The organism is Streptomyces sp. SAS_270, from assembly GCF_052543295.1.
The window spans coordinates 14946-62190 of sequence record NZ_JBMNDS010000044.1 but is presented as its reverse complement, the minus strand read 5'-3'; the positions used below and the strand labels follow the sequence as shown (position 1 = coordinate 62190).

Genomic DNA, 47245 nt, shown 5'->3' with positions numbered 1-47245 from the left:
CGATCTCTCTTCGTGATCATGGATCCCCCCGGGATCACGCCGATCTTCCTCGCGCTCACGGCGGGCCGCCCGGCCAAGGTGCAGAAGCGGCATGCCCAGCGGTACGAGGGCGACGTTGACGTCCTTGGTCTGCTTGGGCTCGTCCGTCTTGCCGGTGAGCAGGTCGAGGGCGATCAGCAGAAGCAGCAGCCCGCCGGCGATCATCAGCGCGGGTACGGAGACGTGCAGGTAGTCGAGGATCTGGTGCCCGAGCAGGCCGAACACCGCAATGACGCCGCCGGCCACGCAGACGGCCTGGAACGCCATCCGCTTCTGCACCTTGGCCGGGCGGCCCGCCGTGAGCGCGAGGAAGATCGGCGTGATCCCGGGGGGATCCATGATCACGAAGAGGGTGAGGAAGAGGGAACCGAAGACGGCGACGTCGAACATGGGGAGGCCTTGCGAGGGGTTTCGAGCACGGAACGGCACAGAGGGCCGTCACCGCGTGGACAGGCGTTCCGCGGCAGGCACGGAACGAGCGCGCACGGCGGCGGGCGCCGGGCGTCATGGACGCGAACGTCGAAGCAGGAGGGTGCCGGGGGGACGAATGGCGCCCACCCGGAAGTTACTCGGCGGAGCGGTTTCCGCCCGTGCCCGGCACGGGGAACGCGCCGGTGGCCCGTCGGGTGATCTCGCCGTAGACCTCGGGGTCGGTGGTGAACTCGCCGAGCACGCAGGTCTTGCGGCTGCCGTGGTAGTCGCTGGAGCCCGTGGCGAGCAGCCCGAGGTCGCCCGCGAGGCCGCGCAGCCGCGCCCGGGTGGCCGGCTCGTGGTCCATGTGGTCGACCTCGATGCCGTCGAGTCCGGCGGCGGCGAGTTCCGCCACGGCGGACTCGGGCACGGTCAGACCCCGCTTGGAGGCGGCGGGGTGGGCGAAGACGGTGACGCCGCCCGCGCCCTTGACCAGCCGGATCGCCTCGAAGGGGTCGGTCTCGTGCTTCGGCATGTAGGCGCGGCCGCCGTCGGCGAGCCAGTCCTCGGTGAACGCGTCGTTCACGGTCGCCACGACGCCGAGCTCGACGAGGGCGGTCGCGACGTGCGGCCGGCCGACCGAGCCGTCGCCCGCGATCCGCGCCACCTGCTCCCAGGTGACAGGCACGCCCAGTTCCTGGAGTTTCGCGACCATGCCCTTCGCGCGCGGGACCCGGTCGTCCCGGACCAGCTCGCGCTCGGCGAGCAGGGCGGGCTCCTCGGGGTCGAAGAGGTAGGCCAGCATGTGCATGCTGATGCCGTCGAGGCGGCAGGAGAGTTCGGCGCCGGTCACGAGGGTCAGCCCCTCGGGCAGCGCGGCGATCGCCTCCGCGTATCCGCGGCTCGTGTCGTGGTCGGTCAGCGCGACGACGTCGAGACCGGCCGCGCCCGCGTTGCGGACCAGTTCGGCCGGGGTGTCCGTGCCGTCGGACGCCGTGGAGTGGGTGTGCAGATCGATGCGCACGACGCGGGCTCCAGGCGGTGACGGGGCGGAGGGGACGCTCAAGGATAACGGGAAATCCGAGGCCCTCGTGTCACACCCGCAGCGCGGGTACGCCCCCTACAACACGGGTGCGCGCCTACGCCCTCCGTCACGCACGCCGCCGCACGCTGCACCGGGTGCTCCACCCCGCACCCCACCACGTGCTCCGTCAGGGCTCCAGGATGCGCGGCGACAGCGCCCCGCACGGCAGGAGGTCCACCTCGGCGCCCGCGTCCCGCAGGTCGGTCAGCACCAGTTCGTCGTACATCAGCAGTCCCGACTGCTCCGGCCACACGACCGCCCACAGCCACAGCCCGAGCGCCTCGCCCGCGAAGACCGCGCGGTCGTCGGGGGTGCCGGAGACATGCCACATCGGGGTCGGGCGTCCGGCGGCGAGGACCTTGGCCTGGGGCGGTTTCTCGACGCTCATGTACGGGCCGGGGTCGGGTCCGTCGATGCCTGCGTACCGGGCGCCGAGGCCGACGCCGAGCTCCTCGGCGATCAGGAGCAGTTCCCCTATGCCGCCGAGCGGTCCGGGCCCCGAGCAGGCCACGGCCGTGGCGCGTCCGCCGCTGCGGTCGTCACCGGCGAAGCCCGCGCCGGTGAACAGCCAGCCGACCGGCAGCGGCCACGGCATCCACACCGGTACGCGGGCACGATGGACCACCACACCGAGGGCCTCGACGCTGGGCGGGATCACGGGCTGCAGCGGATGCACCGCCCCGTGCACATCGCACTGCCAGGAGTCGGCAAAGAGTCCGGGAGCCCTGACCCGGCCACCACACTTCGGGCAACTGGGTTCGCCCCTCATAGGGCTCCACGGTCCTCCCCGTCCTTCGCCGCGTCAAGGACGATCACCCGTCCGGCGTGTGCCTGTCACCCGAGGTCACCCCACAGAACTAGATGCATCTTGCATTAATTAGTCGACCTAACTTATTATGTGCATACGGCAACGATCAGCTTCCGGCAACGCAAGGAGCGGCCATGCACACCAGCACAGGAGGTCCCGCCGACGGGGACCCGTTCGAAGCGGCCACGGGAAGCCTCCTGCGGCAGCCGAAGGCCGTCTGGGCGACCGCCGGCGCGTCCGTCGTCGCCTTCATGGGCATCGGCCTCGTCGATCCGATCCTGCCGTCCATCGCCAAGGGCCTGGACGCCACCCCCAGCCAGGTCTCGCTGCTCTTCACGTCGTACTTCCTGATCACCGCCGTCGCGATGCTGGTGACCGGCTTCGTCTCCAGCCGTATCGGCGGCAAGAAGACCCTGCTGCTCGGGCTAGCGCTCGTCGTGGTCTTCGCCGCTCTCGCGGGCACGTCCGGGTCGGTCGGCGAACTCGTCGGCTTCCGGGCCGGCTGGGGCCTCGGCAACGCGCTGTTCGTGTCCACGGCCCTCGCCGTCATCGTCGGCGCGGCGGCGGGCGGCAGCTCGGCGGCGATCCTGCTGTACGAGTCCGCCCTCGGGCTCGGCATGGCGTGCGGGCCGCTGCTGGGCGCGCTGCTCGGGGACGCCAGCTGGCGCTACCCGTTCTTCGGCACCGCGTTCCTGATGGCGGTCGGCTTCCTGTGCATCACGGTGTTCCTGAAGGAGCAGCCGAAGCCCGCGCGCAAGACCTCGCTGCTGGACCCGATCAAGGCGCTGGGCCACGGCGGACTCGCCTCGGCGGCCGTCTCGGCGTTCTTCTACAACTACACGTTCTTCACCGTGCTGGCCTTCACGCCGTTCGTGCTGAACATGAGCCCGTACAAGTCGGGCGCCGTCTTCTTCTGCTGGGGTGTGCTGCTCGCCGTCTTCTCGGTGATCGTGGCCCCGCGTCTGCAGGCACGGTTCGGCTCGCTGAAGGTGCTCGGCGGCTCCCTGGTGCTGCTCGCCGCCGACGTCCTCGTCCTCGGCTACGGCAGCCACACCACCGCCGTCGTCTGCACGATCCTGTCGGGTGCCTTCATCGGCGTGAACAACACCGTCTACACGGAACTCGCCCTCGGCGTCTCGGACGCGCCGCGGCCGGTGGCGAGCGCCGGCTACAACTTCGTGCGCTGGTTCGCCGCCGCGGCCGCGCCGTACTTCGCGCCGAAGATCGAGGAGTGGAGCGACATCCACATGCCGTTCGTCGTCGCCGCGGTCACGGCCGTGACCGGCGCGGCGGTCGTCCTCGTACGGCGGAGGGCACTGACCGACGACGCCGAGGAGCTGCGACCGCAGCACGCCACGGAGGACGGTGTCGCGGTCTTCGCCGGCTGACCCGGGATCAGAGTCAGTCCAGCGGAACGGACTTGCGCAGCGGATCGCGCAGGTCCGTGCCGTGGCTCAGCCAGCGCTCCTGGAGTGCGGCCGCGCCGTGCACCCGCTTCCAGGCGGCCTCGTTCGGCGTCATCGGGAGCAGCGGCAGGAACCGTACGGCTTCGGCGGGCTCGTCCAGCTCCAGGTCCTCCACCAGGCCACCCGACTCGGCGACGAGGACGGAGCTGAAGGGCGCGCCCGGCCACAGCGGTTCGCCGACGTCGAGCGAGGCGCCGGGGTTCACGATCAGCCCCTCGACCTGCGGGGACGCGGCGAGCACGGCGAGCGGGCGCAGGACCTTGTCGGTGTCGGCCGCGCCGGCGCGTACGGACAGGACCAGCTCGGCGCGCGGGCCCTTCACAGGGTCGGCGACGACCACCGTGGGGTCCGCCATCGGCCGGGCGGACATGCCGAGCGTGGCGTACCGGACGACGTCCCCGTCTGTGAAGCGCAGCACTTCGATGCGGTCGGTGCCGAGGAAGGTGACCGCGGCCCGCGCGTCGGGTTCGCCCAGCGCAGAGTGCAACCGGGCCTCGACCAGAGGAAGAACATCAACCATGCGGTGAGCATAGAACTCGTCAGCAACGGGCAAAGCGGCGACTTGACGCTTCGGCGCGCTGATAGTCTTGGCCGCTGGTCGGGGCAGCACGCTGAAGCGTCGCTTTCAAGCTCCGACGCCTGATACTTCCCCTCAGGGGGCTCCCCGTCGCGGGAGATTGGATCGTCCCTCACGGGGGACCGACCGGAGGAGGTGGGGCTGCAATGGACCGAAGTCGACCGTGCAGTACCACCCGCTCTTCCGGCCGCTGAGTTCCGTAGCTCTGCCAGCTGCTTCCTCTCACCATCGCGTGCATACGTGTCAGCGTTGTCCCGATGCACCCACGGAAGAGCGCTTCGTTTCCGCCTGATGTGTCTGATCTGTCTGATCTGAATCAGTAGCGAACTGATCCGAATCAGTAGCGAAGCTGCCACCGCGACGGTGCGGTGCTCCCCGCTTTGTGGACGTGCCGAACATCCGTAGTCAGGACGTCCCCATTCCGGGCAGTTCCAACCGTCGCAGGCGGCCTTCCATTGCGAAGGAGCCTGCCATGTCGATGATCCGTGACCTGCGCGCCGCGGTCCGGCCCTCCCGTCCCACGCTGCGCAAGGAGAGCGGCACCTACGACTCCACCCGTGACCCCGCGACGCCCTCCGCCGTCGTCGACTGCGCCGTCTACCGCGACGGCGCCCGTGTGGCGAGCCCCCAGCCGCTGACGCCGCAGGAGGCGATGCGTCAGGTGCGCCGCGACGGCGGCTTCGTCTGGATGGGCCTGCACGAGCCCACCGAGGCCGAATTCGCCGGTATCGCGGGCGAGTTCGGACTGCACCCGCTGGCCGTCGAGGACGCCGTCCAGGCCCATCAGCGGCCCAAGCTGGAGCGGTACGACGACTCGCTGTTCACCGTGTTCAAGACCATCCACTACGTCGAGCACGACGAGCTCACCGCCACCAGCGAGGTCGTGGAGACCGGCGAGGTCATGTGCTTCACCGGCCGGGACTTCTTCATCACCGTCCGGCACGGCGGCCAGGGCTCGCTGCGGGCGCTGCGCCACCGGCTGCAGGACGACCCCGAGCTGCTCGCCAAGGGCCCCTCGGCCGTGCTGCACGCCATCGCCGACCACGTCGTCGACGGGTACCTCGCGGTCGCGGACGCCGTGCAGGACGACATCGACGAGGTGGAGACGGAGGTGTTCTCGCCCGGGCGCAAGGGCACGCCGCGCGGCACGGACGCCGGCCGGATCTACCAACTCAAGCGCGAGGTACTGGAGTTCAAGCGCGCCGTCGCACCGCTGCTGCGCCCCATGCTGCTGCTGAGCGAGCGGCCGATGCGGCTGATCGACCCCGACATCCAGAAGTACTTCCGCGATGTCGCCGACCACGTCGCCCGCGTCCAGGAGCAGGTCCTCGGCTTCGACGAGCTGCTCAACTCGATTCTCCAGGCCAACCTCGCGCAGGCGTCCGTCACGCAGAACGAGGACATGCGCAAGATCACGTCGTGGGCGGCGATCGTCGCCGTACCGACCATGGTCTGCGGCGTCTACGGCATGAACTTCCAGTACATGCCGGAGCTGCACTGGAAGTTCGGTTACCCGCTGGTGCTCGGCTTCACCGTCGGCGTCTGTCTCACGATCCACCGCACGCTGAAGCGCAACGGCTGGCTGTGACGGGGCTGGTTAGTCTTGCCCCATGACTAGCGAGCTGCTCGACCAGGCCCTCGTCGAGGAGGCCACGAAGAAGTCCGGGCTGATCTGGGTGGCGGGCAGCGGCGCGCCCGCCCCCTCGGCCGAGGGCGTCGACCGCCCGCTGTGGCACGTGTGGCACGAGGGCGCGGTGTGCGTGGTCGGCGACGGGCCGGGCGAGCAGCCGCTGCCGGGGCTCACCGACGGCGGCAGCGCGGTCGTCACCGTACGCAGCAAGGACAAGGGCGGCCGGCTGGTCGCCTGGCCCGCGAAGGTCGTGGAGCTCGCACCGCGGTCCGCTCAGTGGGAGGCGGCGGTCGCCGAACTGAAGGGCAAGCGGCTGAACGCGCCGGACGGCGAGGCGATGCCCGAGCGCTGGGCGAGCGAGTGCCGGGTGCTGCGCCTGGAGCCGTCGGGCAACCCGGCCGAACTGCCGGACGGCTCGCTCGCCGCACCCCCGCTGCCGACCCCGGCGACGACCCGGCAGCCGATCCCGGCGGCCCTGCCCCGCCTGCTCTTCAGGAAGAAGCACAAGAAGTAGCCAGGGGCGGGCGGTCCTGAAGCCTTGGAGCACTACGACGACGGCAGCTGCTGCCCGTAGTCCACGACCTGCTGCTTCTTCGGCTCCTCCAGGGAGAAGCCCTTGCCCCAGTCGGTGAGGCTGAGCGTGCCGGCGCCGCCCGCGCGGACGAGCCGGAGCGGGTAGGGCGTGCCCTTCAGGGAGACGTCCAGGGTGCCGCCGGAGCCCTTGTCGCCGGTGATGCGGATCGTGCGGACGCCGCTCTGCTCGTGATGGCCGTCGGTGGCGAGCTTGCCGTGCAGGGTGAGCAGGCCGTCGAGGAGGACGTTCTTGTCGGTGAAGCCGCTGAAGCGCTTGTAGGCGGGGTCGTCCTGCGGGACCTTCACGTACATGCCGTCGAGCTTGTCGGCGGCCGCCGTGTCCGAGCCGCCGTCGTCGCCTTTGCCGTCCTCGTGGTTCCAGAACACGGCGTCGGCCTTCAGGAAGAGGTGCTCGCCCACGCGCAGCAGCCGGAAGGTGCCGCTCTTGGAGGTGACGGAGCCGGTGCCGCCGTCCGATTTCAGGCGCATGTCGAGTTTGTACGTGACGCCATTGGTTACCACGTTCCCCGAGAGCCGTACGGCGTCGGCGGACTGAGCGGCCTTTCGCGACTTCGCCTCGATCTGCGCCGCGGAAAGCTTGCCCACTCCGTTGGTGCCCGCGTCCGGGTCCTCACCGCTGCACCCCGTCAGCCCGGTCCCCGTCACCGCCAGTACGCCCACCGCGCTCACCAGTGCGACCCTGCGAGTACGGCGGCCAGTGGGAAGTACAGTCACGGGTGGGGCGCCTCTCGTGCGGGGGTCCTCAGCGGCGTACGGCAGCGTACCCGGGTCGCACACGGCCGACGGAGGCAGTCCGTCCGCACCGCCCACCAGGGCGTATCCGACCGGGACGGGCTAGCCTGAAGCCCACTTCAGCGGACATTGGCGTACGAAATGGAGGCGCGGCGCATGGCAGCAGGCGCCCCCCGGATCTTCGTCTCGCACCTCGCCGGTGTCCCCGTCTTCGATCCGAACGGCGACCAGGTGGGGCGCGTCCGCGACCTCGTCGCCATGCTGCGGGTCGGCCGCCGGCCGCCGCGACTGCTCGGGGTCGTCGTCGAACTCTCCACCCGGCGCCGCATCTTCCTGCCCATGACCCGGGTGACCGCCATCCAGTCCGGCCAGGTCATCACCACCGGTGTGCTCAACGTCCGGCGCTTCGAGCAGCGGCCCACCGAGCGTCTGGTCTTCGGCGAGCTCCTCGACCGGCGCGTCACGCTCGTGGAGACCGGCGAGGAGGTCACCGTCCTCGACGTGGCGATGCAGCAGCTGCCCGCCCGCCGGGACTGGGAGATCGACCGGGTGTTCGTACGGAAGGGGAAGGCCGGCGGGGCGTTCCGGCGTGCGAAGGGCGAGACGCTGACCGTCGAGTGGTCCGCCGTGACCGGGTTCTCGCTGGAGGAGCACGGGCAGGGCGCCGAGAGCCTCCTCGCCACCTTCGAGCAGCTGCGCCCGGCCGACCTCGCCAACGTCCTGCACCACCTCTCCCCCAAACGGCGCGCCGAGGTGGCCGCCGCCCTCGACGACGACCGTCTCGCGGACGTCCTGGAGGAGCTGCCCGAGGACGACCAGATCGAGATCCTCGGCAAGCTGAAGGAGGAGCGGGCCGCCGACGTCCTGGAGGCGATGGACCCGGACGACGCGGCCGACCTGCTCGCCGAGCTCCCCGAGGAGGACAAGGAGCGGCTGCTGACGCTGATGCAGCCGGACGACGCGGCCGACGTACGGCGGCTGATGGCGTACGAGGAGAAGACGGCCGGCGGTCTGATGACGACCGAGCCGATCGTGCTGCGGCCGGACGCCACCGTCGCCGACGCGCTGGCCTCCATCCGCAACCAGGACCTGTCCCCCGCGCTCGCCGCCCAGGTGTACGTGTGCCGTCCGCCGGACGAGACGCCGACCGGCAAGTACCTGGGCACGGTGCACTTCCAGCGGCTCCTTCGCGACCCGCCGTACACGCTGGTCAGCGCGCTCCTCGACGACGATCTGATGCCGCTGGCGCCGGATGCCGCGCTGCCGGTGGTGGCGGGCTTCTTCGCGACGTACGACATGGTCGCGGCGCCGGTGGTCGACGAGAGCGGCTCACTGCTCGGCGCGGTGACCGTGGACGACGTACTGGACCACATGCTGCCGGAGGACTGGCGCGAGACCGAGTTCCATCTGGACGAGGGGGCTCCCCATGGCGCCTGAGCAGGGCGGACGCGAGCCGCGCGTCGAGACCCGCGAGCGCACCGCCTCCGGGGCGACGGCGGCCACCCGGCCGCGCATCCGGCTGGACCAGCCGCTGCCGCCGCGCCGACGGCTGGTGCCCGAATGGGACCCCGAGGCCTTCGGGCGGCTGTCGGAGCGGATCGCGCGGTTCCTGGGCACCGGGCGGTTCATCGTCTGGATGACGTTCGTGATCATCCTGTGGGTGGTGTGGAACATCTTCGCGCCCCGCGACCTGCGCTTCGACAACTACCCGTTCATCTTCCTGACCCTGATGCTGTCCCTCCAGGCCTCCTACGCCGCTCCGCTGATCCTGCTCGCGCAGAACCGGCAGGACGACCGCGACCGGGTCAATCTCGAACAGGACCGCAAGCAGAACGAGCGGTCGATCGCCGACACCGAATACCTCACCCGCGAGATCGCCGCCCTGCGCATCGGCCTCGGCGAGGTCGCCACCCGTGACTGGATCCGCTCCGAACTCCAGGACCTGGTCAAGGAGCTGGACGGGCATCACCAGGACGGCCACGTCGTATTCCCGGCGGAACCACCGCGCGGACGTGACGTAGACGACCGCTGATTGGGCTTTCCGAGGCACCTGGGGGGCGCCGTACCATCGTCACTATGGCTACGGAAGACGCGGTGCGTGAAGCACTGGCGACGGTGAACGACCCCGAGATCCAGCGACCTATCACCGAGCTGGGGATGGTCAAATCGGTGGAGATCGGTGCGGACGGAGCGGTCGCGGTCACCGTCTACCTCACCGTCTCCGGCTGCCCGATGCGCGAGACCATCACGAAGAACGTGACGGAGGCGGTCTCGGCGGTGGACGGCGTCACGCGCGTCGACGTCACGCTGGACGTGATGAGCGACGAGCAGCGCCGCGAGCTGGCGTCCGCGCTGCGCGGCGGCCAGGCCGAGCGCGAGGTCCCCTTCGCCAAGCCGGGCTCGCTGACCCGCGTGTACGCGGTGGCGTCCGGCAAGGGCGGCGTGGGCAAGTCCTCGGTGACGGTGAACCTGGCGGCGGCGATGGCCGCGGACGGCCTCAAGGTGGGCGTCGTCGACGCCGACATCTACGGCCACTCCGTGCCCCGCATGCTGGGCGCCGACGGCAAGCCCACCCAGGTCGAGAACATGATCATGCCGCCGTCCGCGAACGGCGTGAAGGTCATCTCCATCGGTATGTTCACCCCGGGCAACGCCCCGGTCGTGTGGCGCGGCCCGATGCTGCACCGCGCCCTCCAGCAGTTCCTGGCGGACGTGTACTGGGGCGACCTGGACGTGTTGCTGCTGGACCTGCCGCCGGGCACCGGCGACATCGCGATCTCAGTCGCGCAGCTCGTCCCGAACGCGGAGATCCTCGTCGTCACGACGCCTCAGCAGGCGGCGGCCGAGGTCGCCGAGCGGGCCGGCTCCATCGCGGTGCAGACCCACCAGAAGATCGTCGGCGTCGTCGAGAACATGGCGGGCCTCCCGTGCCCGCACTGCGGCGAGATGGTCGACGTCTTCGGCACGGGCGGCGGCCAGTCGGTCGCCGACGGCCTCACCCGGACGACGGGCGCGAACGTCCCCGTCCTCGGCTCCATCCCGATCGACGTCCGCCTGCGCGAGGGCGGCGACGAGGGCAAGCCGGTCGTCCTGAGCGACCCCGACTCCCCCGCGGGCTCCGCACTGCGCGCCATCGCGGGCAAGCTGGGAGGGCGCCAGCGCGGCCTGTCGGGCATGTCGCTGGGCATCACGCCGCGGAACAAGTTCTAGGGCTCTCGCGGCAGGTTCCAGCGCTTCCTGTACGACGATGGGGGGCGCCGTCCGGTCCGGACGGCGCCCCCCATCGTCGTACCGCTACCGCTCGCCTACGCGTACGACCCGATGTCCTTGACCATCGCGAAGGCCAGCCCGTATGCGCTCATGCCCCGCCCGTACGCGCCCACGTGGACGCCTTCCTGGGTGGAGCCCGCGAGGACCCAGCCGAACTCGGACTCGCGGTAGTGGAAGGGGGTCGGCACTCCGTCCACGGGGAGCGACAGCGTGGACCAGTCGGAACCGGTCAGGTCGTCCGCCAGGACCCATGCCGTCTCCGTCTGCTGGTCGAGCCAGTCGTCGCGCAGGGTGTGGTCCATCTGGCCGGGCCAGGTGAAGGACAGCAGCCCCACGCCCGCCAGCCAGGCCGCGGAGGACACCGAGGTGGCCTCCAGGAGACCGGTGCCGTCCGCGCTGCGCCGCACGGGGTTGGCCGCGACGGTGACGACGACCGCGAAGCGCTCCTTGTCCTCCGCCGTCGACTCGCTGCGGACGGAGGGCTCGTCGCCGTGCCCGATCGAACCGTGCTCGACGGCGCCGTCCGCCGAGGTACCCACCTGCATCAGCCAGCGCGGTCCCGTGAAGGCCTCGTCGAGGCCGTACCACGGGAAGGGCGCCAGCAGGTAGCCGTCGACCGTGCGCCGGGCGGAGGGGACCTGTTGTCCGCCCTCCGCGGCCGGCGCCTGTGCGCCTACCCGACTTGTCGTCTCCATCTGCCGGACGCCTCCTCGTTCTCGTCGGACCGGAGCGGCCCGCCCCCCTCGGGCGTCCTGTCGGTCCGCACAACAACTGGGCAGCATAGCCACACCGCTGCGAGCAGCAGGGAAACCGGTGTGCGGGTGGGTCGCGTACACGTCGGGTTCCGGCCGCGTCCGGCCCTTGTCGCAACCCTTCTGAGGTGCGCGTACGGCGATGGCGCCGACGGCTCAGACGGCGTGGCTCATGTCACGTCGCGTCCGCGTCGAAGGGCGGGCGGTCGTCCGGCTCGGGCTTCTCGGGCTTCTTCGTCATGTCGACGGCGCCGCCGGAGGAGGACGAGGGCGAAGAGGAGGACGGCAGCGACGGCGTGGAGGACTCCGACTCGCGGCCGTGGACCGCGTCCGCGACCTCGGCCATCTCCTTCTTCAGGTCGAAGCCGTTGCGGATCTCCTTGAGACCCAGGTCGTCGTTGTCCAGCTGCTTGCGCAGGAACGTCTTGGGGTTCAGGTCCTCGAAGTCGAAGTCCTTGAACTCGGGGCCCAGCTCATCGCGGATGTCGGCCTTCGCGCTCTCCGAGAACTCGCGGATCTTGCGGATGGTGCGCGTGACGTCCTGGATCATCTTCGGAAGCTTGTCGGGACCGAAGACGAGCACAGCGAGGACGACGAGCGTCACCAGCTCGAGCGGTCCTATGTCATTGAACACCTGAAGCTCCTTGCGATGTCCTCGGTCCTCGGCCCTCGGGTGGTCCTGGTCTTCCGTGGTCCGGGCCGGGTCCACGGTACCCGGCCATCCCGTCCGTCCGGAACTGTCCAGAGGCTTCCGGGTGCGTGTACACGGCCGGTTTTCCGCGATGTTTGCCGTTCAGGGCCGGATTCGGGCGTCCGGCTGTGAAGTTCATGTCAGTCGCTGCGGGTCAGCTGCCGCCGGCGGAACCGAGGACGAGGGTGACCTTCTTCTCCGCGCCGTCCCTCTTGAGGGTCAGTTCCAGGTGGTCGCCGGGGCGGTGGGCGCGGGTCTTGACGATGAGTTCCTCGCCGGAGTGGACACGCTGGCCGTCGACCTCGGTGATGACGTCGCCCGACTGGATGCCCGCCTTGTCGCCGGGGCCGCCCGAGGTGACCGGGGAGCCTCCGTCGTTGCCCTTGACGCCTACGCGGGCGCCGTCGCCCGTATAGTCCATGTCGAGCGTCACCCCGATCACCGGGTGGGTGGCCTTGCCGGTGTTGATCAGCTCCTCGGCGACGCGCTTGGCCTGGTTCACCGGGATGGCGAAGCCGAGCCCGATGGAACCGGCCTGGCCGCCGTCCGTGCCGGAGCCGCTGTCGGCGGAGCGGATGGCGCTGTTGATGCCGATGACCCGGGCTTTGGAGTCGAGCAGCGGTCCGCCGGAGTTGCCGGGGTTGATCGGGGCGTCGGTCTGCAGGGCGTCGACGTACGACACGTCGCTGCCGCTCGCGCCCTCGCCGCCCGCGGTGATGGGCCGCTCCTTGGCGCTGATGATGCCGGAGGTGACGGTGTTGGCGAGGTCGAAGGGCGCGCCGATCGCGACGACGGGGTCGCCGACCCGGACGTTGTCGGAGTTGCCGAGCGGCAGCGGCTTGAGTCCGCTGACGCCGGTGACCCTGACGACGGCGAGGTCGTACCCGCTGTCGCGCCCGACGACGGTGGCCTTGGCGGTCTCGCCGCCGCTGAAGGACACGGATATCTGGCCGCCGGTGCCGGCCGGTTCGACCACGTGGTTGTTGGTGAGGATGTGGCCCTGGGTGTCGAGCACGAACCCGGTGCCGGTGCCCTCGGCGTCCGTCCCGCGCACATGCAGGGTGACGACGCTGGGCAGCGCGCGGGCCGCGATGCCCGCCACGCTGTCCGGAGCCCGTCCCTGGGCCTCGGCATCGGCCTGCGGCAGCTCCACGTCACCGAGCCCGCCGTTGCGCTCCAGATAGGCGCCCACGCCGCCGCCGACGCCTCCGGAGACGAGCGCGAGGACCAGCGCCCCGAGGACCAGCGCCTTCTTCGTCCGCTTACGCCGTTGCGTCGTGCTCTCGACAGCCGCCCCGGTCTGCTGGAGCGGGCCGGGCGCCGCCCATGGGTCGTAGTTCTGCCAGGGGGCCCCCGCGGCCGGGGGTGCAGGGGATGCCAGGGGCGCCGGTATCGGTGCCGCGGGGGGGTGCGGCAGGGGCACCGGTCCCGGGGTCGCGAGCGGTTGCGGCAGGGGCGCGGCCTGGGCCGGGGGCTCCTGCGGGACGGGGGTGCCCTGCGCGGGGGTGCCCGTCGCCGGGTGCTGGACCGGCGGGGCCGGCGCCCACGGGCCGGGCTCGCCGTACGGCGGGGTGCCGTACGGGTCGGGGGCGTGCAGCGGCTTGGGCCGGTCCGGGCTCGCGTCGGCTTCCGCCCAGCCGGGCGGCACCGCGTCGGAAACCGCCACGGAAGCCGAATCCGAAGCCGACTCCGAAGCTGGAGACGGAGCTGGAGCTGAAGACGGAGCTGGGGCCGGCACTGCGGCCGCAACCGGAGCATCCAGCTCGAAGTCGCCGCTGAAGTCACCGCCGCCGAGGTCGCCGTCGGCTCCCACGCCGGACGGAACGCCGCTCGCCGCCGGGGCCGGGCTCGGCGCGGGGCCGTCCAGTTCGTAATCGCCCCCGGAGTCGCCCTCGCCGGTGCCGTCGGCCACCGCGGTGGTGTCGGTCCCCGCGCCGTGCGGCCGCGGCCGGCTCCACCACTTCGCCTTCGTGGGCTTCCCCTCGTTCATGTTCTCCCCACACCTGGCCCGCGACACAACTCGCCGACGGTCACCGCAGATTGTCGACTCCGCGCCCGGGATCCCTCCGGCGGACGCGGCCCACCCTGGATTCAACCAGGTTCACGGGCCGTCGCGCAGTGCTGGGGTCAGCGGACGGTACGGGAGGAGGGGGACGGGGAGGAAGAGGGGGACGAGGTGGGCGCCGGGGCGGCGAGCAGGCCCGGAGTGGTGACGTCGGGTGCCGTCGACCAGGCGGTCAGCTCGGCCGGTTCGGGGGCCGTGAGCTGGCGTATGAGCGGGGTCATGGCGGCGGCTCCGGCCACCACGGGTGTGGTCAGCGCGGCGGCCCGCACCTGGTCTGCCGGAGCGGGGACTCCGGGCAGCAGCGGCGCGGACACCTCGGTCGGCGCCACCCTGGCCTCGCCGAGCCCGCGCTGACCCTGGGCGAGCAGCGGCCCCACGGAACGGCGGCGCTGCGAGTCGGGCGTCGCGGCTCCGGTGCCCGGGGTGCGCGCCGGTGTCACATTGCTTCCGGCGCCCGAGCCGCTGCGCGCGTCCGCGGTGTCCGTCGGAACCCCGGCCGACACCCCGCCGAGCGCGACGGCGGCCAGCGACACCGCACCGGCGGCGGCGAAGGCGAACCGCAGCCCGCGCGAGGCCGACCGCTCGGTTTCGTGGCGGTTGACCTCATGGATGCGGAAACCGCGCTGCGCGGCGGGCGGCAGCACGCCCGTGTGCGGCGCCGACGGCACGTAACCGAAGGGTTCGCCTCTTACCCCGAAGATTCCGGTGGTGCCGGAGCCGGAGGGGAGTCTTCCGCCGAAGCCTCCCCCGCCCAGCGCGGAGTCGTCGCCCGGGTCACCACCTCCGGGGAGCCCCTGGAGACGGGCCAGGAAGCTCTCGGAGGGCGGTGGCGGGGCCATTTCCGCGAAGACGCTCTTCAGTCGTCGCTGCGCGTCCGCCTCTGCCTTGCATTTGGCGCAGGTGGCGAGGTGTGCCAGGACGCGGTCGCGCGACTCATGACCGAGCTCTCCGTCCACCAGGGCGGAGAGTCGGTCTCCCAGGTGCTGTTCTGCCGGCGTAGGACGTGATCCACTCACGCGGTCGCGCCCCCTCCTCCCAGCGCGGGAATTCCCGGGACAGCGAACGTGCGGCGCTCGGCGCGGGCCTCGGGGGACCGGTGCGCGAGGGCCTTGCGCAGCTGGGAACGACCGCGGTGGATCCGGCTGCGAACCGTGCCGAGCTTGACGCCCAGGGTCGCGGCGATCTCCTCGTAGGACAGCCCCTCGATGTCGCAGAGGACGACCGCGGCGCGGAACTCGGGCGCGAGGGTGTCCAGCGCCTGCTGGACGTCCGCGTCGAAGTGCGCGTCGTTGAAGACCTGCTGCGGGGAGGGCTCGCGGCTGGGCAGGCGCTCGGCGGCGTCGTCGCCCAGGGCGTCGAAGCGGATGCGCTGCTTGCGGCGGACCATGTCGAGGAAGAGGTTGGTGGTGATGCGGTGCAGCCAGCCCTCGAAGGTGCCCGGCGTGTACGTGGACAGCGAGCGGAAGACCCGGACGAAGACTTCCTGGGTCAGGTCCTCGGCGTCGTGCTGGTTGCCCGTCAGGCGGTAGGCGAGCCGGTAGACCCGGCCGCTGTGCGTGCTGACGATCTCCTCCCAGGTGGGCGGAGTCCACGCCTGCGACTCCGCGTCGGTGGTGAACGTCGCGGTCTGCGTCTCGGCAGCAGCATGGAACTTGTCAGCAGTGTTGATCACGGATTTCGGCTCACCCGCCGATCTGAGAAAGCGCCGCAGCACTCCTCCCCGATCCACAGGCGCAGCCGCACCTCCCCTGTCGGCTCTGGTGGTGTCCAGTGGAGCCCCTACCATAGCCACCTCGCCCGTTAGCTCCGGATAAGCGGTTTTACGAGAATTTGATGTGCGCTCCCGCACCCGCGTCAGCACCTGCTCGCCGTCCTCATCCATCCGCTTCCCCCCGGTTGATTCCGCAGTGATTTCCCAGCTGCCGTCCCCACCCCTCTAAACGCCCGGTCCCATCTGCGGGTTCCCGGCGCCAACGGATACAGTCACGCCCAGGCAACCGCGGGGACAGGAGAGGGTCATTACCGGCAACCGGCAGACGAGCTGGGCGTTCGCCGACGCCTTTGTCGCCGAGGACGAAGCACTGCGCTGGGCCCGGGACCGGGCCCGCGAGGCAGGGCTGCCCTCGGTGTCGCCCGGCACGGGCGCCGCGCTGCGGTTGCTCGCCGCGACGGTGGACGCCAAGGCTGTGGCGGAGATCGGGACCGGGACCGGCGTATCCGGGATTCATCTGCTGCACGGCATGCGGCCGGACGGGGTACTGACCACCGTGGATCCGGAGCCGGAGCGCCAGCAGTTCGCCCGCCAGGCCTTCCGCGCCGCCGGTTTCGCCAGCAATCGCGCCCGCTTCATCCCCGGCCGCGCGCTGGACGTACTGCCCCGCCTCGCGGACGCCGGATACGACCTGGTCTTCTGCGACGGCGACCGTCTGGAGTGCCTGGACTACCTCGCTGAATCGTTGCGCCTGCTGCGCCCGGGCGGGCTCGTGGTCTTCGAAGGTGTCTTCGCGGACGGCCGCACGGTCGACTCGGGACCCCAGCCCGCCGAGGTCGGAAGGCTGCGCGAACTGCTGCGCGCGGTGCGCGAGAGCCAGGAGCTGGTGCCCTCGCTGCTGCCGGTGGGCGACGGTCTGCTGTGCGCGGTCAAGCGCTGAGAAAGGCCCCCAGGGTCCGCGTACCGACCCACCTCACACGGCTCTGACCTGCAAGAATACCTCAGTCGTACGTCCCTGGCGGCTTCGGGAACGACAGCGCCCCGGCATCGATGAGGATGCCGGGGCAGCTGAAGAGGTATGGTCGCGTTCCGCGTCAGCCGACGACCTTCTTGAGGGCGTCGCCGAGCGCGTCGGCCTCGTCAGGGGTCAGCTCGACGACGAGCCGACCGCCGCCTTCGAGCGGAACGCGCATGACGATGCCCCGCCCCTCCTTTGTCACCTCGAGCGGGCCATCGCCCGTCCGCGGCTTCATGGCCGCCATGCTCGTTCCCCTTCCTGAAACCAGCTCATCGTCGCCGACGGCCCCTTGAAGGGCACGCACGTCCCCTCGTAGGACACACGTCACCGGCATCGAACACATTGCTTCCAGGCCATTATCCCGCATCTCAGGACCCGATGACCAACATCAGTCGGCATCGCTTGCGCAACGCGCTTGAGCAAAACCACTCAATTCGGCGATGTGACTGCGATACTTCGCCGCCGCCCGGACTTCCGAGACCCGGATTTCTTTGACGCAGGTCACATGTCCCGCCCCCGCCACGCGCCGTGATCTCCGCCATGCTGTCCTCAGACCGACGACGTACCGACGGGTACGACGGAGCCGCGACACCGGAGGGGACCCACCATGGCCGACACCGTGCTCTACGAGGTGAGCGACGGGCTCGCGACGATCACGCTGAACCGCCCCGAGGCGATGAACGCGATGAACGTCGAGACGAAGGTCGCCTTCCGGGACGCGGCGATGGCGGCCGCGGCCGACGACTCGGTGCGGGCTGTACTGCTGACCGCCGCCGGTGACCGGGCCTTCTGTGTCGGGCAGGACCTCAAGGAGCACGTCGGCGGGCTGCTCGCGGCGCGTGAGTCGGGCGCGGGCGAGGGGGTCATGAGCACGGTGCAGGAGCACTACAACCCGATCGTGCGGGCTCTGACCGGTGCGGCGAAGCCGGTGGTGGCGGCGGTGAACGGCGTCGCGGCCGGGGCCGGCTTCGGTTTCGCGCTCGCCGCGGACTACCGGATCGTCGCGGACACGGCGTCGTTCAACACCTCGTTCGCCGGGGTCGCGCTGACCGCCGACTCGGGCATCTCCTGGACGCTGCCGCGGGTGATCGGCCCGAGCCGCGCCGCCGACCTGCTGCTCTTCCCGCGCAGCATCACCGCCCAGGAGGCCTACGACCTGGGCATCGCCAACCGGCTCGTGCCCTCCGCGGAGCTGGCGGCCGAGGGCGCGAAGGTGGCCCGTGCGCTGGCCGAGGGCCCGACCCTCGCCTACGCCGCGCTCAAGGAGTCGCTCGCCTACGCCCTCTCGCACTCCCTGGAGGACTCCTTGGAGAAGGAGGACGAGCTGCAGAGCCGGGCGGGCGCCTCGGAGGACCACCTGATCGCGGTGCAGGCCTTCGTCAACAAGGAGAAGCCGAAGTACCTGGGGCGCTAGTGGCCGGGGTCAGCGGCCTCCTCGGGCCACGCAGTCCGTGAGGTGGTCGTCGACCAGGCCGCACGCCTGCATCAGGGCGTACGCCGTGGTCGGGCCGACGAAGCGGATGCCGCGCTTCTTCAGCGCCTTGGAGAGCGCGGTCGACTCGTCGGTCACCGCGGGGACGTCCGCGAGGGACTTCGGTGCCGGGCGCCCGGCCGGGTCGGGGGCGAAGGACCAGATCAGCTCGTCCAGTTCGCCCGGCGCCCACTCGGCCAGCGCGCGGGCGTTGGCCATCGTCGCCTCGATCTTGGCGCGGTTGCGGATGATGCCCGCGTCGGCGAGGAGGCGCTCCTTGTCGGCGTCCGTGAAGGCCGCCACCGAGGCGATCTTGAAGTCGGCGAAGGCGATCCGGAAGCCCGGGCGGCGGCGCAGGATCGTGATCCACGACAGGCCCGACTGGAAGGCCTCCAGGCACAACCGCTCGTACAGCGCGTCGTCGCCGTGGACCGGGCGGCCCCACTCCTCGTCGTGGTACGACACGTAGTCCTCGGTCGACAGGGCCCAGGGGCAGCGCAGCGCGCCGTCCGGGCCCGCGAGAGCGTCGGTCACCGGTGCTCGTCCTCCGTGTGCTCCCCGCGCTTGTCCAGCGAGGGCGCGGTGGTCGCCCTGGAGCCGGCGAGCGCGGCCTCCAGGTCGGCGATCCGGTCGTCCCGCTCGGCGATCTCGGCGCCGAGCCGGCCGAGCGCGTCGTCGACGTCCGTCATGCGGTAGCCGCGCGCGGCCAGCGGGAAGCGCAGGTTGTCCACGTCCGCGCGGTTGACCGGCCGGTCCTCGGGCAGCGGATCGTCGAGCCGCTCGGACGCCACCTCGGGCAGGGGCGCGCTCTCGCCGCCGCCGACCACGGCCAGGGTCACCGCGGCGACCACGACGGCGAGCGCGACGACCAGGAACAAGAACATGAACATCGCTGAGGGTCCCCACGCTCGATGTGCTCGGTGTCGAATGTGTCAGGGTCCGATCGTGCCATGCGAGTCTGACAGTTAGGGTCGCAGGCGGCCCATCAGCTGCACGTACTAGGAGAGGTCACAGGGGATGCTCAGGCTGGGCAGGCGTGAATTCGGCGCACACGAGCCGGTGATCATGGCGATCGTGAACCGGACCCCCGACTCCTTCTACGACCAGGGAGCCACCTTCCGCGACGAGCCCGCCCTCGCGCGCGTGGAGCAGGCGGTGGCCGAGGGCGCCGCCATCATCGACATCGGCGGGGTCAAGGCCGGTCCCGGCGAGGAGGTGACCGCCGAGGAGGAGGCGCGGCGGACGGTCGGCTTCGTCGCCGAGGTGCGGCGCCGCTTCCCCGACGTGGTCATCAGCGTCGACACCTGGCGTCACGAGGTCGGCGAGGCCGTGTGCGAGGCCGGTGCCGATCTCCTCAACGACGCCTGGGGAGGGGTCGATCCGCGGCTGGCGGAGGTCGCCGCGCGGTACCGGGTGGGGCTGGTGTGCACGCACGCGGGGGAATCCGAGCCGCGTACGCGCCCGCACCGGGTGACGTACGACGACGTCATGGCCGACATCCTGCGCGTCACCCTCCAACTCGCCGAGCGGGCCGTCTCGCTCGGGGTGCCCCGGGAGTCCGTGATGATCGATCCCGGGCACGACTTCGGGAAGAACACGCGGCACAGTCTTGAGGCGACGCGGCGGCTGGGCGAGATGGTCGGGACGGGGTGGCCGGTGCTGGTGTCCCTGTCCAACAAGGACTTCGTGGGCGAGACGTTGGACAAGCCGGTCAAGGAGCGGGTGGTGGGGACGCTCGCGACGACCGCCGTGTCGGCGTGGCTGGGGGCGCAGGTGTACCGGGTGCACGAGGTCGCGGAGACCCGGCAGGTGCTCGACATGGTCGCGTCCATCGCCGGGCACCGGCCTCCGGCGGTTGCCCGGCGCGGGCTCGCCTAGGGGGTGTGGACGGGGGGTACGGAGTTTTTTCGCCCCCTCCGCCCCTTCCCGTCCCGTCCTCCTGGGGGCTTCGCCCCCTCTCCCCCCTGTCGCGCTTCGCGCTCGTCCTCAAACGCCGGACGGGCTGAACACCCGCCCTCAGCGGGTGGGTGGGGGATCGGGATGGCTGGCCGTCCGCAAACGCCGGACGGGCTGAAAGCCTCCCTCTACCTGCCCGCCTCCTTCGACACCAGCGCCACCGCCTCGTCCACGTCGTCCGTCAGGTGGAACAGGAGGAGGTCCTTCTCCGAGGCCTTGCCCTGGGCGATGAGGGTGTTTCTGAGCCAGTCGACCAGGCCGCTCCAGTACTCCGTGCCGAAGAGGACGATCGGGAAGCGGGTGACCTTCTGGGTCTGGACGAGGGTGAGGGCCTCGAAGAGTTCGTCGAGGGTGCCGAGGCCGCCGGGCAGGACGACGAAACCCTGCGCGTACTTGACGAACATCATCTTGCGGACGAAGAAGTACCGGAAGTTGAGGCCGATGTCGACGTACGGGTTGAGGCCCTGCTCGAAGGGGAGCTCGATGCCGAGGCCGACGGAGACGCCCTTCGCCTCGCAGGCGCCCTTGTTGGCGGCCTCCATGGCGCCCGGGCCGCCTCCGGTGATGACGGCGAAGCCGGCCTCCACCAGGCCGCGCCCGAGCTGCACGCCCGCCTCGTACTCCGGGGAGTCCACCGGTGTGCGGGCCGAGCCGAACACGCTGATCGCGGGCGGGAGTTCGGCGAGGGTGCCGAAGCCCTCGATGAACTCCGACTGGATGCGCAGGACCCGCCAGGGGTCGGTGTGCACCCAGTCGGAGGGGCCGCCTGCGTCCAGCAGGCGCTGGTCGGTGGTGCTCGCCTGCACCTGGTCCCGCCTGCGCAGGACGGGGCCGAGACGCTGCTCCTCCGGTGGCTGCTGCGAGCCCTCGGGGTCTCCGGTAGCCATGTGCGCTCCCTCCGCTCGGCGATGGTTCCTTCCCAGCGTAGATCTACGCGGGTTACGGAGGGGGGACGTGAGCATGTCCGCCATGAACCGCCGTCCGGGACACCGGGGTCAGGACGTCAGCCAGGACCGCAGCTTCTCCTCGGCCTGTGGGATCAGCGACGCCCGGACGCGCTCGTCGACCTTGTGGGCGAGGAGCGGGTCGCCGGGGCTGTAGTTCACCGCGGGCACCCCGAGCGCGCTGAAGCGGGCGACGTCCGTCCAGCCGAACTTGGGCCGGGCCTGGCCGCCGACGGCCGCCATGAAGGCCGCCGCGGCAGGGTGGTCCAGGCCGGGGCGGGCGGCGCCCGTGTGGTCGTCCACGACGAACTCCTCCACACCGCAGTCGGCGAAGTAGTCGCGCACGAAGGCCTCCGCCTCCTCCTCGCTGCGGTCGGGTGCGTAGCGGAAGTTCACGACGACGGTGCACGCGTCGGGGATGACGTTGGTGGCCACGCCGCCCTCGATGCGCACGGCGTTGAGGCCCTCGTGGAAGCGGAGGCCGTCCACGACCGGCGTGCGCGGCTCGTACGCGGCCAGCCTGGCCAGGATCGGGGCCGCCGCGTGGATCGCGTTGGAGCCCATCCACGCGCGCGCGGAGTGCGCCCGCTCCCCCTTGGTCTTCAAGAACACCCTGAGGGTGCCCTGACAGCCGCCCTCCACCTCGTTGTCGGTCGGCTCCAGGAGGACCGCGAAGTCGCCCGCCAGCCAGTCGGGGTGGGCCTCGGCCACATGCTTCAGGCCGTTCAGGTGTCCGGCGACCTCTTCGTTGTCATAGAAGACGAACGTGAGGTCCCGGTTGGGCGTGGGGACCGTGGCCGCGATGCGCAGCTGGACCGCGACGCCGGACTTCATGTCGCAGGTGCCGCAGCCCCACAGGATGCCGTCCTCGTCGAGACGCGAGGGAACGTTGCCCGCGATCGGGACGGTGTCGATGTGCCCGGCGAGGATCACACGCTCGGCGCGGCCCAGGTTCGTACGGGCCACGACGTTGTTGCCGTAGCGGTCCACCGTCAGGTGCGGCAGGGCGCGCAGCGCCGTCTCGATCGCGTCCGCGAGCGGCTTCTCGCTGCCGCTCTCCGAGGGGAAGTCGACGAGCTGCGCGGTGAGCTCCGCGGCGTCCAGCGTGAGGTCAAGCGGGGTTTCGGCCATGGCCCAGACCCTAACGCGCCGGGCCTGCGGGACCGGTTTCCAGGGTTGTCCACAGGCCTCGGGGGCACCGACAGCACCCTCCAGTACCTTGTACGTCGTGCCAGAGCCGTCACCCACCTCCTTCCCGCGCGGCCGCCTCCTCCGTTCCGGGGCGGCCGTCGTGGTCCTGCTCGCCCTCGCGGGCTATCTCGCGGTGCAGTACGTCACCGGCGGCACCGGTGCGCCACGCTGCGAGGTCGTCTCCGGCAAGGGCGACGGGGCGTCGTTCGAGTTCTCTCCGGAGCAGGCGGTGAACGCGGCGGCGATCTCCGCGGTCGGCACCGCGCGCGGGATGCCCGAGCGCGCCGTCACCATCGCGCTCGCCACCGCGCTCCAGGAGTCCGGGCTGCGCAACATCCGGCACGGCGACCGCGATTCGCTCGGCCTGTTCCAGCAGCGACCCTCGCAGGGCTGGGGCACGAAGAAGCAGATCATGGACCCGACGTACGCGGCGGGTGTCTTCTACGAGCACCTCGCCAAGGTGACCGGGTACTCGCGGCTGCCGCTCACGGTCGCCGCGCAGCGCGTGCAGCGCAGCGGCTACCCGCAGGCGTACGCGAAGCACGAGCCGGACGCCACGCTGCTCGCCGCGGCCCTGACCGGCCGGGCGGCGGCCACCCTGACCTGTGACGGGCGGCCCGGCGCGGACCGGACCGGCGGCGCGGACTCGGTGCGCACCGCGCTCGTCCGGGACTTCGGGCGCGACGTGCTGCAGGAGGCCGGCGAGGAAGTGGGCGCCGGGGCCGCCGCGTCCCCGTCGCCGAGCCCCTCGTCGCCGTCGGACGGCAGCGGTTCGGACCGCACGGTGACCGTCCCCGTCCCCACGCAGACCACGGCCGGGACCACGCTGGCCCAGCGCGGCTGGGAGCTGGCGCACTGGGCCGTGGCCAACTCCTCGGCGCTGCACATCGTCCGGGTCTCGTACGCGGGCCGGGTGTGGACGGCCGGGAACACCGACAGCGAGTGGCGCAGTGCCGCGCCCGGGAAGTCCGGCGGCGCGAAGGCCGACGCCGTGGTCCGAATCGTCACCGGGCAGTAGTACGGGTCGTCACTCTTCGGGAGTACCCACGCCCTGTCGGTTCGGCGGTGCGTGCAGCTTTTCGCGCGCTCACTCCCGCATCCGTCGAATCCCTTGAAAACAAAGGGCCGTAAGGATTCGGCAGATTTTTTGACCGGGCGCCTTATGCCCGTTTTTATCCGCAGATGATAATGCGACGCATTGCCAACTCTTTACGTTGGCCCGCCGCAACCTTCGCGGGCTTCGAGCGGTAGTCACTGCGTCCGAGCCCGGACGATCACCATCCGGAATCGGGCGCGACCACGTTCTCTCCCGTCTAAGGAGCATCATGTCCCTCCCCCTGACCCGCCGGATCGCCCGTGCCGCGCTGCTCATCGCAGCGGGAGCGGCAGCCGGGGTCGGTGCGGCCGGCTCCGCCAGCGCGGCGACCGAACTGCCGGCCACTCCCAACCTCGGCGGCCTGACCGCCCTGGACGGGGCGCAGGTCGGCAACACCGTCGACGGTGCCGCCCAGAACGCCACCGGCCTCGCGGGTGACGCCGGCAGCAAGGCGGTCAAGAAGACGGTGCCCGCCGCGGGCAAGACCGGCGGCAAGGCAGCGAAGACGGCGACACCGGCCGCGCAGAAGGTGGCCGGTGACGCTGCGGGCCAGGCCGGCGGCCTGCTCGGCGACACGGCGTCGACCGCGACGAAGGGTGGGCTTCCGACGGATGCGGTGACCAAGGGTGGGCTTCCGACGGATGCGGTGACCAAGGGTGGGCTGCCGACGGAGCAGCTGCCGCTGAAGGGTCTGCCGCTCGGCTAGTCCGCCCGGCTTGTTGCGGGGAGGGGTGCCCAGGGATGTTCCCTGGGCACCCCTCGCCGGTGTTCTTGGCTGTTTGCCCACAGCGGTGGCGGCTACGCCAGGCGCTGTACCGCCGCGGCTACCCGTTCGTCCGTTGCCGTCAGGGCCACGCGTACGTACCTGTCGCCCGCCGGGCCGTAGAAGTCGCCCGGGGCCACGAGGATGCCGAGGTCGGCGAGGTGGGCGACCGTGTCCCAGCAGGACTCGTCGCGGGTGGCCCAGAGGTAGAGGCTCGCCTCGCTGTGTTCGATGCGGAAGCCGTGGGCGAGGAGGGCCTCGCGCAGGGCGGTGCGGCGGGCCGCGTAGCGCTCGCGCTGGGCGCGGACGTGGGCGTCGTCGCCGAGGGCGGCCACCACCGCGGCCTGGGTCGGCGCGGAGGTCATCATGCCGCCGTGCTTGCGGATCTCCAGGAGGTCACGCAGGACCGCCGGGTCACCGGCGAGGAACGCGGCGCGGTAGCCCGCCAGGTTGGAGCGCTTGGACAGGGAGTGGACGGACACCAGGCCCTCGTACGAGCCGCCGCACACGTCCGGGTGCAGCACCGAGACCGGGTCGGCCTCCCAGCCCAGTTCGAGGTAGCACTCGTCGGAGAAGACCAGGATGCCGTGCTCACGGGCCCAGGCGACGATCCGGGTCAGCTCGGCCTTGGACAGGACGCGTCCGGTGGGGTTCGAGGGCGAGTTGAGCCAGAGGAGCTTCAGGCCGGCCGGGTCCAGCTCGGTGCCCGCGGGGTCAGCCGCAAATGTCTCCGTGTCGTAGGCGACGTAGCCGGCGCGGGCCAGCCGGGCGCCGACCTCGTACGTCGGGTACGCCAGGCGCGGGTAGGCCACCGTGTCGTCGGGGCCGAGGCCCAGCTGCGTCGGGAGCCAGGCCACCAGTTCCTTGGAGCCGACGATCGGCAGGACGTGGCGGTGCGTGATGCCCTGTGCGCCGAGCCGTCGTTCGACCCAGCCCGTGATCGCGTCCCGCAGTTCCGGCGTGCCCCAGACGGTCGGATAGCCCGGGGAGTCGGCCGCGGCGACCAGAGCCTTCTGGACCAGCTCGGGGACCGGGTCGACCGGAGTGCCGACGGACAGGTCGACGATGCCGTCGGGGTGGGCGGCGGCCGTCGCCTTGTAGGGCTCCAGCTTGTCCCAGGGGAAGGTGGGAAGCCGGTCGGAGACTGCGGACACGGGGATCACTTTCTGCTCGGGCGCCTGGGCTCTGCGCGGGCACCTGGGGAAACGCCTCGGTCCCGTACGGCGATCATGGCGATCAGGCCGTACGGGACCGAGGCGGCGCGGTTGCGGGCGCTTACCGGGCCGCTTACTGGTTCTGCGGCGGCAGCGCTGCGACGAAGGGGTGGTCGCGCTCGATCAGGCCCAGCTTGCTGGCGCCGCCGGGCGAGCCCAGCTCGTCGAAGAACTCGACGTTCGCCTTGTAGTAGTCCTTCCACTCCTCCGGAGTGTCGTCCTCGTAGAAGATCGCCTCGACCGGGCAGACCGGCTCACAGGCTCCGCAGTCGACGCATTCGTCCGGGTGGATGTACAAGGACCGGGAGCCCTCGTAGATGCAGTCGACCGGGCACTCCTCGATGCACGCCTTGTCCTTGACGTCGACACAAGGCTGCGCGATGACGTAGGTCACGCTGTCGTTCCTCCTCGATAGGGCGCTGGCGAGCCGTCTTCAGGCTCCGCCACCTGGCGCGCGGGAGCGCGGCGTCGTCGATGCCCGCACCTAGTATCTCCGTTCCGGGGCATGATCCGAACAGGAGGGGTGAACTGACCTGTGGAAATCTCTGCGGCCGGCCGCCTTGAGGTCCGAATCACCACCGCTGACGTGGGCAAACGCGTCTCAGTGCGGCGATGGAACCAAGATGACGAACATGCCGTCAAGGGTGAGAGGTTCACGGACACGGTCGGAGTTCTCACATCATGGGACGACGGTGTGCTGACGATCACACGTCGCACCGGCGAGGTTGTCCGTATTGCGGAATCCACGCTGGCCGCGGGCAAGATCGTGCCGTCCGCCCCGGCGCGCCGCCGGGGACCCGCCGCCTCGTACGAGGAACTCGCGCGGATCGCGGCGCGGGCGTGGCAGCCGGTGGAGAGCGAGCGGCTCGGCGCGTGGGAGCTGCGCGCCGCCGCCGGGTTCACCCGCCGGGCCAATTCGGTGCTGCCGACCGGCGACCCTGGCCTGCCGCTGGACGAGGCGCTGGGCGCCGTACGGGACTGGTACGCGGCCCGTGGTCTGCCCGCGTACATCCAGACCGCCACCGGGGCCGAGGGCACGCAGGAGCTGCTGTGCGCGGAGCTGGAGGCGCGCGGCTGGGTGCGTGAGGTGACGGCGGAGCTGTGGATCGGCGCGCTCGCGCCCCTTGCGGACAAGGATGTCGGCGGGGCCCCCGAGGTCGTGCTGTCCCGCACGGCGGACGAGGCGTGGCTCGGCCGCTACCAGCGCAAGGGGCTGGGCGAGGTGGCGTTGCGGGTGCTCGCAGGGGGGTCCCCCCGGTCGAGCGAAGCCGAGAGTGGGGGAGGGCCCTCGGTCTGGTTCGCGTCCGTGCCCGGCGACGGGGGCGGCGCACCGGTCGCGATCGGGCGGTGTGTGGTGGACGGGCGGTGGGCCGGTTTCGCGGCCGTGGAGGTCGACCCGGCGTACCGCCGCCGCGGGCTGGCCGGCGCCGTCATGGCCGCCCTGGCCCGGCGGGCCCTGGACGAGGGCGCTTCGGCGGCCTGGCTCCAGGTGGAGTCGGACAACGCGGGTGCGCGGGCGCTGTACTCCGGAATGGGGTTCGGGGCGCATCACACGTACCACCATTACCGTGCGCCGCAGGCATCCGGTGGCCGTCCGCCACAGACGCCCGGCGGCGACCGGTATCGATCGATGTGAGAGGGCACGTGCCGGGTATGCGTCGTCCACCTCTTCCCCCGGAGCCCGAGCGGGCCGCCGAGTGCCGTCGGCGGTTCGCCGAGGAGGCGCGCTCCGAGCGGCCCGATCTGTCGTTGCTGTGCCTGCTGCTGGGGGCGGCGGCGGACGGGGCGCTGGACGAGGCGGGGCTCGACGCGGCGCAGATCGAACTGGACGGGATGGCCGGGCAGTTGCCGTTCCGCCCCGGCGGCCCGCGCTCCTGGGCCACCGCGCTCGCCGAACTCCTCGGTGAGCGCTACGGCTTCCGCGGTTCGCCCGCCGACTACCAGCGGCTGGAGTCCTCGCTGCTGCACGCGGTGCTGCGGCGGCGGCGCGGGCTGCCCATCCTGCTGTCCGTGGTGTGGATGGAGGTCGCGCGGCGGGCCGGTGCGCCCGTGTACGGGGTCGCGCTGCCGGGGCACTTCGTCGTCGGCTTCGGTCCGCCGGAGCAGCAGGTGCTGGCCGACCCCTTCGCCGGGGGGCGCCTGTTGAGCGGCGGTGACGCGGAGTTGCTCGTGGCCGGGGCCACCGGGGCGCCGCTCGATCCTTCGATGCTCACGCCGGCGGATCCGCTCGATGTGGTGCTGCGGATTCTCAACAACGTCCGGGCGTGGGCCGCGGCGCGGCCCGAGCGTACGGATGTCGCCCTGTGGGCGGTCGAGTTGTCGCTGCTGTTGCCGTCGCATCCGGCTCGGCTGCGGTACGAGCGGGCTCAGCTGCTGGTTCAGTGCGGGGATTTCCTCGGCGGGGCCGCTGAGTTCGACTCCTACGCCGAGGTGGTGGAGGCGGTGGACGAACCCGCGGCCGAGCGGGTGCGGGGGCAGGCCCAGGCCGCGCGAGCCATGCTCAACTGAGCTTGAGCTTGAGGGGCGGTTGAGCCGTGCGGGCGGTTACAGCCAGCCCTTCTCCCGCGCGATCCTGACCGCCTCCGCGCGGTTGCGGACCGCCAGTTTCTGGATCGCCGTCGACAGGTAGTTGCGGACGGTGCCCTGGGAGAGGTGGAGGGCGGTGGCGAGTTCGGCGTTGGTGGAGCCGTCGGCCGCCGCGCGCAGGACCTCGCGTTCGCGGTCGGTGAGGGGGTTGGCGCCCCCCGCGAGAGCGGCGGCGGCCAGGGTCGGGTCGATGACCCGCTCGCCCGCGAGCACCTTGCGTACGGCGGCGGCGAGTTGGGCCGCGGGGGCGTCCTTCACCAGGAAGGCGTCGGCACCGGACTCCATGGCGGTGCGCAGGTAGCCGGGGCGCCCGAACGTGGTGAGGATGACCAGCTTGATGCCGGGGAGTTCCTTGTGGACCTCGGCGGCGGCCTCGATGCCGGTCTTGCCGGGCATCTCGATGTCCAGCAGCGCCACGTCCACGTCATGTGCGCGCGCGGCCTCCAACACCTCGTCGCCGCGCGCGACCTGGACGACGACGTCGATGTCCGCTTCGAGACCCAGCAGGGCGGCGAGCGCCTCGCGGACCATCGACTGGTCCTCGGCGAGCAGGACCTTGATCGTACGACTCATGCGCCGGATCCTACGGTGTCGCCCAGCGCGCCCGCAGCGCCCTGCCCGACCGCCGTCGGTACCCGGGCGACCAGCCGGAACCCGTGCCGGACCCGGCCGGCCTCCAGTGCCCCGCCGACCTTCTCCAGGCGCTCGGTCAGCCCCGTCAGACCGTTGCCGGGGCCGCCGCCGGAGCCGCCCGATCCGTTGTCCTCCACGGACAGTTCGAGCATCGGGCCGTCGAGGGTCTGGCGGCGTACGAGTTCCACCACGCAGCGCCGGGCCCCGCTGTGCCGTACGACATTGGTGACCGCCTCGCGCAGGACCCAGGCAAGCGCGGACTCGTTCTCCTCGGGGACCTCGGTGAGGTCGGGCTCGGCGGGGAGTTCGGCGATGACGTCGGCGGCGGTCAACGCGACCTGGGCGCCCGCGAGTTCACCGGCCAGCCGGGGGCGCCGGTAGCCGGTGACGGCCTCGCGGACGTCGACCAGTGCCTGGCGGCTGACGTTCTCGATGTCGGCGACCTGCTGGGCGGCCTTGTCGGGGTGGTCGGGGAGCATCCGGCCGGCCAGCTCGCTCTTCAGGGTGATCAGCGAGAGCGAGTGGCCGAGCAGGTCGTGCAGATCGCGGGCGAGCCGCAATCGCTCCTCGTTCGCGGCGAGTTGGGCGACGGTGGCGCGAGCTTTGCGCAACTCGACGGTCGTGCGCACCAGTTGCGAGACCCCGGTCATCGCGAAGCCGATGAGCAGGACCAGCAGGACCAGGTCCCACGCGTCCTTCTCCCCGACGTGCAGCCCGACGAGCAGCATCACACCGGCCGTCGCCGGGACCGCCCAGTTCGCGGTCCGCAGCGGGAGTGTCGACCCGCAGGCGACGGAGACATAGCAGAAGAGGCCGAGCCACGGAGAGCCGAGCGTGTAGGTCAACAGGACGGCGAGCGCGCCGAGGACGAGGATGTACCCGATGACGAGCCGCCCGGAGAACTGCCTGCTGCCCATGTTCCTGAAGACCAGCGACAGGTAGATCCCGACGAAGGCCGCGAGGCCCAGCCAGCCGGCCACCGTGCCGCCGGTCGTGTGGTGCCCGGAGACCAGGTCGTGGACCGGTGAGCTGAGGAAGACGAGCCAGACGCCGATCCACAGGGTCTTGCGCAGGAATTCGCGCCCGTTGCGGGGCGGCTGTCCCATGCGGGTCAGCTGCTCCGTCCGGTCTTCGTCGGAACACGGTTCCTCGGTCTTGGCGTTCACGCCTTCAGCGTGTCCTTCCGGTACAGCCACGCCGCACCGCCCGTGAAGAGGGCGAAGGAGACGGCGAGGATGGCGATGTCCTTGGCGTGCGGGGCGTGGCTCTGTTCGATTGCCTGCCCCAGGGCAGCGTACGCGTGGGTGGGCAGCCACTTGGCGATGCTCTGCAGCCAGTCCGGGAAGGTCGTCGTGGGCATCCACAGGCCGCCGAGCATGGAGAGCCCGAAGTAGGTGATCATCGTGATCGGGCGGACCGCGTCGCCGCTGGCGAGATAACCGATGGCGACGCCGAGCGCGGCGAAGACCAGGCTGCCGGCCCAGATGGTGCCGGTGAGCGCGAACCACTGCCAGGCGTCCAGGCGTACGTCCTTCACGGCCGCGGCGACCACGAAGACGATCACGATCGAGGGCAGGCTGATCACGGCGGCGCTCGCGGTCTTGGCGAGGACGTAGCCGCGGCCCGGCAGGGTGGTCAGCCGCAGCTGCCGTACCCAGCCGCTCTCGCGTTCCTTGGCGATGCGCTCGCTGTTGCCCATCAGGACGGCGGTCAGGGCGCCGAAGGAGGCCATGGAGACCATGAAGAAGGTCGGGAGCGTCAGCCCCGTGCCGTCGACCTTGGTGGTGCTGTCCGCGCTGCCCGCGATCAGCAGGAACAGGGCCGAGGGGTAGATCACCGAGAAGAAGAGGAACTTGCGGTTGCGCAGGGCGCGGGTGATTTCGAGCTTGATGAGGCTGTTCACTTCTGCTTCGCCTCCTCGGCGGCGGTGATGGCGACGAAGGCCTGCTCGAGACCGAGCCCGGCGACTTCGAGGTTGCGGGGGTAGACGCCGAGCCCGTACAGCGCGTGGACGGTCGCGTCGGCGTCGGTCGACTGGATGCGGACCGTGTGTCCGGACACGTCGAGGGAGCTCAGGAAGGGCAGGGCGCGCAGCGGGGCCTCGTCGATCGGACCCTCCAGGTCGAAGGAGACGCGGCGGGCGCCGGCCTTCGCCTTGATCTCGGCGGCGGTGCCGTCGGCGAGGAGCCGCCCCCGGTGCAGCACGAGCACCCGGTCGGCGATCGCGTCGGCCTCCTCCAGGTAGTGCGTGGCGAACAGGACCGTACGGCCCTGGTCGGCCTGCTCGCGCATGGTGGCCCAGAAGGCCTGGCGGGCGGAGACGTCCATGCCGGTGGTCGGCTCGTCGAGGACGATCAGGTCGCTGTCGCCCGCGGTGGCGAGCGCGAAGCGGACGCGCTGTTCCTGGCCGCCGGAGAGCTTGTTGACCTTGCGGTCGGCGATCTGGGAGATCCCGGCGCGGGCGAGCACGTCGGTGGCGCGGTACGGGCGAGGGTGCAGGTCGCAGGCGAGCTTCACCAGCTCGGCGACCGTGACCTCGTCCATCAGTCCGCCGCTCTGCAGCATGGCGCCCACGCGTCCGGCGACGATCGCCTCGCGGGGGCTGGTGCCGAACACCCGGACCGTGCCGCTGTCGGCGTGCTTGAGCCCGAGGAGCAGGTCGAGCGTGGTCGACTTGCCGGCTCCGTTCGGGCCGAGCAGGGCGACGGTCTCGCCGGGGTGCAGGTCGAGCGTGAGCCCGTCCACGGCCCGGACGTCCCCGTAGGTCTTGGTCACCTGGTCGAACCCGACCACCGAACCGGTGGTCCTCTCCGCTGTCGTCGTCATGTGATCCATGGTGGCCGCGCCCGGGGTGCGCCCGGCAGTGCCGACTGTCGCGACTCCGGGATGACAGATGTCATGGACGCCACGGTGACCTGGCCGGGTCGGGCGCGTCCCCGTCGTGGCCGGACCCGGCCGTACGACAAGAGGGCGCCCAGGTCATGGGATCCCATGACCTGGGCGCCCTCTGCGCTCGTGAGGCGTGTCCGCTAGCTCGGGTTGGTCGGGATGGTGACGATCCGGGCCGCCGGTGTCGTGCCGCGCAGCGCCGTGCCGAGGGCCACCGCGACGTCCTCGGGGCTCACCGGCTTCTTGCTGCCGTTGCCCTTGGTGATCGTGACGCCGTCGAAGGCACCGCCGTACAGCTCCTTGAGGACCGCGAGGTCGTAGTGCTCGACGAGCTTGCCGTCGACCGCCTGCACGCTCAGGAACTTGTAGATCGATTTCTCCGGGCTGAACAGCACGAAGTGCGTGGCGTCCGTGCGCACCGTGACCAGGCCCGACATCGCCGGCTCGGCGAACTTCTTCAGCATCCGGTCGACCTCGGCGTTCGGGATCGTCGGCTGACGGGTCTTGGTGGCCACCTTGACCGGCGTGGTCGTGTTGGTCTCCACCTGGGTGCGGTACGCCTCCTCGACGGCCGTCATGGACGGCGCGACGTCGATGCCCTTGCCCGCCTTGCCGTACACGGCGACGGCCTTGCCGGACTGGAACTTGATCGTGCCGTCCGCCGCCGAGCCGGAGCCGCCCGCGGCCCGCTCCAGGGCGGCCTGCAGCTTCTCCTCGTCGACGGGCATGACGGGGTCGATCACCCGCTGCTGCCCGAACAGCGAACCGATCACCGAGACCGGGTTGTAGTCGCTGGTCGCGGCGGCGCTGACGGTGGCCTTGCTGTCGAGCTGAAGGCCCGACTGGTCCGGCTTGAGGGACACCGTGTCGCCGTCGACCGACAGCTTCAGCGCCTTGTTCGTACGGTCGCCGAAGGCGTCGTCGAGCTTCTTGACGGCCTCGTCGCGCGTGCCGCCGCCGATGTCGACGCCGAGCACGGTGGTGCCCTTGGGCACGTCGGAGTGGTTCATCAGGAGCCCGGCGCCGTAGGCACCGCCGCCGATGACCACCACGCCGACCACCAGGAGCATCAGCTTGCTGCGCCCCTTCTTCTTGGCGGCGGGCTTCGCGGAGCTCGCGGCCGGCGGGGTCACCGGGTCCGGCAGCTTCGGCGGGGTGTGCGGCAGCGGTCCGTCGGTGTGCGCGCCCGGCCCGAACGGGGAGTTCTGGGTGGCCGGGACGACGGGGATGCCGCTGGTCAGGGTGTGCCCGGAGACGTTGTCGCCGGGGGCTCCGTAGCCCTGGCCGCCCGGTTCGGGGGCCGGCTTCTGCGGCGTGAGGATCGCGGTGTCGTCGCTGAGCCCGCCACCGGGACCGCCGAGGCCGCTGTGACCGCCGGGGCCGGGGTATCCGGCACCGGGGCCGCCCTGACCGCCCTGGCCACCGGGGCCGCCCGGACCACCGGGGCCGCCCTGGCCCATGCCGGGACCACCGGGTCGGCCCGGACCCGCGGCCAGGCTGCCCGGACGTACGCCCGGACCGGCCGGGGGCACCAGCGGTCCGTCGCCCGTGACCGGACCGCCGGTCGGGCCCGCGGGGCCGCGGCCGGTGCCCTCGGAGAAGTACGGGAGGTCGTCGCGCCGGGGCTCCCCGGCAGCGTCGGAGCCGGGCAGCGGGAAGGACCCGGTGCTGCCCGTCAGCGCCGCGGAGACGTCGAAGGAACCGGTGCCGCCGCCATGGCCGGGGGCCACGGGACCGGCGCCGGTGGCACCGGGCAGCCCGGCACCGTTCGTACCGCCGCCCGGACGGGGACCGCTGCCGACCGGTCCGCCGCCGGGCCGGGGGCCGGCACCGTTCGCCGCGGAGGGACGCGCACCGCCGGGAGCACCCTGCGCACCCTGGCGCCCGGAACCTCCCGAAGGACCGGAAAAGGGCGAAGGACCGCCGGGACCGGTAGGAGCGGAAGGTCCCGAAGGTGCCGGAGCTCCCGAACTGCCCTGCAGGCCCGCTCCGTTGGTGGAGCCGCCGCCCTGGCCTCCCGTGGGGGCACTGGACTTGCGCGGCGCAAACCAGTTGTTCTGCTTCTCCCCGGCCGGAGCCGCGGGATCGGCGGCCGACGCTGCGGGCGCGGGCGGACTCGCGCCGCCCGCGACCCCGGCCGGCTCCGCGCCGCCGCCGTCGGTGCCCTCGGCGGACGCGTCCGCGTCACCCACCGGGGTGCGCACGACGACCGGCGGAATCGGCCGGGATCCGGGGATGTTGATCCGGATCCGGGTCGTCAGCGTGGTCTCGGTCCTGCGCTCCTCCGGAGGCGTGCCGGCGGCCGAACGGCCCTCGTCGGCACCGTTTTCGGACGCGGCAGGCGTGCCGTACGGCGGCGTCCCCGACGGGTACGCCGCTCCACCGCGCCCGTTGGGCCCGGAGGACGAACTGTCAGTTTCACGACTCAAGGCAGGTTCTCCCGGTTGGCTCCGCCGCCCGTGTACTCGATCTCATTTCTGGGGGTCCCCGCTGCTCGAACGAAGTCGAGAACTCGGGGGAGGCTCGGCGCGCGCACCACCATACTGGCCGTGCCCGGCGCGCAAACCGCGCCCGCGAAGGAAACCCCCACGGGACCCGCACGTCCGTGATACGGAAAAGTAGTACGTCACTTGCCAAGTCGGACGGCGGGGCCGCCCGGTTGCCGCCCCTGGCCAAGCGTGGCGCACATCACACCGACTGCCATGCCGCCGAGCAGGAAGAGGTAGGAGCCCAGTCCCGCGCCGAAAAGGAAGTCCCCTTCGGGGCGGGTGGAGGTGAGCAGGACGACGGCGATCATCCAGCCCACCGCGGGCGCAACGGCCCCCGCCCTGGAGCCGGTCGCGCGCGATCCGCCCAGGAAGAGTCCGGCCGCGCCCGCCAGGGAGAGCAGCAACCCGCCCGGGAACCAGGCGGCTTGCATGAGCGCCCCGGCCGCCCCGACCACGGCGCCGAGCACGAAGAGCCCGAGGTAGGCGGCGATCCGTCCACCGGAGGGCCGCACCAGGGGCTGCGCGAGGGCACTGCCCTGCCTGCCTGCCGTACTCATCACAAAGCCCCTTCGAACAGGTCCGTCTCACGCGTCTTCGGCGCCCCGGCGAGCACCAACTCGTAGTACTCGGTGGTGAAGAGCGGCTGCCCAAGGTCGTTGGAGAGCACGAACCACGGCTCGGTCACGGTGATCTGGGTGGCGTGCGCGCGCATCGCGGCGGCCTTGGCGGCGGCGTACGCGCTGCCGTCGATCTCTGTGGTGATCACCGAGTCGTCGACCACACCCGGTACGTCGCCGATCGCGGCGGACGCCGAGAAGGGCAGCTCCGGCAGTGCGTCCCGCAGCCGCGCGAAGCTCTCCTCGGCGACCGTGCGCGGCACCCGGTTCCAGTAGGTCTTGGCGATGCGCCAGGGCTCGCCGAGGCCGGGCCGGAAGGCGGCGTCGGCGGCCAGCTCGGCGCCGCGCATGGCGACGCGGTGCGCCTGAATGTGGTCAGGGTGCCCATAACCCCCATCGGGGTCATAGGTGACGAGCACCTGGGGCCGTACCTCGCGGATGACTTCGACGAGGTGGGCGGCGGCCTCGTCCAGGTCGGCGGCCCAGAAGGCGCCGGCGCGGTGGTTCTGCTCGACGCCCATCATCCCGGAGTCGCGGAAACGGCCGGGCCCGCCGAGGAACCGGTGATCCGTGACGCCGAGCTCCTTCATGGCGGCGGCCAGCTCACCGGTCCGGTACGGGCCCAGGGTGTCCTCGCGATCGGGCGCGAGGTGCGCGAGCTCGGGCGGGATGACCTCGCCCTCCTCGCCGAGCGTGCAGGTCACCAGCGTCACATGGGCGCCCTCGGCCGCATACCTGGCCATGGTCGCGCCATTGTTGATCGACTCGTCGTCCGGATGCGCGTGCACCAGGAGCAGACGCCGGTCGGGCAGTTCCGTCATGGTCCCCACCCTACGAGGCGACCACTGCGGTCAGAACTTGATGCTGCCGATCATCCCCGCGATGTTCGTCGTCAGCTCACTGATCGTGGGTGCCACCGTCGAGGAGGCGAGATAGAAGCCGAGCAGGACGCAGACGATCGCGTGCGCGGCCTTCAACCCTGACTTCTTGACCAGGATGAAGACGATGATCGCCAGCAGCACCACCGCCGAAATCGAGAGTGCCACGGCGGCTCACCTCCAAAGAACCCAGGGACCGGGGGCCGGACAGGGGGTCGTACGGGGACGGCAAATCCATACAGCAGCCAGCAGGTTCATACCCACACAGCGCTAGTGATCATAACTATCCGTACGCGCGCATCGATCGGCGCACGGCCGCACAAGGGGGCGCATGGCCAATATGGTCGGGGCATGACGACCGAGCCTCTCTCCTTCCCGCGCCTGTCCGCGCGTACGCAGCGGTTCACCTGCGGTGCGCCGCGTGCGTTCGCCGTGGCCCCCGACGGTTCCCGTGTCGTGTTCCTGCGTTCCCGCTCCGGTACGGACCGGGCGAATCTGCTGTGGGTCCTCGATGTCGCGGACGGCGCCGAGCGGGTCGCGGCCGACCCGCTCGCGCTGCTCGGAGGCGCCGGCGAGCGTCTGTCCGTCCAGGAGCGGGCGCGCCGTGAGCGCAGCCGCGAGGGCGGTGCCGGAGTGGTCGGCTACGCCACCGACGCGGCGGTGGAGTTGGCCTCTTTCGCCTTGTCGGGGCGGCTTTTCACGGCGGAGCTGCGGGCCGGCACGGCACGTGAACTGCGGGTCCCCGGGCCGGTGATCGACCCGCGCCCCTCCCCCGACGGACGGCTCGTCGCCTACGTCACGGGCGGCGCCCTGCGGGTGGTCGGCGCCGAGGGCGAGGGTGACCGGGCGCTGCTGGAGCCCGAGTCGGAGACGGTCACCTACGGGCTCGCCGAGTTCATCGCGGCCGAGGAGATGTCCCGCTCGCGCGGCTTCTGGTGGTCGCCGGAGTCGGACCGGCTGCTGGTCGCCCGGGTCGACGACGCGCCCGTCCAGCGCTGGTGGATCTCCGATCCCGCGCACCCGGAGCGCGATCCGCAGCAGGTCGCGTATCCGGCGGCGGGCACCCCCAACGCGGACGTACGGCTCTTTGTGACCGGGCTGGACGGGACGCGCACGGAGGTCGCCTGGGACCGGGCCCGCTACCCGTATCTGGCGCATGTGCACTGGTCAGCGGCGGGTGCGCCGCTGATTCTGGTGCAGGCGCGGGACCAGCACAGTCAGCTGTTCCTGGCCGTGGACCCGGACACCGGGGCGACCCGGATGGTGCATGCCGACGAAGATCCACAATGGCTTGATCTTTTCCCCGGCGTACCGTCCTGGAGCCCGGGCGGACAGCTCGTGAGGATCGCCGACGAGGGCGGCGCACGTGTCCTCGCCTTCGGCGAACGCCTGCTGACGGGACCGCAGTTGCATCTGCGCGCGGTTCTCGACGTGTCGGACGACAACGTGCTGGTCTCGGCGTCGGCGGGCGAGGCGGCAGCGGCCCCCGAGGTCGGCGAGGTGCATGTCTATCGCGTCAATGAGCTCGGAGTGGAGCGCGTCTCGCAAGAGCCAGGCGTGCACTCGGCGGTGCGCGCCGGGGGCGTGACCGTGCTGGTCTCGGCGGCGCCCGACCGGCCGGGCGCCCAGGTGCAGGTGCTGCGCGACGGCAAGAAGACGGCGACCGTGGCGTCGTACGCGGAACACCCCGGTATGTCCCCGCGCATGACCCTCACCGAAGGGGGCGCGCGCCGCGTGCCGTGCGCCGTGCTGCTGCCCCGGGACCACAAGGAGGGCCTGCTGCCGGTCCTCATGGACCCCTACGGCGGCCCGCACGGGCAGCGGGTGCTCGCCGCGCACAACGCGCACCTGACCTCGCAGTGGTTCGCCGACCAGGGCTTCGCGGTGATCGTCGCCGACGGACGGGGCACGCCCGGCCGCTCCCCCGGCTGGGAGAAGGCGATCAAGGACGACGTGGCCGCGATCGTGGTCCAGGACCAGATCGACGCCCTTCAGGGCCTCGCGGAGACCTTCCCGCTCGACCTGACCCGGGTCGCGATCCGCGGCTGGTCCTTCGGCGGCTATCTGGCGGGGCTCGCGGTGCTGCGCCGCCCCGACGTGTTCCACGCGGGCGTCGTCGGCGCGCCGGTCACCGACCAGCGGCTGTACGACACGCACTACACCGAGCGGTACTTCGGCGATCCGCGCACCCAGCCGGAGGTCTACTCCGCGAACTCGCTGATCGACGACGAGGGGCTGGTCGGCGCCGCGGAGCCCGCCCGCCCGATGCTGATCGTGCACGGTCTCGCCGACGACAACGTGGTGGTCGCCCACAGCCTGCGGCTGTCCTCCGCGCTGCTCGCGGCCGGCCGCCCGCACGAGGTGCTCCCCCTGTCCGGCGTCACCCACCTGACCCCGCAGGAACAGGTCGCGGAGAACCTGCTGCTGCTCCAGGCGGACTTCCTGCGGCGCGCCCTGAAACTGGGCTGAGCAGGCAACGAGCCGGGGCGACATGGCGCGCCCCGGCTCGTCTACGGCACCCGCACGGCCGTACGGTGTTCACCTTGGCCCGTCCGTATATCGGGACCGCTTCCGTCAAGTTGCCTGCGTGTAAACCAAGTTCGTACGGCTTTGTACCGCTATGCCTCCGGCTCGGGAGGCACGACCTGTTTCTCCTCCGCGAAATGGCACGCCGAGTCGTGCGCGGCCGGGCCCTGGAGGTGCCGGAACTCCGCGGGCACCGCGAGCAGCGGGACCTCCAGCGTGCAGCGCTCGCGGGCCTTCCAGCAGCGGGTGCGGAAGCGGCATCCGGAGGGAATGTTCGCCGGGGACGGCACGTCACCGGCGAGGATGATCCGCTCCCGGTGCTCGCGGGCCTCGGGGTCCGGGACGGGCACGGCGGACAGCAGTGCCTGTGTATAAGGATGCGTCGGGTGGTCGTAGATCTCGGCGTCCCTGCCGGTCTCCACGATCCGTCCGAGGTACATCACGCCGACCCGGTCGGAGATGTGCCGCACGATCGAGAGGTCGTGCGCGATGAAGACGTAGCTCAGCTCGAACTCGTCCTGGAGCTTGTCGAGCAGGTTGATCACCTGCGCCTGCACGGACACGTCGAGCGCGGAGACCGGCTCGTCGGCGACGATGATCTCCGGGCGCAGGGCCAACCCCCGGGCGATGCCGATGCGTTGGCGCTGGCCGCCGGAGAACTGGTGCGGATAGCGGTTGATGTACTCGGGGTTGAGCCCCACCACGTCCAGCAGGTCCTGGACCTTCTTGCGGCGGTCGCCCTTCGGCGCGACCTCGGGATGGATCTCGTACGGCTCCCCGATGATGTCGCCCACCGTCATACGGGGGTTGAGCGAGGTGTAGGGGTCCTGGAAGACCATCTGGATGTTGCGGCGCACCGTCTTCAGGGCCCTGCCGGACAGCTTGGTGATGTCCTCGCCCTTGTACTTGATGGTCCCGGCGGTCGGCTTCTCCAGGTTGACCAGCATCTTGGCCACCGTCGACTTGCCGCAGCCGGACTCGCCCACGATGCCGAGGGTCTCGCCCTGGCGGAGTTCGAGATCCACTCCGTCGACGGCTTTGACGGCGCCGATCTGCTTCCTGAACACGATGCCCCGGGTGAGCGGGTAGTGCTTGACGAGCCCGCTGACCTCCAGAATCGACTCAGCCATTCAGGCACTCCCTCCAGAAGTGGCAGGCGCTGCGCCGGTCCTCGTCCACCTCGTACAGCGGCGGCACATCGGTCCGGCAGACGTCCTGGGCCATCGGGCAGCGGGGGTTGAAGGCGCAGCCGGGCGGAATGTGCATCAGGTTCGGCGGCAGGCCCTTGATGGCGTAGAGCTCCTGGCCCTTCTGGTCCAGGCGCGGGATCGATTCCAGCAGGCCCTTGGTGTACGGGTGGGCGGGCGCCTTGTAGATGTCGTGCACCGGCGCCGACTCGACGATCCGGCCCGCGTACATCACGGCGATCCTGTCGGCCACGTCCGCGACCACGCCGAGGTCGTGGGTGATGAGGATGAGCCCCATGTTGAGCTCGCGCTGCAACTCGGCGAGCAGGTCCATCACCTGGGCCTGGACGGTGACGTCGAGGGCGGTGGTCGGTTCGTCGGCGATGATCAGCGCGGGTTCGAGCGCCAGCGCCATGGCGATCATGATGCGCTGGCGCATGCCGCCGGAGAACTGGTGGGGGTAGTCGCGCACACGGTCGGCGGCGGCCGGGATCCGCACCCGGTCCATCAGCTCGATCGCCTTCGTCCGGGCGTCCTTGCGGGACATCCCGCGGTGCACGGTGAACATCTCGCCGAGCTGGTCGCCGACGGACAGCACCGGGTTGAGGGAGGACAGCGCGTCCTGGAAGATCATCGCCATCTCGGCGCCCCGGACCTTGCGCCGCTGGTCCTCCTTGAGCTTGAGCAGGTCCTGGCCCTGGAAGAGGATCTCACCGCCGGTGATCTTGCCGGGCGGCATGTCGAGGATGCCCATCACGGCCTGCGCGGTGACCGACTTACCGGAGCCCGACTCGCCGAGCACGGCGAGCGTCTCGCCCTCGTCCACGCTGTAGTTGACGCCGTTGACGGCCTTGGCGACACCGTCCCGGGTCCTGAACTCCACATGCAGGTCACGCACTTCGAGCAGCATGACGGCGGCTCACCTCAGCTTCGGGTCGAGGGCGTCGCGCACCGCGTCGCCGAGCATGATGAAGGCGAGCACCGTGATCGCCAGGGCCCCGGCCGGCCACAGCAGCATGTGCGGGGCCTGGCGGATGTAGGCGGACGCCGCGGAGATGTCGATGCCCCAGCTCACCGTCGGCGGCTTCAGTCCCACGCCGAGGAAGGAGAGCGTCGCCTCCAGCGAGATGTACGTGCCGAGCGCGATGGTCGCCACGACGATGACCGGCGCGATCGCGTTGGGCGTGATGTGCCGAAGCATCATCCGGGAGTTGGAGGCGCCGAGGGCGCGGGCCGCCTGGACGTAGTCGTTCTGCTTGGTGGTGATGACGGAGCCGCGCGCGATCCGGGAGATCTGCGGCCAGCCGAGCAGAACCATGAACCCGATGACGGGCCAGACCGTATTACTGGTCACGACGGAGAGGAGGACCAGGCCGCCGAGCACCACCGGGATCGCGAAGAAGATGTCGGTGATACGGGACAGGATCGCGTCCGAGACGCCGCCGAAGAACCCGGCGAGCGCACCGAACACCGAGCCGAGAATGGCGACACCGAGGGTGGCGCACACGCCGACGCTGATGGAGACTCGCGTGCCGTAGACGGTTCGCGTGTAGACGTCGCAGCCCTGGCCGTCGAAGCCGAACGGGTGGCCCGGCTGTGAGCCCTCCTGGGCCTTGGAGAGGTCGCAGCTGAGCGGGTTGCCGGAGGCGATCAGCGAGGGCCAGAGCGAGATGACCACCAGGAAGAGGATGACCAGCCCGGAGATCAGGAAGACAGGGTTGCGCCGCAGGTCCCGCCAGGCGTCGGACCAGAGCGAGCGCGGCTTCTCCTGTGGGCCGGTGCCTTCCGGTCCACCGGGCGTCTTCTCCAGCGTCTCGGCCTCGCTGCTGCCGAGGTCCATGGTGCCTCCCATCCCGGTCGGGGCGATGGCGAGGTCTTCGGGAGGAGGACCCGCCGGCCTGGCAGGCAGGGATCCGGACCCCGAATGCGCCTCTGGCTCGTACGGCGGCTGCTCAGGCATAGCGGATCCTCGGGTCGAGTACGGCGTAGAGGAGGTCGACGAGCAGGTTGGCGACCAGGAACACGAGGACGAGCACGGTCACGAAGCCGACGACGGTCTGTGTGTTCTGCCGGACGATGCCCTGGTAGAGCTGGTAGCCGACGCCGTGGATGTTGAAGATCCGCTCGGTGACGATGGCGCCGCCCATCAGTGCGCCGACGTCCGTACCGATGAACGTGACCACGGGGATCAGCGAGTTGCGCAGCAGGTGCTTGGTGATCACCCGGCGCCGGGGCAGGCCCTTGGCGACAGCTGTGCGGACGTAGTCGGACCGCTTGTTCTCCGCGATGGAGGTCCGGGTCAGCCGGGTCACGTACGCGAGGGAGACCGAGGCGAGCACGAGCCCGGGCACGATCAGTTCGCTGAACGTGGCCTCCGCGGAGACCGACGGTTTGATCCAGCCCCACTCGACGCCGAGCAGCAGTTGCAGCAGCAGACCGGTGACGAAGGTCGGCACGGAGATGACGACCAGGGTCAGCAGCAGGACGCCCGTGTCGATGGGCTTTCCGCGCCGCAGGCCGGTGATGACGCCCAGCGCGATGCCGATGATGATCTCGAAGAGGATCGCCACGATCGTCAGCCGGATGGTGACCGGGAAGGCGGTCCGCATCAGCTCGGTGACCTCCTGCCCGTTGAAGGCCGTGCCGAAGTCGCCGGTGAAGACCTTCCCCATGTAGTGCAGGTACTGAAAGAACCAGTTCTCGTCGAGGTTGTACTCCTTGCGCAGCTGCGCGGCCGTGGCGGGGTCGCACTGGCGGTCACCGCACAGGCCCGCGATGGGGTCGCCCATCACGTACACCATGAGGAAGATCAGCAGGGTCGCGCCGATGAAGACCGGGATCATCTGCAGCAGACGCCGGATCACGTACCGTCCCATGGGGGCTCCGGGGTTAGGCGGGACGGCCCCGGTGAAGGAGCCGTCCCGGGCGGCGTCTCAGCTGACCTTGATCTCGTTGTAGACGGGGACGCTGAACTGGTTCAGTGCCACGTTGGAGACCTTGTCCGAGTAGCCGGCGCTGCCGTTCTGGTACCAGAGCGGGATGGCGGCCATGTTGTCGCGCACGACCTCCTCCGCCTGCTGGAAGAGCTTCACGGCCTTGGCGCGGTCGGTCTCGGCGTTCGCCTGGTTGACGAGCTTGTCGAAGTCCTTGTTGGACCACTGGCCGTCGTTGGAGGAGGCGTTGGTGTAGTACAGCGGCTGCAGGAAGTTCTGGATCAGCGGGTAGTCCATCTGCCAGCCGGCCCGGAAGGGACCGGGCATCTTGTGCTGCCCGATCTGGTTGCGGAAGTCGGCGAAGGTGCCGACCGGGTTGCCGACGCACGCCTTGTCGTTGCCCAGGGCGTTGTTGATGGAGTTGCAGACGGCGTCCACCCACTCCTTGTGCGAGCCGGTGTCCGCGTTGTACGAGATCTTGACCTGGCCGCCGGGGATGCCGCCGCCCTCCTGGACGAGCTTCTTCGCCGCGGCCGGGTCGTAGTCGCAGGAGTCGCCGCACAGGCCGTCCTGGAAGCCGCCCTTCTCACCGAGGACCGGGGAGGTCCAGTCGGTGGCCGGGGTGCGGGTCTTCTGGAAGATCGTCTCGGTGATCTGCTTGCGGTTGATCGCCATGGACAGGCCCTTGCGGACCTTCTCCACGCCGCTCGCGTCCCACTTCTTGTCGTAGAAGGGGAAGGCCAGGGTCTGGATGATGCCGGCGGGCGTGTTGATGTAGCGGCCGCTCAGGTCGCTCTTGGCGTTCTTGAGCTGGGAGGCGGGCACGTCGTCGACGAGGTCGAGGTTGCCCGCGAGCAGGTCGGTGTAGGCGGTGTTGTTGTCGGTGTAGACCTTCAGGTCCACCCCGCCGTTCTGCGCCTTGTCCGTGCCGGAGTAGCCGTCCCACTTGCGCAGGGACATCTTCGAGCCCTTGGTGTAGGAGTCGATGGTGTACGGGCCGTTGCCGACCGGCTTCTTCACCCAGGCCGCGTGGTCGTCGAAGAACGCCTTGGGCAGCGGCGAGTAGGCGGCGTAGCCGAGGGTGTCGGGGAAGGTCGAGAACTTCTGGTTGAGCTTGACCGTGAAGGTGTCGGTGCCGGTCACCTTGAGGCCGTCGAGCTTGTCCGCCTTCTGCGAGCCCGAGTCGGGGTGGGTCTTGTCGTAGCCGTCGATGTACCCGAAGAAGTACGCGTTCTTCTGGTTGTTCTTCAGGCTCGCCCCGTAGTTCCAGGCGTCGACGAAGGACTGGGCCGTGACGGCCTCGCCGTTGCTGAACTTCCAGCCATTTTTGATCGTGACCGTGAAGTTCTGCGAGTCGGACGTCTCGATCTTGTCCGCGAGCATGTCCTCGGCGGCGCCGGTCTTGGCGTTGTACCGCTTGAGGCCACGGAAAATCATGTCCATGACCTTGCCGCCCTGCACCTCATTGGTGTTGGCCGGCTCCAGCGGGTTCTGCGGGTCACCCCAGGAGGAGCTCACCACCCCGGAGCCGTCGCCGCCGCCTCCGCTGTCACTCCCCCCGCCTCCGCAGGCGGTCGCCGTCAGGGCTACCGCCGCCGCGCATGCGGCCCATCTGGCGTGCGTGGCTCCACGCATGGAGTGCCTCCTCAGAGTGCGCTGTGTGTGCAGCGCCGGTGCGCTGTGCCTTTTCGCCAATATCAGGGCTACAAGCACATACCGCACATTTACGCCACCCTTTCGGGGGGTACGTCCCCCCGGGCTCGGACGCTCCGGATGCGGGACGCAATGGATCTTCGCCTTCCGATGCCGAACCGTTTGAAAACGCGCACCCTATGTACGCATTCCGAGACACGCGCGTCCGCATATCGAACCTCTTACCCGGTTCGCCCCAGTTGGCCCGAATCCGGACACAGAACGGCCACAGAGCGCTACACGCGTAGTTACGCTAAGGTCAAGCAGAGGTAAAGAAGGTAAAGACAAAACCAAGGGCGGCGAGAATTTATTGACCTTGAATGAATTGCGTTGAAAAAGTCCGGCGTAGCCCGTAGGCGAACCCTGCGGAATCGTTGACCCCTCCGGGCCTGGAGCACCATGACACCCCCTACTCCGTCCGCGGCCGCCCCACTTGAGGTGACCGACGAAGACGCCGCGATACAGACGAAGTCCACCGCTCCGAAGGGCGGCGAGAGCAAGTCTCCCGGGCGGCTCGCCTGGACCCGCTTCAAACGGGATCGCTCGGGTGTCATCTCCGCCTATGTGGTGATCTTCTTCTTCGTCGTGGCGATCGGCGCCCCGCTGATCTCCAAGCTCTACGGCAAGAACCCGTACACGACGTACGGCATGAACATCCCGGGCCTGCTCAACGAGTTCAGCTTCCCGACGAAGGCCAACGGCGGCATCAGCGGCGAGTTCTGGTTCGGCGTCGAGCCGATCCTCGGCCGCGACGTCATGACGTTCCTGCTCTACGGCATGCGCAACTCGCTGCTCATCGCGACCGCGGCCACCCTGATGACGACCCTGCTCGGCGTCGTCATCGGCATCACCGCCGGCTATCTCGGGGGCAAGACCGACTACTTCGTCGGCCGCGTGATCGACATCCTGCTGGCCTTCCCGCAGACGCTGTTCTTCATCGCCTTCTGGCCGGTCGTCCTCGCGATCTTCGTCGCCCCGGACGAGAACACGCCGATCTGGCTGACGGTCACCAGCCTCATCCTCGTGATGACGGCCTTCGGCTGGGCCTCCATCGCCCGTCTGCTCCGCGGTGAGGTACTGGCCCTGCGTGAACGGGAGTTCGTCGAGGCCGCCAAGGTCACAGGCGCCTCGCCCGCGCGGATCATCTTCAAGGAACTGCTGCCCAACCTGTGGACGCCGATCCTGATCCAGTCCACGCTGTTGCTCCCCGCGTACGTCACGGCCGAAGCGGGTCTCGCGTTCCTCGGCGTCGGTCTCACGGACCCCACTCCCGACTGGGGCGTGATGCTCCAGTTCGGCGCCAAGTACTACCAGAACGACATCACCTTCATGCTCTTCCCGGGCTTGTCCATGGTGATCTTCGTAGTGGCCTTCAACCTGCTCGGTGACTCGGTCCGCGACGCGCTGGACCCGAAGACCAAGCGCTGATCTCCCCCCTCCGGCCCGGGCGACGGGGCCCGGCCGGAGTGCACCCCGCACCTCTCCCATCCACAAGAACGGGCCAGGCATGTCTCTTTCCCGCAGAAACTTCGTCATCGCGACGTCAGTCGCCGCGGCAAGCTCGACGCTGCTCTCCGCGTGCAGCAGCGGCGACTCCGGCAGCGGCAGCGGCACTCCGAGCGGCGGCGCCACGGAGTACACCGGTGCCAAGGTCACGGTCGGCACCAAGGAGGACTCGACCGGTCCGGCTCCGGAGATAGCGGGCGCGAAGAAGGGCGGCACGATCTACGGCCTGGCCCCCGACGACTTCTCGCACCTCGACCCGGGGCGCATCTACTACGCGTACAACTCCACCGTCGCGCTGCTCCTGCACCGCTGCCTCACCGGCTACAAGATCGACTCGGCCGGCAAGCAGAAGCTGGTCGGCGACCTCGCCACGGACACCGGCACCATGTCCAACGGCGGCAAGACCTGGACCTTCACGCTGAAGGACGGTCTGAAGTGGCAGGACGGCACCGAGCTCACGGTCGAGGACGTCCGCCACGGCATCGAGCGCCTGTGGGCCAAGTACATCATCGAGTCCGCCAGCTACGTCCAGATCGCCCTCACGGGCAAGGGCGGCAAGTGGCGTGACGCGTACGAGGGCCCCTACAAGGGCAAGCACCTCAGCCAGATCGTGACGGACAAGGCCAAGAAGACCATCACGTTCAACCTGGCCGAGGCCCGTCCGGACTTCAACTTCACGATGGCGATGCACTCGTACGCCGCGGTGTCCCCGAAGTTCGACACCAAGGAGAAGTACGACAAGAACCCGACCTCCTGCGGGCCGTACAAGGTCAAGAGCCACACCATCGACAAGTCGATGGTGCTCGTCCGCAACACCAACTGGGACCCGGCGACGGACTCGATCCGCAACGCCTACCCGGACGGCTTCGAGTTCGACTTCGGCATCGAGACCCTGGACTCCGTCGACCGTCTGATCGCCTCCTCGGGCAAGGACGCGTACGCCGTCTCGATCTACAAGGGCGTGCCCGCCGAGCGCATCCAGAAGGTCCTCACGGACCCGGAGATCAAGAAGCGCACCTTCAACGGTCTGCTCACCGGCACGTACTACTACGCGATCAACACCAAGCGCGTCACCGACCTGAAGGTCCGTCAGGCCCTGAACCACGCCTGGCCGCTCCAGCAGATCCGCCAGGTCTACGGTGGCGCGTCCTCCGGCGACTTCGCGACCACGATCCTCAGCCCCGACATCCTGGGCCGCGAGAAGTTCGACGTCTACGGCAAGCTGACGAAGCCGCAGGGTGACCCGGCGGCCGCGAAGAAGCTGCTGAAGGAAGCCGGCAAGGAAGGCATGAAGATCGTCTACGCCTTCCCGCAGGACCCGACCTACAACAAGACCAAGGTCGTCATCGAGAACGCGCTCAAGGCGGCCGGCTTCACGCCGATCATCAAGCCCGTCGACTCGACGACGTACTACGACCAGATCCAGAAGGTCGACAACAGCTACGACGTCATGTGGTTCGGCTGGTCCCCGGACTGGCCGACCGCCTACACGATGATCCAGCCGCTGTTCGACAGCGCCAACATCGGCGACGGTCTGTACAACGTCTCGCAGACGAACATCCCGTGGATCGACTCGGGCGTCCAGAAGAACATGGTCATCTCCGACCAGAAGAAGGCCGGTGCCGCCTGGGCCGCGCTGGACAAGCGGATCATGGAGGAAGTCGCTCCGATCATCCCCGAGATGTACCAGCGCCGTTACTACGTCTACGGCAACAAGGTCGGCGGCGCCCAGTTCGACCCGAACTTCTCGGCGACCCTGCTCTACAAGACGTACGTGAAGGCCTGACGATCGGCCTAGGGGGGGGGGGGGGGGGGGGGGGGGGGGG

Annotated in this window: 46 protein-coding genes; 16 read left to right on the top strand and 30 right to left on the bottom strand. The window is 70.4% G+C overall.

What is annotated here, in order from left to right:
• The 3 genes from ACN6LB_RS26630 to ACN6LB_RS26620 form a co-directional block, all read right to left on the bottom strand.
• Nucleotides 1-429 (bottom strand): MarC family protein (locus ACN6LB_RS26630; RefSeq protein WP_445028124.1); only part of this gene is annotated, 429 nt, incomplete at its 3' end.
• A gap of 175 nt (nucleotides 430-604) precedes the next feature.
• Complete coding sequence (locus ACN6LB_RS26625; protein ID WP_445028123.1) at nucleotides 605-1474, bottom strand: PHP domain-containing protein; 870 nt, start codon at nucleotides 1472-1474, stop codon at nucleotides 605-607.
• Between the two features lie 187 nt (nucleotides 1475-1661).
• Nucleotides 1662-2303, bottom strand: a complete 642-nt coding sequence (locus ACN6LB_RS26620; RefSeq protein ID WP_356146162.1) for a DUF6758 family protein — start codon at nucleotides 2301-2303, stop codon at nucleotides 1662-1664.
• 173 nt (nucleotides 2304-2476) lie between these two features.
• Between ACN6LB_RS26620 and ACN6LB_RS26615 the strand changes: the two genes are divergently transcribed.
• Nucleotides 2477-3730 carry an MFS transporter gene (locus ACN6LB_RS26615; protein WP_445028122.1) on the top strand — a complete coding sequence of 418 codons (1254 nt, stop codon included), beginning with the start codon at nucleotides 2477-2479 and terminating at the stop codon, nucleotides 3728-3730.
• A gap of 13 nt (nucleotides 3731-3743) precedes the next feature.
• Here ACN6LB_RS26615 and ACN6LB_RS26610 read toward each other — a convergent pair whose 3' ends face one another.
• A complete protein-coding gene (locus tag ACN6LB_RS26610; RefSeq protein ID WP_356146151.1) occupies nucleotides 3744-4328 on the bottom strand; it encodes a suppressor of fused domain protein in 585 nt (194 codons plus the stop codon).
• 529 nt (nucleotides 4329-4857) lie between these two features.
• On the opposite strand from ACN6LB_RS26610, the gene ACN6LB_RS26605 reads away from it, so the two are divergent.
• Nucleotides 4858-5973, top strand: coding sequence for a magnesium and cobalt transport protein CorA (locus tag ACN6LB_RS26605; RefSeq protein ID WP_356146148.1), 1116 nt, complete (start codon nucleotides 4858-4860; stop codon nucleotides 5971-5973).
• A gap of 22 nt (nucleotides 5974-5995) precedes the next feature.
• Nucleotides 5996-6529: a hypothetical protein gene (locus ACN6LB_RS26600; RefSeq protein WP_445028121.1), complete on the top strand. Its 534-nt coding sequence runs from the start codon at nucleotides 5996-5998 to the stop codon at nucleotides 6527-6529.
• Between the two features lie 32 nt (nucleotides 6530-6561).
• Here the strand turns inward: ACN6LB_RS26600 and ACN6LB_RS26595 are convergent, their stop codons facing one another.
• Nucleotides 6562-7323: a hypothetical protein gene (locus ACN6LB_RS26595; RefSeq protein WP_445028120.1), complete on the bottom strand. Its 762-nt coding sequence runs from the start codon at nucleotides 7321-7323 to the stop codon at nucleotides 6562-6564.
• Between the two features lie 174 nt (nucleotides 7324-7497).
• On the opposite strand from ACN6LB_RS26595, the gene ACN6LB_RS26590 reads away from it, so the two are divergent.
• Genes ACN6LB_RS26590 through ACN6LB_RS26580 form a run of 3 tightly spaced genes read left to right on the top strand, consistent with a single transcriptional unit; the run spans nucleotide 7498 to nucleotide 10551 of the window.
• Complete coding sequence (locus ACN6LB_RS26590; RefSeq protein ID WP_356146139.1) at nucleotides 7498-8778, top strand: magnesium transporter MgtE N-terminal domain-containing protein; 1281 nt, start codon at nucleotides 7498-7500, stop codon at nucleotides 8776-8778.
• Complete coding sequence (locus tag ACN6LB_RS26585; protein ID WP_356146135.1) at nucleotides 8768-9373, top strand: DUF1003 domain-containing protein; 606 nt, start codon at nucleotides 8768-8770, stop codon at nucleotides 9371-9373. Before ACN6LB_RS26590 ends, ACN6LB_RS26585 begins: the two co-directional genes overlap by 11 nt.
• A 44-nt stretch (nucleotides 9374-9417) precedes the next feature.
• The gene (locus tag ACN6LB_RS26580; protein ID WP_445028119.1) at nucleotides 9418-10551 is read left to right on the top strand and encodes an Mrp/NBP35 family ATP-binding protein; all 1134 of its coding nucleotides are present in this window, start codon (nucleotides 9418-9420) and stop codon (nucleotides 10549-10551) included.
• 95 nt (nucleotides 10552-10646) lie between these two features.
• Here ACN6LB_RS26580 and ACN6LB_RS26575 read toward each other — a convergent pair whose 3' ends face one another.
• The 5 genes from ACN6LB_RS26575 to sigE all read right to left on the bottom strand — a co-directional run bounded on the left by ACN6LB_RS26575 (nucleotide 10647) and on the right by sigE (nucleotide 15833).
• The gene (locus tag ACN6LB_RS26575; protein ID WP_356148918.1) at nucleotides 10647-11306 is read right to left on the bottom strand and encodes a hypothetical protein; all 660 of its coding nucleotides are present in this window, start codon (nucleotides 11304-11306) and stop codon (nucleotides 10647-10649) included.
• 232 nt (nucleotides 11307-11538) lie between these two features.
• Nucleotides 11539-11997, bottom strand: a complete 459-nt coding sequence (locus ACN6LB_RS26570; protein ID WP_445028118.1) for a sec-independent translocase — start codon at nucleotides 11995-11997, stop codon at nucleotides 11539-11541.
• A gap of 211 nt (nucleotides 11998-12208) precedes the next feature.
• On the bottom strand, nucleotides 12209-14044 hold the full coding sequence (locus tag ACN6LB_RS26565) for a trypsin-like peptidase domain-containing protein (protein WP_445028117.1): 1836 nt from the start codon (nucleotides 14042-14044) through the stop codon (nucleotides 12209-12211).
• A gap of 137 nt (nucleotides 14045-14181) precedes the next feature.
• Complete coding sequence (locus ACN6LB_RS26560) at nucleotides 14182-15135, bottom strand: anti-sigma factor family protein (RefSeq protein ID WP_445028116.1); 954 nt, start codon at nucleotides 15133-15135, stop codon at nucleotides 14182-14184.
• Nucleotides 15132-15833, bottom strand: a complete 702-nt coding sequence (sigE, locus tag ACN6LB_RS26555) for an RNA polymerase sigma factor SigE (protein WP_356148934.1) — start codon at nucleotides 15831-15833, stop codon at nucleotides 15132-15134. Before sigE ends, ACN6LB_RS26560 begins: the two co-directional genes overlap by 4 nt.
• 238 nt (nucleotides 15834-16071) lie before the next feature.
• Here sigE and ACN6LB_RS26550 point away from each other — a divergent pair, with 238 nt between their 5' ends.
• The gene (locus ACN6LB_RS26550; RefSeq protein WP_356148937.1) at nucleotides 16072-16770 is read left to right on the top strand and encodes an O-methyltransferase; all 699 of its coding nucleotides are present in this window, start codon (nucleotides 16072-16074) and stop codon (nucleotides 16768-16770) included.
• Nucleotides 16771-16924: 154 nt separating this feature from the next.
• On the opposite strand, the gene ACN6LB_RS26545 is transcribed toward ACN6LB_RS26550, so the two are convergent.
• Nucleotides 16925-17092, bottom strand: a complete 168-nt coding sequence (locus ACN6LB_RS26545; protein ID WP_003966491.1) for a DUF3117 domain-containing protein — start codon at nucleotides 17090-17092, stop codon at nucleotides 16925-16927.
• Between the two features lie 363 nt (nucleotides 17093-17455).
• Here ACN6LB_RS26545 and chcB point away from each other — a divergent pair, with 363 nt between their 5' ends.
• A complete protein-coding gene (gene chcB, locus ACN6LB_RS26540; RefSeq protein ID WP_356148931.1) occupies nucleotides 17456-18262 on the top strand; it encodes a 2-cyclohexenylcarbonyl CoA isomerase in 807 nt (268 codons plus the stop codon).
• A gap of 9 nt (nucleotides 18263-18271) precedes the next feature.
• On the opposite strand, the gene ACN6LB_RS26535 is transcribed toward chcB, so the two are convergent.
• Nucleotides 18272-18853, bottom strand: a complete 582-nt coding sequence (locus ACN6LB_RS26535; RefSeq protein WP_445028115.1) for a DNA-3-methyladenine glycosylase I — start codon at nucleotides 18851-18853, stop codon at nucleotides 18272-18274.
• Complete coding sequence (locus tag ACN6LB_RS26530; RefSeq protein ID WP_445028114.1) at nucleotides 18850-19209, bottom strand: DivIVA domain-containing protein; 360 nt, start codon at nucleotides 19207-19209, stop codon at nucleotides 18850-18852. The genes ACN6LB_RS26535 and ACN6LB_RS26530 overlap by 4 nt, the downstream gene beginning before the upstream one ends.
• Before the next feature lie 127 nt (nucleotides 19210-19336).
• Between ACN6LB_RS26530 and folP the strand changes: the two genes are divergently transcribed.
• On the top strand, nucleotides 19337-20197 hold the full coding sequence (folP, locus tag ACN6LB_RS26525) for a dihydropteroate synthase (RefSeq protein WP_356149137.1): 861 nt from the start codon (nucleotides 19337-19339) through the stop codon (nucleotides 20195-20197).
• A 206-nt stretch (nucleotides 20198-20403) separates the two neighbouring features.
• On the opposite strand, the gene ACN6LB_RS26520 is transcribed toward folP, so the two are convergent.
• Nucleotides 20404-21162: an LOG family protein gene (locus tag ACN6LB_RS26520; protein WP_445028113.1), complete on the bottom strand. Its 759-nt coding sequence runs from the start codon at nucleotides 21160-21162 to the stop codon at nucleotides 20404-20406.
• A gap of 108 nt (nucleotides 21163-21270) precedes the next feature.
• A complete protein-coding gene (gene dapE, locus ACN6LB_RS26515) occupies nucleotides 21271-22350 on the bottom strand; it encodes a succinyl-diaminopimelate desuccinylase (protein WP_445028112.1) in 1080 nt (359 codons plus the stop codon).
• A gap of 97 nt (nucleotides 22351-22447) precedes the next feature.
• Between dapE and ACN6LB_RS26510 the strand changes: the two genes are divergently transcribed.
• Nucleotides 22448-23428, top strand: coding sequence for a heavy metal transporter (locus ACN6LB_RS26510; protein WP_445028111.1), 981 nt, complete (start codon nucleotides 22448-22450; stop codon nucleotides 23426-23428).
• A 307-nt stretch (nucleotides 23429-23735) separates the two neighbouring features.
• Nucleotides 23736-24212 carry an ATP-binding protein gene (locus tag ACN6LB_RS26505; protein ID WP_445028110.1) on the top strand — a complete coding sequence of 159 codons (477 nt, stop codon included), beginning with the start codon at nucleotides 23736-23738 and terminating at the stop codon, nucleotides 24210-24212.
• A gap of 92 nt (nucleotides 24213-24304) precedes the next feature.
• Here the strand turns inward: ACN6LB_RS26505 and ACN6LB_RS26500 are convergent, their stop codons facing one another.
• Nucleotides 24305-25423, bottom strand: coding sequence for a bifunctional succinyldiaminopimelate transaminase/glutamate-prephenate aminotransferase (locus ACN6LB_RS26500; RefSeq protein WP_356148958.1), 1119 nt, complete (start codon nucleotides 25421-25423; stop codon nucleotides 24305-24307).
• Nucleotides 25424-25556: 133 nt separating this feature from the next.
• Nucleotides 25557-25877, bottom strand: coding sequence for a ferredoxin (fdxA, locus tag ACN6LB_RS26495; RefSeq protein WP_019058397.1), 321 nt, complete (start codon nucleotides 25875-25877; stop codon nucleotides 25557-25559).
• A 141-nt stretch (nucleotides 25878-26018) separates the two neighbouring features.
• On the opposite strand from fdxA, the gene ACN6LB_RS26490 reads away from it, so the two are divergent.
• Together ACN6LB_RS26490 and ACN6LB_RS26485 are read left to right on the top strand one after the other, a co-directional pair.
• A complete protein-coding gene (locus ACN6LB_RS26490; protein WP_445028109.1) occupies nucleotides 26019-27119 on the top strand; it encodes a GNAT family N-acetyltransferase in 1101 nt (366 codons plus the stop codon).
• A gap of 17 nt (nucleotides 27120-27136) precedes the next feature.
• On the top strand, nucleotides 27137-27991 hold the full coding sequence (locus tag ACN6LB_RS26485; protein ID WP_356148952.1) for a transglutaminase-like domain-containing protein: 855 nt from the start codon (nucleotides 27137-27139) through the stop codon (nucleotides 27989-27991).
• A 36-nt stretch (nucleotides 27992-28027) separates the two neighbouring features.
• Here ACN6LB_RS26485 and ACN6LB_RS26480 read toward each other — a convergent pair whose 3' ends face one another.
• The 8 genes from ACN6LB_RS26480 to ACN6LB_RS26445 form a co-directional block, all read right to left on the bottom strand.
• Entirely contained in the window at nucleotides 28028-28642 is a 615-nt protein-coding gene (locus tag ACN6LB_RS26480; RefSeq protein WP_356148950.1) for a response regulator transcription factor, read from the bottom strand.
• Nucleotides 28639-29808 carry a sensor histidine kinase gene (locus tag ACN6LB_RS26475; RefSeq protein ID WP_445028136.1) on the bottom strand — a complete coding sequence of 390 codons (1170 nt, stop codon included), beginning with the start codon at nucleotides 29806-29808 and terminating at the stop codon, nucleotides 28639-28641. The genes ACN6LB_RS26480 and ACN6LB_RS26475 overlap by 4 nt, the downstream gene beginning before the upstream one ends.
• A gap of 56 nt (nucleotides 29809-29864) precedes the next feature.
• Nucleotides 29865-30605 carry an ABC transporter permease gene (locus tag ACN6LB_RS26470; protein WP_445028108.1) on the bottom strand — a complete coding sequence of 247 codons (741 nt, stop codon included), beginning with the start codon at nucleotides 30603-30605 and terminating at the stop codon, nucleotides 29865-29867.
• Nucleotides 30602-31528 (bottom strand): ABC transporter ATP-binding protein, encoded by a 927-nt coding sequence (locus ACN6LB_RS26465; protein WP_445028107.1) that lies wholly within the window; start codon nucleotides 31526-31528, stop codon nucleotides 30602-30604. Before ACN6LB_RS26465 ends, ACN6LB_RS26470 begins: the two co-directional genes overlap by 4 nt.
• Nucleotides 31529-31731: 203 nt before the next feature.
• Nucleotides 31732-34020 (bottom strand): hypothetical protein, encoded by a 2289-nt coding sequence (locus tag ACN6LB_RS26460; RefSeq protein ID WP_445028106.1) that lies wholly within the window; start codon nucleotides 34018-34020, stop codon nucleotides 31732-31734.
• 197 nt (nucleotides 34021-34217) lie between these two features.
• Complete coding sequence (locus ACN6LB_RS26455; protein ID WP_445028105.1) at nucleotides 34218-34637, bottom strand: DUF6113 family protein; 420 nt, start codon at nucleotides 34635-34637, stop codon at nucleotides 34218-34220.
• A complete protein-coding gene (gene mshB, locus ACN6LB_RS26450) occupies nucleotides 34637-35518 on the bottom strand; it encodes an N-acetyl-1-D-myo-inositol-2-amino-2-deoxy-alpha-D-glucopyranoside deacetylase (RefSeq protein ID WP_356136843.1) in 882 nt (293 codons plus the stop codon). Before mshB ends, ACN6LB_RS26455 begins: the two co-directional genes overlap by 1 nt.
• 30 nt (nucleotides 35519-35548) lie before the next feature.
• Nucleotides 35549-35743 (bottom strand): hypothetical protein, encoded by a 195-nt coding sequence (locus ACN6LB_RS26445; protein WP_356136841.1) that lies wholly within the window; start codon nucleotides 35741-35743, stop codon nucleotides 35549-35551.
• A gap of 183 nt (nucleotides 35744-35926) precedes the next feature.
• On the opposite strand from ACN6LB_RS26445, the gene ACN6LB_RS26440 reads away from it, so the two are divergent.
• Nucleotides 35927-38044 carry a prolyl oligopeptidase family serine peptidase gene (locus tag ACN6LB_RS26440; protein ID WP_445028104.1) on the top strand — a complete coding sequence of 706 codons (2118 nt, stop codon included), beginning with the start codon at nucleotides 35927-35929 and terminating at the stop codon, nucleotides 38042-38044.
• A 149-nt stretch (nucleotides 38045-38193) separates the two neighbouring features.
• Here the strand turns inward: ACN6LB_RS26440 and ACN6LB_RS26435 are convergent, their stop codons facing one another.
• From ACN6LB_RS26435 to ACN6LB_RS26415, 5 genes are read right to left on the bottom strand one after another with little or no spacing between them, the layout of a single operon-like run.
• On the bottom strand, nucleotides 38194-39231 hold the full coding sequence (locus tag ACN6LB_RS26435; RefSeq protein WP_445028103.1) for an ABC transporter ATP-binding protein: 1038 nt from the start codon (nucleotides 39229-39231) through the stop codon (nucleotides 38194-38196).
• Nucleotides 39224-40198, bottom strand: coding sequence for an ABC transporter ATP-binding protein (locus ACN6LB_RS26430; protein ID WP_445028102.1), 975 nt, complete (start codon nucleotides 40196-40198; stop codon nucleotides 39224-39226). Before ACN6LB_RS26430 ends, ACN6LB_RS26435 begins: the two co-directional genes overlap by 8 nt.
• 9 nt (nucleotides 40199-40207) lie before the next feature.
• Nucleotides 40208-41248 (bottom strand): ABC transporter permease, encoded by a 1041-nt coding sequence (locus ACN6LB_RS26425; protein WP_445028101.1) that lies wholly within the window; start codon nucleotides 41246-41248, stop codon nucleotides 40208-40210.
• Entirely contained in the window at nucleotides 41241-42164 is a 924-nt protein-coding gene (locus ACN6LB_RS26420; protein ID WP_445028100.1) for an ABC transporter permease, read from the bottom strand. Before ACN6LB_RS26420 ends, ACN6LB_RS26425 begins: the two co-directional genes overlap by 8 nt.
• Nucleotides 42165-42221: 57 nt before the next feature.
• Entirely contained in the window at nucleotides 42222-43856 is a 1635-nt protein-coding gene (locus tag ACN6LB_RS26415; protein ID WP_445028099.1) for a peptide ABC transporter substrate-binding protein, read from the bottom strand.
• Between the two features lie 456 nt (nucleotides 43857-44312).
• Here ACN6LB_RS26415 and ACN6LB_RS26410 point away from each other — a divergent pair, with 456 nt between their 5' ends.
• Together ACN6LB_RS26410 and ACN6LB_RS26405 are read left to right on the top strand one after the other, a co-directional pair.
• Nucleotides 44313-45341, top strand: coding sequence for an ABC transporter permease (locus ACN6LB_RS26410; protein WP_445028098.1), 1029 nt, complete (start codon nucleotides 44313-44315; stop codon nucleotides 45339-45341).
• Between the two features lie 79 nt (nucleotides 45342-45420).
• Complete coding sequence (locus ACN6LB_RS26405; RefSeq protein WP_445028097.1) at nucleotides 45421-47205, top strand: ABC transporter substrate-binding protein; 1785 nt, start codon at nucleotides 45421-45423, stop codon at nucleotides 47203-47205.
• The last annotated feature ends 40 nt before the right edge of the window (nucleotides 47206-47245 follow it).

What these genes read in the sequence shown, in the direction of transcription:
- ACN6LB_RS26620 (WP_356146162.1), bottom strand. Translation starts at nt 2,303, where the DNA reads ATGAGGGGCGAACCCAGTTGCCCGAAGTGTGGTGGCCGGGTCAGGGCT.
- ACN6LB_RS26615 (WP_445028122.1), top strand. Translation starts at nt 2,477, where the DNA reads ATGCACACCAGCACAGGAGGTCCCGCCGACGGGGACCCGTTCGAAGCG.
- ACN6LB_RS26610 (WP_356146151.1), bottom strand. Translation starts at nt 4,328, where the DNA reads ATGGTTGATGTTCTTCCTCTGGTCGAGGCCCGGTTGCACTCTGCGCTG.
- ACN6LB_RS26605 (WP_356146148.1), top strand. Translation starts at nt 4,858, where the DNA reads ATGTCGATGATCCGTGACCTGCGCGCCGCGGTCCGGCCCTCCCGTCCC.
- ACN6LB_RS26600 (WP_445028121.1), top strand. Translation starts at nt 5,996, where the DNA reads ATGACTAGCGAGCTGCTCGACCAGGCCCTCGTCGAGGAGGCCACGAAG.
- ACN6LB_RS26590 (WP_356146139.1), top strand. Translation starts at nt 7,498, where the DNA reads ATGGCAGCAGGCGCCCCCCGGATCTTCGTCTCGCACCTCGCCGGTGTC.
- ACN6LB_RS26585 (WP_356146135.1), top strand. Translation starts at nt 8,768, where the DNA reads ATGGCGCCTGAGCAGGGCGGACGCGAGCCGCGCGTCGAGACCCGCGAG.
- ACN6LB_RS26580 (WP_445028119.1), top strand. Translation starts at nt 9,418, where the DNA reads ATGGCTACGGAAGACGCGGTGCGTGAAGCACTGGCGACGGTGAACGAC.
- ACN6LB_RS26575 (WP_356148918.1), bottom strand. Translation starts at nt 11,306, where the DNA reads ATGGAGACGACAAGTCGGGTAGGCGCACAGGCGCCGGCCGCGGAGGGC.
- ACN6LB_RS26565 (WP_445028117.1), bottom strand. Translation starts at nt 14,044, where the DNA reads ATGAACGAGGGGAAGCCCACGAAGGCGAAGTGGTGGAGCCGGCCGCGG.
- ACN6LB_RS26545 (WP_003966491.1), bottom strand. Translation starts at nt 17,092, where the DNA reads ATGGCGGCCATGAAGCCGCGGACGGGCGATGGCCCGCTCGAGGTGACA.
- chcB (WP_356148931.1), top strand. Translation starts at nt 17,456, where the DNA reads ATGGCCGACACCGTGCTCTACGAGGTGAGCGACGGGCTCGCGACGATC.
- ACN6LB_RS26530 (WP_445028114.1), bottom strand. Translation starts at nt 19,209, where the DNA reads ATGTTCATGTTCTTGTTCCTGGTCGTCGCGCTCGCCGTCGTGGTCGCC.
- folP (WP_356149137.1), top strand. Translation starts at nt 19,337, where the DNA reads ATGCTCAGGCTGGGCAGGCGTGAATTCGGCGCACACGAGCCGGTGATC.
- ACN6LB_RS26520 (WP_445028113.1), bottom strand. Translation starts at nt 21,162, where the DNA reads ATGGCTACCGGAGACCCCGAGGGCTCGCAGCAGCCACCGGAGGAGCAG.
- dapE (WP_445028112.1), bottom strand. Translation starts at nt 22,350, where the DNA reads ATGGCCGAAACCCCGCTTGACCTCACGCTGGACGCCGCGGAGCTCACC.
- ACN6LB_RS26505 (WP_445028110.1), top strand. Translation starts at nt 23,736, where the DNA reads ATGTCCCTCCCCCTGACCCGCCGGATCGCCCGTGCCGCGCTGCTCATC.
- ACN6LB_RS26485 (WP_356148952.1), top strand. Translation starts at nt 27,137, where the DNA reads ATGCGTCGTCCACCTCTTCCCCCGGAGCCCGAGCGGGCCGCCGAGTGC.
- ACN6LB_RS26480 (WP_356148950.1), bottom strand. Translation starts at nt 28,642, where the DNA reads ATGAGTCGTACGATCAAGGTCCTGCTCGCCGAGGACCAGTCGATGGTC.
- ACN6LB_RS26475 (WP_445028136.1), bottom strand. Translation starts at nt 29,808, where the DNA reads ATGGGACAGCCGCCCCGCAACGGGCGCGAATTCCTGCGCAAGACCCTG.
- ACN6LB_RS26465 (WP_445028107.1), bottom strand. Translation starts at nt 31,528, where the DNA reads ATGACGACGACAGCGGAGAGGACCACCGGTTCGGTGGTCGGGTTCGAC.
- ACN6LB_RS26455 (WP_445028105.1), bottom strand. Translation starts at nt 34,637, where the DNA reads ATGAGTACGGCAGGCAGGCAGGGCAGTGCCCTCGCGCAGCCCCTGGTG.
- mshB (WP_356136843.1), bottom strand. Translation starts at nt 35,518, where the DNA reads ATGACGGAACTGCCCGACCGGCGTCTGCTCCTGGTGCACGCGCATCCG.
- ACN6LB_RS26440 (WP_445028104.1), top strand. Translation starts at nt 35,927, where the DNA reads ATGACGACCGAGCCTCTCTCCTTCCCGCGCCTGTCCGCGCGTACGCAG.
- ACN6LB_RS26435 (WP_445028103.1), bottom strand. Translation starts at nt 39,231, where the DNA reads ATGGCTGAGTCGATTCTGGAGGTCAGCGGGCTCGTCAAGCACTACCCG.
- ACN6LB_RS26430 (WP_445028102.1), bottom strand. Translation starts at nt 40,198, where the DNA reads ATGCTGCTCGAAGTGCGTGACCTGCATGTGGAGTTCAGGACCCGGGAC.
- ACN6LB_RS26425 (WP_445028101.1), bottom strand. Translation starts at nt 41,248, where the DNA reads ATGCCTGAGCAGCCGCCGTACGAGCCAGAGGCGCATTCGGGGTCCGGA.
- ACN6LB_RS26420 (WP_445028100.1), bottom strand. Translation starts at nt 42,164, where the DNA reads ATGGGACGGTACGTGATCCGGCGTCTGCTGCAGATGATCCCGGTCTTC.
- ACN6LB_RS26415 (WP_445028099.1), bottom strand. Translation starts at nt 43,856, where the DNA reads ATGCGTGGAGCCACGCACGCCAGATGGGCCGCATGCGCGGCGGCGGTA.
- ACN6LB_RS26410 (WP_445028098.1), top strand. Translation starts at nt 44,313, where the DNA reads ATGACACCCCCTACTCCGTCCGCGGCCGCCCCACTTGAGGTGACCGAC.
- ACN6LB_RS26405 (WP_445028097.1), top strand. Translation starts at nt 45,421, where the DNA reads ATGTCTCTTTCCCGCAGAAACTTCGTCATCGCGACGTCAGTCGCCGCG.